The 57,671-nt window shown below is 65.8% G+C and carries 45 protein-coding genes and 1 tRNA gene (1 of these 46 running past the window's edge); 13 read left to right on the top strand and 33 right to left on the bottom strand.

The genetic code is table 11. The features are described from left to right. From AB9O74_RS04430 to AB9O74_RS04410, 5 genes are all read right to left on the bottom strand, one after another. A protein-coding gene (locus AB9O74_RS04430) for a glycosyltransferase (protein ID WP_369348584.1) crosses the window boundary here: on the bottom strand, positions 1-736 show its 5' portion. Its footprint begins 347 nt before the window's first position; the window shows 736 of its 1,083 coding nt (coding positions 1-736); the start codon lies at positions 734-736; the stop codon falls past the left edge of the window. Between the two features lie 161 nt (positions 737-897). Then, positions 898-2,073: a nucleotide sugar dehydrogenase gene (locus tag AB9O74_RS04425; protein WP_369348583.1), complete on the bottom strand. Its 1,176-nt coding sequence runs from the start codon at positions 2,071-2,073 to the stop codon at positions 898-900. A gap of 205 nt (positions 2,074-2,278) precedes the next feature. Next, a complete protein-coding gene (locus AB9O74_RS04420) occupies positions 2,279-4,495 on the bottom strand; it encodes a polysaccharide biosynthesis tyrosine autokinase (protein ID WP_369348582.1) in 2,217 nt (738 codons plus the stop codon). 52 nt (positions 4,496-4,547) lie between these two features. After that, positions 4,548-4,982 (bottom strand): low molecular weight protein-tyrosine-phosphatase, encoded by a 435-nt coding sequence (locus AB9O74_RS04415; RefSeq protein ID WP_369348739.1) that lies wholly within the window; start codon positions 4,980-4,982, stop codon positions 4,548-4,550. 191 nt (positions 4,983-5,173) lie between these two features. Then, positions 5,174-6,604 carry an undecaprenyl-phosphate glucose phosphotransferase gene (locus tag AB9O74_RS04410; RefSeq protein ID WP_369348581.1) on the bottom strand — a complete coding sequence of 477 codons (1,431 nt, stop codon included), beginning with the start codon at positions 6,602-6,604 and terminating at the stop codon, positions 5,174-5,176. Between the two features lie 248 nt (positions 6,605-6,852). On the opposite strand from AB9O74_RS04410, the gene AB9O74_RS04405 reads away from it, so the two are divergent. Beyond that, positions 6,853-8,340: an MATE family efflux transporter gene (locus tag AB9O74_RS04405; RefSeq protein WP_369348580.1), complete on the top strand. Its 1,488-nt coding sequence runs from the start codon at positions 6,853-6,855 to the stop codon at positions 8,338-8,340. On the opposite strand, the gene AB9O74_RS04400 is transcribed toward AB9O74_RS04405, so the two are convergent. From AB9O74_RS04400 to ffh, 9 genes are all read right to left on the bottom strand, one after another. Continuing rightward, positions 8,337-8,714 carry a DUF6404 family protein gene (locus AB9O74_RS04400; protein WP_369348579.1) on the bottom strand — a complete coding sequence of 126 codons (378 nt, stop codon included), beginning with the start codon at positions 8,712-8,714 and terminating at the stop codon, positions 8,337-8,339. The genes AB9O74_RS04405 and AB9O74_RS04400 overlap by 4 nt on opposite strands. Before the next feature lie 85 nt (positions 8,715-8,799). Then, on the bottom strand, positions 8,800-9,207 hold the full coding sequence (rplS, locus tag AB9O74_RS04395) for a 50S ribosomal protein L19 (RefSeq protein WP_019184486.1): 408 nt from the start codon (positions 9,205-9,207) through the stop codon (positions 8,800-8,802). 154 nt (positions 9,208-9,361) lie between these two features. Further along, a complete protein-coding gene (gene trmD / locus AB9O74_RS04390) occupies positions 9,362-10,120 on the bottom strand; it encodes a tRNA (guanosine(37)-N1)-methyltransferase TrmD (RefSeq protein WP_369348578.1) in 759 nt (252 codons plus the stop codon). Positions 10,121-10,125: 5 nt separating this feature from the next. Next, positions 10,126-10,638, bottom strand: a complete 513-nt coding sequence (rimM, locus tag AB9O74_RS04385; protein WP_369348577.1) for a ribosome maturation factor RimM — start codon at positions 10,636-10,638, stop codon at positions 10,126-10,128. Positions 10,639-10,681: 43 nt separating this feature from the next. Continuing rightward, entirely contained in the window at positions 10,682-10,942 is a 261-nt protein-coding gene (rpsP, locus tag AB9O74_RS04380; RefSeq protein WP_017356068.1) for a 30S ribosomal protein S16, read from the bottom strand. A 127-nt stretch (positions 10,943-11,069) separates the two neighbouring features. Next, positions 11,070-11,858 carry an aminotransferase class IV family protein gene (locus AB9O74_RS04375; RefSeq protein ID WP_369348576.1) on the bottom strand — a complete coding sequence of 263 codons (789 nt, stop codon included), beginning with the start codon at positions 11,856-11,858 and terminating at the stop codon, positions 11,070-11,072. Next, entirely contained in the window at positions 11,855-12,931 is a 1,077-nt protein-coding gene (locus AB9O74_RS04370; RefSeq protein ID WP_369348575.1) for an NAD(P)H-dependent flavin oxidoreductase, read from the bottom strand. Before AB9O74_RS04370 ends, AB9O74_RS04375 begins: the two co-directional genes overlap by 4 nt. A gap of 76 nt (positions 12,932-13,007) precedes the next feature. Then, positions 13,008-13,442 carry a hypothetical protein gene (locus AB9O74_RS04365; RefSeq protein WP_369348574.1) on the bottom strand — a complete coding sequence of 145 codons (435 nt, stop codon included), beginning with the start codon at positions 13,440-13,442 and terminating at the stop codon, positions 13,008-13,010. 105 nt (positions 13,443-13,547) lie between these two features. Then, positions 13,548-14,927 carry a signal recognition particle protein gene (ffh, locus tag AB9O74_RS04360; RefSeq protein ID WP_019184491.1) on the bottom strand — a complete coding sequence of 460 codons (1,380 nt, stop codon included), beginning with the start codon at positions 14,925-14,927 and terminating at the stop codon, positions 13,548-13,550. Positions 14,928-15,057: 130 nt separating this feature from the next. On the opposite strand from ffh, the gene AB9O74_RS04355 reads away from it, so the two are divergent. Continuing rightward, entirely contained in the window at positions 15,058-15,852 is a 795-nt protein-coding gene (locus AB9O74_RS04355) for a cytochrome c biogenesis protein CcsA (RefSeq protein WP_346479572.1), read from the top strand. Between the two features lie 77 nt (positions 15,853-15,929). Here the strand turns inward: AB9O74_RS04355 and AB9O74_RS04350 are convergent, their stop codons facing one another. From AB9O74_RS04350 to radA, 3 genes are all read right to left on the bottom strand, one after another. Beyond that, positions 15,930-18,236 carry a hypothetical protein gene (locus tag AB9O74_RS04350; protein ID WP_369348573.1) on the bottom strand — a complete coding sequence of 769 codons (2,307 nt, stop codon included), beginning with the start codon at positions 18,234-18,236 and terminating at the stop codon, positions 15,930-15,932. A 35-nt stretch (positions 18,237-18,271) separates the two neighbouring features. Then, a complete protein-coding gene (locus tag AB9O74_RS04345; RefSeq protein WP_369348572.1) occupies positions 18,272-20,131 on the bottom strand; it encodes an ATP-binding protein in 1,860 nt (619 codons plus the stop codon). 221 nt (positions 20,132-20,352) lie between these two features. Then, positions 20,353-21,732, bottom strand: coding sequence for a DNA repair protein RadA (gene radA, locus AB9O74_RS04340; protein ID WP_346490173.1), 1,380 nt, complete (start codon positions 21,730-21,732; stop codon positions 20,353-20,355). A gap of 148 nt (positions 21,733-21,880) precedes the next feature. Here radA and AB9O74_RS04335 point away from each other — a divergent pair, with 148 nt between their 5' ends. Further along, complete coding sequence (locus tag AB9O74_RS04335; protein ID WP_369348571.1) at positions 21,881-23,944, top strand: putative bifunctional diguanylate cyclase/phosphodiesterase; 2,064 nt, start codon at positions 21,881-21,883, stop codon at positions 23,942-23,944. 84 nt (positions 23,945-24,028) lie between these two features. On the opposite strand, the gene cyoD is transcribed toward AB9O74_RS04335, so the two are convergent. The 5 genes from cyoD to AB9O74_RS04310 form a co-directional block, all read right to left on the bottom strand. Further along, on the bottom strand, positions 24,029-24,379 hold the full coding sequence (cyoD, locus tag AB9O74_RS04330) for a cytochrome o ubiquinol oxidase subunit IV (protein WP_121043457.1): 351 nt from the start codon (positions 24,377-24,379) through the stop codon (positions 24,029-24,031). Continuing rightward, positions 24,379-25,020, bottom strand: a complete 642-nt coding sequence (cyoC, locus tag AB9O74_RS04325; protein WP_046272182.1) for a cytochrome o ubiquinol oxidase subunit III — start codon at positions 25,018-25,020, stop codon at positions 24,379-24,381. Before cyoC ends, cyoD begins: the two co-directional genes overlap by 1 nt. Next, positions 25,017-27,014, bottom strand: coding sequence for a cytochrome o ubiquinol oxidase subunit I (cyoB, locus tag AB9O74_RS04320; RefSeq protein WP_176990137.1), 1,998 nt, complete (start codon positions 27,012-27,014; stop codon positions 25,017-25,019). The genes cyoC and cyoB overlap by 4 nt, the downstream gene beginning before the upstream one ends. An 8-nt stretch (positions 27,015-27,022) precedes the next feature. Beyond that, entirely contained in the window at positions 27,023-28,099 is a 1,077-nt protein-coding gene (cyoA, locus tag AB9O74_RS04315) for a ubiquinol oxidase subunit II (protein ID WP_369348570.1), read from the bottom strand. Between the two features lie 324 nt (positions 28,100-28,423). Continuing rightward, positions 28,424-29,428, bottom strand: coding sequence for a 2-hydroxyacid dehydrogenase (locus AB9O74_RS04310; protein ID WP_369348569.1), 1,005 nt, complete (start codon positions 29,426-29,428; stop codon positions 28,424-28,426). Between the two features lie 70 nt (positions 29,429-29,498). On the opposite strand from AB9O74_RS04310, the gene AB9O74_RS04305 reads away from it, so the two are divergent. From AB9O74_RS04305 to AB9O74_RS04280, 6 genes are all read left to right on the top strand, one after another. Continuing rightward, a complete protein-coding gene (locus tag AB9O74_RS04305) occupies positions 29,499-29,831 on the top strand; it encodes a hypothetical protein (protein ID WP_369348738.1) in 333 nt (110 codons plus the stop codon). Between the two features lie 35 nt (positions 29,832-29,866). Further along, positions 29,867-30,673, top strand: a complete 807-nt coding sequence (locus AB9O74_RS04300; protein WP_369348568.1) for an alpha/beta fold hydrolase — start codon at positions 29,867-29,869, stop codon at positions 30,671-30,673. Beyond that, positions 30,670-32,004: a diguanylate cyclase gene (locus tag AB9O74_RS04295; RefSeq protein WP_369348567.1), complete on the top strand. Its 1,335-nt coding sequence runs from the start codon at positions 30,670-30,672 to the stop codon at positions 32,002-32,004. Before AB9O74_RS04300 ends, AB9O74_RS04295 begins: the two co-directional genes overlap by 4 nt. Before the next feature lie 77 nt (positions 32,005-32,081). Next, positions 32,082-32,714, top strand: a complete 633-nt coding sequence (locus tag AB9O74_RS04290) for a TetR/AcrR family transcriptional regulator C-terminal domain-containing protein (protein WP_369348566.1) — start codon at positions 32,082-32,084, stop codon at positions 32,712-32,714. A 47-nt stretch (positions 32,715-32,761) separates the two neighbouring features. Then, positions 32,762-33,862: an efflux RND transporter periplasmic adaptor subunit gene (locus AB9O74_RS04285; RefSeq protein ID WP_176990048.1), complete on the top strand. Its 1,101-nt coding sequence runs from the start codon at positions 32,762-32,764 to the stop codon at positions 33,860-33,862. Next, on the top strand, positions 33,859-36,936 hold the full coding sequence (locus AB9O74_RS04280; RefSeq protein WP_369348565.1) for an efflux RND transporter permease subunit: 3,078 nt from the start codon (positions 33,859-33,861) through the stop codon (positions 36,934-36,936). The genes AB9O74_RS04285 and AB9O74_RS04280 overlap by 4 nt, the downstream gene beginning before the upstream one ends. A 63-nt stretch (positions 36,937-36,999) precedes the next feature. Here the strand turns inward: AB9O74_RS04280 and AB9O74_RS04275 are convergent. Continuing rightward, positions 37,000-37,075: transfer RNA gene (locus tag AB9O74_RS04275), tRNA-Thr, on the bottom strand. Between the two features lie 162 nt (positions 37,076-37,237). Here AB9O74_RS04275 and treA point away from each other — a divergent pair. Beyond that, positions 37,238-38,866, top strand: a complete 1,629-nt coding sequence (gene treA / locus AB9O74_RS04270) for an alpha,alpha-trehalase TreA (protein WP_369348564.1) — start codon at positions 37,238-37,240, stop codon at positions 38,864-38,866. A 56-nt stretch (positions 38,867-38,922) separates the two neighbouring features. On the opposite strand, the gene AB9O74_RS04265 is transcribed toward treA, so the two are convergent. The 7 genes from AB9O74_RS04265 to murJ all read right to left on the bottom strand — a co-directional run bounded on the left by AB9O74_RS04265 (position 38,923) and on the right by murJ (position 51,532). Then, the gene (locus tag AB9O74_RS04265) at positions 38,923-42,039 is read right to left on the bottom strand and encodes a TonB-dependent receptor (protein ID WP_369348563.1); all 3,117 of its coding nucleotides are present in this window, start codon (positions 42,037-42,039) and stop codon (positions 38,923-38,925) included. Positions 42,040-42,466: 427 nt separating this feature from the next. Then, positions 42,467-44,347 (bottom strand): M61 family metallopeptidase, encoded by a 1,881-nt coding sequence (locus AB9O74_RS04260; protein ID WP_369348562.1) that lies wholly within the window; start codon positions 44,345-44,347, stop codon positions 42,467-42,469. A 219-nt stretch (positions 44,348-44,566) separates the two neighbouring features. Then, positions 44,567-45,517: a 4-hydroxy-3-methylbut-2-enyl diphosphate reductase gene (ispH, locus tag AB9O74_RS04255; RefSeq protein WP_176990053.1), complete on the bottom strand. Its 951-nt coding sequence runs from the start codon at positions 45,515-45,517 to the stop codon at positions 44,567-44,569. A 53-nt stretch (positions 45,518-45,570) separates the two neighbouring features. Beyond that, the gene (lspA, locus tag AB9O74_RS04250) at positions 45,571-46,077 is read right to left on the bottom strand and encodes a signal peptidase II (protein WP_346492035.1); all 507 of its coding nucleotides are present in this window, start codon (positions 46,075-46,077) and stop codon (positions 45,571-45,573) included. Continuing rightward, on the bottom strand, positions 46,077-48,908 hold the full coding sequence (gene ileS / locus AB9O74_RS04245) for an isoleucine--tRNA ligase (protein ID WP_369348561.1): 2,832 nt from the start codon (positions 48,906-48,908) through the stop codon (positions 46,077-46,079). The genes lspA and ileS overlap by 1 nt, the downstream gene beginning before the upstream one ends. Next, a complete protein-coding gene (locus AB9O74_RS04240; RefSeq protein ID WP_176990056.1) occupies positions 48,905-49,852 on the bottom strand; it encodes a bifunctional riboflavin kinase/FAD synthetase in 948 nt (315 codons plus the stop codon). Before AB9O74_RS04240 ends, ileS begins: the two co-directional genes overlap by 4 nt. Before the next feature lie 75 nt (positions 49,853-49,927). Then, on the bottom strand, positions 49,928-51,532 hold the full coding sequence (gene murJ / locus AB9O74_RS04235; RefSeq protein ID WP_369348560.1) for a murein biosynthesis integral membrane protein MurJ: 1,605 nt from the start codon (positions 51,530-51,532) through the stop codon (positions 49,928-49,930). Positions 51,533-51,648: 116 nt separating this feature from the next. Here murJ and rpsT point away from each other — a divergent pair, with 116 nt between their 5' ends. Next, positions 51,649-51,918, top strand: a complete 270-nt coding sequence (gene rpsT / locus AB9O74_RS04230; protein ID WP_019184515.1) for a 30S ribosomal protein S20 — start codon at positions 51,649-51,651, stop codon at positions 51,916-51,918. A gap of 184 nt (positions 51,919-52,102) precedes the next feature. On the opposite strand, the gene obgE is transcribed toward rpsT, so the two are convergent. The 3 genes from obgE to rplU form a co-directional block, all read right to left on the bottom strand. Further along, positions 52,103-53,155, bottom strand: coding sequence for a GTPase ObgE (gene obgE, locus AB9O74_RS04225; protein ID WP_369348559.1), 1,053 nt, complete (start codon positions 53,153-53,155; stop codon positions 52,103-52,105). A 196-nt stretch (positions 53,156-53,351) separates the two neighbouring features. Continuing rightward, positions 53,352-53,612: a 50S ribosomal protein L27 gene (gene rpmA / locus AB9O74_RS04220; protein ID WP_019184517.1), complete on the bottom strand. Its 261-nt coding sequence runs from the start codon at positions 53,610-53,612 to the stop codon at positions 53,352-53,354. A 15-nt stretch (positions 53,613-53,627) separates the two neighbouring features. Next, positions 53,628-53,945 (bottom strand): 50S ribosomal protein L21, encoded by a 318-nt coding sequence (gene rplU, locus AB9O74_RS04215; protein ID WP_019184518.1) that lies wholly within the window; start codon positions 53,943-53,945, stop codon positions 53,628-53,630. A 295-nt stretch (positions 53,946-54,240) separates the two neighbouring features. Between rplU and uvrA the strand changes: the two genes are divergently transcribed. Further along, the gene (uvrA, locus tag AB9O74_RS04210; RefSeq protein ID WP_346479588.1) at positions 54,241-57,246 is read left to right on the top strand and encodes an excinuclease ABC subunit UvrA; all 3,006 of its coding nucleotides are present in this window, start codon (positions 54,241-54,243) and stop codon (positions 57,244-57,246) included. After that, positions 57,246-57,653 carry a thioesterase family protein gene (locus tag AB9O74_RS04205; RefSeq protein ID WP_176990059.1) on the top strand — a complete coding sequence of 136 codons (408 nt, stop codon included), beginning with the start codon at positions 57,246-57,248 and terminating at the stop codon, positions 57,651-57,653. Before uvrA ends, AB9O74_RS04205 begins: the two co-directional genes overlap by 1 nt. Positions 57,654-57,671 lie beyond the last annotated feature (18 nt).

Here is a 57,671-nt window from a genome sequence, read left to right as displayed (position 1 = left end):
GGGCATTGATGCCCAACTCCACGGCGTAGCTCTGCAAAGGGGCGAGCAGAGGCCCATTACCCAGTATCACCAGATGGACGTCCTGATCGGCCTCGGCGACGACGGCAAATGCCGCCAGCAGATCATCGTAGCCCTTCTGCTCAACCAGTCTTCCGATTGCGAGGATGAAACGCTGCGCACCGAAGGGAACCGGCGTCAGTCCGTCCTCCGGTTCCTGCGCCATGTACGCAGGGTTGTGGATGACACTGATCTTCTCGATCGGAAATCTACAAGCCCGGGACATATCCTCCGCGATGCCGTGGGAGACTGCAATTACACCATCCGCAAGGGGGAGCAACCGCCGGTAGAGCAGCGGTACAACCCTCTGGGCGAGCGACTCACTGCTTGATTGTCTGGTAAGCGCATTGTGCTGGGTGACGAACACCTTCGTCTTCGACCGCGCGAGACGCGCGGCCAGGATTGCGACGATATTCTGAGGCCCGAGGCTTGATACCAACCACTCCGGCCGCACCGTCCGAAGGTAGCGGACAAGGGGAAAAATCGACGTCAGCGTCCTGCCTGCCTTCAGATCAACTATCCGCACTCCCGGCGGCACCTGGTCAAGATACTCACCTTGGGCCTGACAGAGTACGAAGTCCACCTCGAAGCCTCTTGAAAGAAGCTCCGTGGCGAGCACGATCCGCATTTTTTCGACCCCGCCACTGGCCAGGCGCGGAAAATGAAAAGCAATCCTCACAGCATTCCCTTCCTTGATGAATAGTGAAGACTCCGCTCGACCTTCGGAATCACACCCTGAATCGAGAAGCCATCAATTTTCATCTTGTCGACCATAAGCAAATGAGGTAGGACAGTGGGGCCGAAGCGGCCACCCTCGCGAGCAGCGGAGCATTCGATAACTCAGTCAACCCCAAAGAGATCCCTGGTATAAACCTTGTCGCCAACGTCGACGATTTCGGCGGTCAACCTGTTCGCAATGATCACATCGCATCGCGCCTTGAAAGCATCAAGATCATTGACCACAGGCGAATTGTAGAAATCTTCAACCTCAAGAACGGGCTCATGGACGATCACCTCCACGCCCTTGGCCTTGATCCTCTTCATGATGCCCTGCACGCTGGACGCTCTGAAGTTGTCTGATGCGGACTTCATGATCAGCCGGTACACGCCAACGACCTTGGGACGGCGGCGAAGAATATCGTCAGCAATGAAGTCCTTGCGTGTGGAGTTGGAGGAGACAATGGCCTGGATCAGATTCTGTGGAACCTGGTTGTAGTTGGCCAGCAACTGCTTCGTATCCTTGGGAAGACAATAGCCCCCGTATCCAAACGATGGATTGTTGTAGTCGGCGCCGATCCGCGGATCGAGGCAGACACCTTCAATGATCTGCCGGGTATCCAGGCCGTGACTTGCGGCGTAGGTATCCAACTCATTGAAGTACGCCACGCGCATCGCGAGATACGTGTTGGCAAACAGCTTTATGGCCTCGGCCTCCGTCGACTCGGTGAAGAGCAGTGGCACGTTCTGCTTTACCGCACCCTGCCTCATCAGTTCAGCGAACTGTTCCGCGCGCGGGGAACGCTCACCGACAACAATTCGGCTCGGATGGAGGTTGTCGTATAGCGCACGCCCTTCCCGAAGAAACTCAGGGGAGAAGATGATTCCATCGACCCCGAACTTCTGCCTCATGCTTGCGGTGAACCCGACCGGCACAGTGGATTTGATGATCATTACCGCAGCGGGGTTGACGGAGATGACGTCCGCTATGACAGACTCAACCGACGAAGTATTGAAGTAGTTCGTACTCACGTCATAGTCGGTAGGGGTCGCGATTATGACGAAATCAGCGCCTTCGTATGCATGGACCTTGTCCAGTGTTGCCGTAAGATCAAGGGCGGCAGTGTCGAGGAACTGCTGGATTTCCGCATCGACGATCGGAGACCTGCGCTGGTTGATCAGATCAACCTTGCGGCCATCCAGATCCAGGGCGACTACATGATGATGCTGGGCGAGCAGAACGGCATTGGACAGGCCGACGTAGCCCGTTCCCGCTATTGCAATCTTCTTCTTATCCATAAGTACGCACCAAATTTGAAATACACAGTTCATCCGACGCCTGACTTGGCGGCGCGTAGCGACTGGATCGCGCTGCCCCGGGAGCGCACACCGGGGTGGATGGCAAATTCGCGGATGGCGAGCCTGAGCCCGCATACCGGCTTCGTTGAAGGCTTGGCACTCGCTGCTGAAGAGGATTCATCCCTGCCCCAGCAGAATCCGAGTATCAGTCCTCGGTGGACTGATACTGGTAATAGCCATAGCTGTAGTAGCCGGTCGTCCGACGTTCGACGGCGTTGAAGATTGCTCCCTTCAACTTGACATTGTTCTGCTCGAAACGCTTTTTGGCGAGCTCCACTTCACGCGGCTGGTTCAAGCCGAATCGCGTAACGAGCAGACTGGTGCCGGCATGGTGCGCGATGACCGCAGCGTCAGTGACCGCCAGGATCGGGGGCGTATCGATGATCACCAGGTCGTAGTTCCGGGATACCTGCTCGAGCAAGGAAGTGAAGTTCTCGTGCATCAAGAGCTCGGACGGATTGGGCGGCACCTCGCCGCGGGAGATGAAGCTGAGTGCCTCCAACCCCGGCATTGCGCGGATGCCCTGCTCGAACGATGCCTTCCCTACCAGAATGTCGGACAGTCCAGGCGTCTGCTTCATGCCGAACGCTTTATGCAACGTACCCTTTCGCATGTCGGCGTCGATGATCAGGACCTTCTGCCCTGCCTGGGCCATGACAACGGCCAGATTTGCAGACACGAAGGTTTTACCCGCATGCGGGCTGCAGCCCGAGATCAGCACGACGTTGTTCTTGGCTTCCAGACGAGCGAAATGAAGGCTCGTGCGAAGGCTTCGGATCGCCTCGACAGCCAGGTCAGCCGGATCCTTGATTGCCAGGACGTGCACCTTGCCGTCGCCCGGCCCACGTCCACGGACCGAGTCAGACTCTTGGCTGGTACTGGTGGGGATGGACGCGTACACAGGGAGCCCCAGCTCCTCGATCTGTGCGGGGTCCTCGATACCGCGATTGAGCAACTGGCGGAGGAGGACGACGGCTACCGCAATGAAGCCACCGAGCAGCGTGCCGATCAGAACGACCAGCGACTTGCGGGGCTTGATGGGACTTGTCGCATCTACGGCCGCTGCGTCGACGATGCGCACATTGCCCACAGTGCCTGCTCGCGCAACGTCGAGTTGCTGAGCTTGATTGAGCAGGGCCGTATACATTTCATTGCTGACCTGGAGATCACGGGTCAAGCGCAGAATCTCCTGCTGAGCATCCGGCAGTTTTTTAACCTGATTCTGGAAGCTGGCCTTGCGGCCTTCCAGCTGACTGATCTGACGAACGAGCGCCTGGTATGCGGGGTGATCCCGGGTGAACTTGCGGTCCATCTCCGCCTGCTGCAACCGAAGCTGCTGGATGCCACCCTCAACCGTCACTTCCTGATCCAGAAGTCCCTTCGTCTGAAGCGTCAGGTCAACGGAATTGACTCGTGTCTGGTATGCACTCATCGATGCCTGCGCAGCATCGACCTGCCTGCGGACGTTCGGCAGCTGCTCCTTGACGAATGTCAGCTGCGCCGACGCCTCCGCCGAGTTGCGTTCCACGTTCTGACGAACGTAGGCCTGCGCCACATGCTGCAGGAACTCCTGTGCGGCGAGAGGGTTCGGATGCTCGTATCCGAGCGACAGGATGCCGGAGTCCTTTCCGGACTCGATCACCTGCACCTGGTCCTGCAGGTCGCTGATCACGTTCAGCGTCCGGAGTTTGGTTACTTTGAAACGCGTACCCGGGTTCGCATCGAGCTTGCTTACCTGGATCTTCACTTCATTTCGCTCGGCAGGCTCGCCAACGTGACCTTCCAGGAGCACGCCGCCATCACTGTTCTCCAGCGTGAAAGCGCCCTTCTTTTCTCCGGCCAGAAGCGTCATCTGCTGATTCAGAAGCCGATCAGGAACCTGCAGCTGAAAAACTTCCAGCGACTCTCCGCCCCATCCATAGCTGTTCATCCCCAACCAGGGCGGAGCAAGGGTACCAGGCGACTTTGCTTCAGCCCGGCGGACCAGGAACGACCCCAACACGGGAAAGCGAACCGCCTGGACGTCGATGTCCAGGTTGAGTTCGTCAACTGCGCTGCCAACAACGGAACGCGACGTAATAAGCGCGATCTCGGTCGTGGCCGCGGCCTTGCCACTGCCAATGCCAAGCGATTGGCCAATATCTGCCAAGCCGGGAACCGAGGGGACCTTCGATTCGACCTGAACCAAGGCATTGGCGCGATAAATTGGAGTCGCAAGAAGCGCGTAGCCAACGCTCGCCGCGAAGAATATCCCGGTAATACCTATAATCAACCATCTCTGGTCAACCAGGGCGCCTAGCAGATGGCGCAGATCGATTTCATCCGCAGCGGCCGTGGCGGCTCGGGAATCTTGACTCGTCATAGGTGAAGAACTTTGCTCGAAGTATTGAAGTGATTCGATGTCGGCGACTGCGTTACAAGTAACGCGTCCAGCTCTCCACGCCTTCAGCCATCAGCTTGTAGACGTGTTCGAAGGCCGGTCGCTGCTGGCGGTAGGGATCGGGGATATCGCGGTCGTTCTGCCACTTGCCCAGCAGGAAGGTCTTTCCAGAAGCTTCCGGCGCCTGCTCGGTGATGCGCTTGACGTGCTTGCGCTCCATGGTCAGCACCAGGTCGGCGGCGGACAGGATGGCAGGGCTGATCTGTCGCGCACGATGGGCCGTCCCGTCCAGGCCATGCTCGACGAGCAGCGCCTGGGCAGTGGCATCGATGCCATGATTCACCAGCGCTCCCAGTCCGGCCGAGGAAACCTGGATGCCCCGGTCGCCAAGGGCGTTCCGCAGCATGACTTCGGCAGAAGGACTACGGCAGATGTTGCCGACACACACAAAGAGAATATGCTTGAACACAACTTCCAATCCTGATGCATTCCCGTAACAGGAATGTCGTGCACGGCCGGAATTTCGCCCGCGCGCCCAAACCAACAGGATACCCCAAGGCCCGGACCCGAGGGTCGAGGATCGCCCGCAAGGGCAGGATTTCCCAAGAATTTTTGGATCGCAGCGCGTCTTGAGCGCCCACGATCGCGGGGAAACGTGACCTAGTAGGCGCTTTTCTGCCCCAGCACTTTGGCGACCGTCATGACGATGATGGCCATGTCCAGGCCCGGGCTCCAGCGCCGGATGTAATCGATGTCGTACTGCACGCGCTTCTTCATCGACCGCAGTTCCGGAGTCTCGCCCCGCAGCCCATGCACCTGGGCCCAGCCGGTGATGCCAGGCTTGACGTAATGGCGGTGCATGTAACGCTCGATCAGGCGCTCATAGTGGTTGTTGTGCTGCACCGCATGGGGACGCGGCCCCACGACGGACATGCTGCCTCCCAGGACATTGAAGAACTGGGGCAGCTCGTCCAGGCTGGTGCGCCGCAGGAAGGCGCCGAAGCGGGTGACGCGCGGATCGCCACGGGTCGCCTGGACGATCGTGCCCACGGACTCCTGGTGCATCTTCATGGAGCGGAACTTGAGCATCCAGAATTCCTTGCCGCCCTGCCCGTGCCGGCGCTGGCGGAACAGCACGGGGCCCGGGGAGCTGAGCTTCACGCCGATGGCCAGCACCAGGAACAGCGGCATCAGTGCCAGCACGGCGATACTGGCCACCATGAGGTCTTCCACGCGCTTGGCCACCATGTAGTTGCCCTTGGCCAAGCCCTGCCGGAGATTGATGACCGGAACCGGGCCGATCTGCTCGACGGTGGGGTTGAGCATGCTGAAGCCATGGATGTCGGGCACCAGCTTGACCGGCACCGGGTAGCGCTCCAGCAGCTTGAGCAGCTTCTTGACTTCACCGGTATCGGACAGCGGCAGCGACACCCACACCTGCTCGATGTTGTGGTGATTCGCGCTCAGGTAGGTGTCCAGCGCGTCCAAGGCCCCCAGCTTGCGCGGCTTGTCGCTATGCCGGGGCGTGGGAATATCTTCGTGCGAAGCGAAGTAGCCGATGATCTCGATGCCGCTGCCGTTGCGGGCCTTGAGATGCCGGTGCAACTTCAGCACGGGGGCTCGAAGGCCGACCACCACGACCCGCTGCCGGTCGATGCCCTTGGCCCGCAGCACGTGCATGCGCGCGCGCACCACGATCCGCCACCCGGCCAGGCCGGCGTAGCCGAGAATGAACCAGGTCAGCAGCCAAGGGACCGGGACGCTGTCGCTCGAGCCGACCACCAGCGCATGGGTGGCGAACAGGCAGAAGACGCCCGTCCAAACCAGAAGGAGCATTCCCACGCAGCGCAGGAATGGCCGACTGCGCCATTGGCGATACAGAGGCGAGAGCGAGAAGCACAGCAGGCCGTAGAGCATCACCAGCCCGATGATCGAGCGCTCATGCGGACTGATCGCCACCATGCCGAAATGGATGACATAGGCCACCGCGGCTGCCAGCATCGCGATGACCAGATCACCTACCTTGAAGAGCGCATCCAGCGCAGCCTTCGCTTCCAGCGTACGGTGCAGGAACGTCTTTCCGTCCTGCACGCCGCCCAACGATCCATGTAACAAAAGCACTCTCCTGAGACGGTATTACGGCGCGAGGCGGGTGGAGACCCTAGATAGGTGGATGAATGTGCGTCAATTTTATACCACACCGCTGTCGCAATCGGAATCTTTAACGCACGCAACCCTATGAATACGCAGGAAGTCCTGCGAATTCACCCGGATAACATCGACTGAGCTACCGTGCGTGGCACATCCATTGCATCCGCTCCCTGCTCCCGGACATCCACATGGCCAAAGCGCCGCTTGACCTGACCACCGGCCCCATCGGGCGCAATCTGTTCCTGTTCGCCCTGCCGATCCTGGCCGGCAACATCGCCCAGTCGATGAACGGCTCAGTGAATGCGATCTGGGTCGGCCGCTTCCTTGGCGAGGCAGCGCTGACCGCCACGGCGAACGCCAACAACATCATGTTCTTCCTGATCGGCTCGGTGTTCGGGATCGGCATGGCCGCCTCGATCCTGATCGGCCAGTCGATGGGCGCGCGCGATCTGCCCCAGGCCCGGCGCGTGATGGGCACCAGTGCGACCTTCTTCATCGGCCTGTCCGTCGTGATCGCGATCGCCGGCTGGTGGCTGTCGCACCCGCTGCTGGCGGCGATGGGCACGCCCGCCGAATCCCTGCCGCTGGCCGAGGCCTACCTGCGCATCATCTTCCTGGCGATGCCGACGCTGTACGCCTTCGCCTTCCTGAGTTCGGCGCTGCGCGGCGTGGGCGATTCACGCACGCCGTTCCGCTTCCTGCTGCTCTCGGTGGTGCTGGATATCGGCTTCAACCCGCTGCTGATCTTCGGCATCGGCCCCTTCCCGCAGCTCGGCATCGCCGGCGCGGCCTGGGCCACGCTGATCGCGCAGACCCTCTCGCTGCTCGGCCTGCTCTGGTACATGCGCAACAAGCGCCACGCGCTGTGGCTGGGGCGCAAGGACATGGCGCTGTTCAAGATCGACGGCGAAATCCTGCGCGCCCTGGTGGTCAAGGGCGTGCCGATGGGCCTGCAGATGGTGCTGATCTCGCTGTCCATGATCCTGATGATGACCATGGTCAACAGCTACGGCACCGACACCGCCGCCGCATATGGCGCCTCGCTGCAGCTGTGGACGTACGTACAGATGCCGGCAATGGCGATCGGCGCAGCGTGCTCGACCATGGCCGCGCAGAATGTCGGCGCGCAGCGCTGGGACCGCGTGCGCGGCACTGCGCGCAGCGGCGTGCTCTACAACTTCCTGCTGACCGGCGTGCTGATCCTGCCGCTGATCCTGCTCGACCGCTACACGCTGGCCCTGTTCCTGCCCGAGGGAAGCCAGGCGCTGGAAGTGGCGCGCCACCTCAACCACATCGCGGTGTGGTCGTTCCTGTTCTTCGGCGTGAACTTCGTGATCTCCGGCGTGGTGCGCTCGACCGGCGCGGTGATTCCGCCGCTGCTGATCCTGGCCGCCTCGCTGTGGGGCATCCGCGTGCCGTTCGCCGAACTGCTGCAGGACCGCTGGGGCGCCGATGCGGTGTGGTGGAGTTTCCCGGTCAGCTCGTTCTGCGCGATGCTGATGTCGCTGGCGTATTACCGCTGGGGCGGCTGGCGCAAGGCGCGCATGCTGCCCAGCCACCGCGAGGAACTGGCCGCACCGGCCGAGGTCCCCGCTTCGCCCCCCTCGCCGGTGGCGGACCCGAACCCGACCACGCCGCTCCAGCCGGCCCCGGCGGGCACCGCACGGCCGGATTAAGGGGCGCGCCCCTGCAGGAGCGTCTTCCAGGCGGGCAGTTTGTAGCGACGGCGCTGGTAGCGCATCAGCAGCGCCATCAGCACGCCGAACAACAGCCCGGCCATGACAGCACTGCCGATGGTGATACCCAGCGTAAGTGAGCCAAGGTCCAGTACCAGCCACATCAAGGCACGCCACAACACACCCCACAACACGCCGAACAGCCCGCCCATCACGAACAGGTTGGCACTGAAGCTGGCGAGCAGCGGTGGCGGCACGCGCAGTCCCATGCGCCACAACAGCCGATGCATCGGCGGTGCGCGCATGCCGACAGGCACATTGGCGTCGGCCATGGCCTGCAGCGCGTGACGAACATCGGCGGGATAACGGTTCATGCGCATCTCCATCACGCGGCCACAAATGCAAACGGCCACCCGAAGGTGGCCGTTTGAGGCGACAACCGGAGTTGTCGGCCGGGAATTACTGGGCAGCCTTGGCAGCCAGGCGCGCGGCCTTGGCCTGCGCAGCAGCAGCCAGATCTTCCTTGATGCGGGCAGCCTTGCCTTCCAGGCCACGCAGGTAGTACAGCTTGCCGGCGCGGACCTTACCACGACGCTTCACTTCGACCGAGTCGATGATGGCGCTGTGGGTCTGGAAAACGCGCTCGACGCCGTAGCCGTGCGAGATCTTGCGGACGGTGAACGCGGAGTTCAGGCCGGCGTTCTTGGTGCCGATGACGACGCCTTCGTAAGCCTGGACGCGCTCACGGTTGCCTTCCTTCACCTTCACGTTAACGACGACGGTGTCACCCTGGCTGAACTTCGGCAGCTCGCGGGTGATCTGGGCGGATTCGAAGTCCGAGAGGATGGATTTGTTCAGCTTGCTCATGGGTGCACCGATAGTGTTCGGGTGGTCGTGTCGTTCGACAACGTGGGCTCATGCAGTCACCGGACTGTGCTGCACGTTTTTTTGTAGGGATCCTACCAACGGGCCCAAAAGGCCGATGGCAATCCCGAATTGTAAACAAGATTCCGCCCCTGCGCTAGGGGGTCGGATCCTTGGCCACGGCCTGCCGCGCCTGCTCCAGCAGGAGGCGGTCGGCCTTGGACAACTGGCCTTCGTCGAGCAGGTCCGGCCGCCGCAGCGCCGTGCGCAGCAGCGACTGCTGCCGGCGCCAGCGGGCGATGGCGGCATGGTTGCCCGAGCGCAGCACATCGGGGACGGCGCCCCATTCATGCTGGGCCGGATGGCTGTAATGCGGGCAGTCCAGCAGACCCTGCGGGCCTTCGAAACTGTCCTGGGCGGCCGATTCAGCATCGCCGAGGGCCCCCTCCTGCAGCCGGGTCACTGCATCGACGATCACCGCCGCGCCCAGCTCACCGCCGGACAGGACGTAATCGCCGAGCGAGATTTCCTCGGTGACCTCGGCCTCGAGGAAGCGCTCATCGATGCCTTCATAACGGCCACAGAGCAGGATCATCCGCGGCAGCGCCGCCAGCTCGCGGACCTTGGCCTGGGTCAGCGGCTTACCCTGAGGACTGAGGTAGATCACCGGCGCGGGCGCCGGATCGGCCGCTTTCGCGGCCGCCAGGCAGGCCCGGAGCGGCTCGATCAGCATGACCATGCCCGGGCCACCCCCGAATGGACGGTCGTCCACCCGGCGGTAGTTGCCTTCGGCATAGTCACGCGGATTCCAGCCGTGCAGTTCAAGCAGGCCGCGCTCAGCGGCACGGCCGACCACGCCCAGCGCGGCCGACTGCGCCATGAACTCGGGGAACAACGTGACGACGTCGATACGCATCCGGCCTAGAACTCCGGATCCCAGTCGACCACGATCAGGTTGGCCTCGAAATCCACCGAGACGACGAACTCGGGCTGCACGAACGGAATCATCCGCTCACGATCACCCTGCACCACGAGCACGTCGTTGGAGCCGGTCGAGAACAGGTGCGAAGCCCGCCCCAGTTCAACGCCATCGACGGTGCGCACCTGCAGACCTTCCAGATCGACCCAGTAATACTCGTCGGACTTCGGGGGCGGCAGTGCACTGCGTGCGACATAGACTTCGGTCCCGTACATCGCCTCGACCACATCGCGGTCGGTGATGTCGGGAAACACGGCCACGAGATGCTTGCCGGACTGACGTCCGCGCGCACCGGTAAGCGTGCTCTCCTGGCCGGCGGGGGTCCGCAGGATCCAGGGCTGGTAGTGGAAAATGGCGGTACGCGGCTCGGTCCAGGACTCGAGCTTGATCTCGCCTCGCACACCAAAAGCGCCGACAATCCTGCCCAGCAGGATCCGGCGCTCGGTATCTTTCATCTGTATGGACCGAATGGGCCGCGGCAGGCGCGGCCCTTCAGGATCAGGCCGCGGAGGCCTGGGCCTTGGTCGCTTCCTTGTACAGGTTGCGAACCTTGTCGGTCATCTGGGCGCCGTTGGCGACCCACTTGTCGACCAGCGGCAGGTCCAGCACGATGCGGGACTCGGCACCCTGGGCAACCGGGTTGTAATAACCGACGCGCTCGATGTTGCGGCCATCACGGGCGCTGCGCGAGTCGGTCACGATGATGTGGTAGAACGGACGCTTCTTGGCGCCGCCGCGGGTCAGTCGAATCTTGACCATGGTGTTGTTTCCTCAATTGCCCAGTCGCCAGGATGGCGCGGTAAGCCGGCGATTATAGCGGCGGCCTCCGGTCATTCCAAGCCTGTGAAGACCGGGAAAGCTGAACAGGGCCTGCAGATCCGGCGGCTCAGGCCACCAGCGGCTGCCAGGCCACTGCCCCCAGCACCTGACGGGCCTTGGCGCACAGCGCTTCCGAGTTCGCCAGCACGACCCCATCGATCGCCGCGATCGGCCAGAGGCCGGCTGCGTTGCAGGCGATGGCGGCATCGAATCCGGGCAGGTCCGCCAGTGCGACAGGCCGCACCTGCTGATCACCGCCCCACCCCGCCTGCAGCAGACGCTCATGGGTGCCGCGCAGGGCGCGCGCCTCCGGCCAGACCAGCGTGCTGCCCGAGGCGAACGCGATGTTCCAGGTGGTGCCTTCGCTGACAAGGCCGTCGTCGCCGAAAAACAGCGCGTCATCCACCCCGGCCAGCAAGGCCTCCCGGCGATGCTGGAACAACCCGAACGTGCCGACATGCTTCACGTGCGGCAGCTCGCGCTGATAACGGACCGTCCGCAGTCGCCGCGCTATCGCCGGCAGATCGACCGGCGGCGCAACGGCCACCAGCACATCCACGGCGACGGGCTGCAGCGGCCGCCGGAAATCGAACTGGCGCGAAAACACGGTCACCCGCAGCGAGGCATCGACCGCACCTTCGGCCTGCAGCGCGTCGTGCATCCAGGCGCGCACCTGCAGCGGATCCAGTGCGGTGCCGAACAGCTCCACCGTGCCCTCCTGCAGACGCTGCAGATGCAGATCCAGCCCCTGCACCGCGCCTTTGCGCACCTGCAGCGAAGTGAAATGGCCGTAGTTGGTGAGTGCACCGGCAAGATCATCGGCGCTGGCGGCGCGGCCATTGCAGTAGAGCGTCATCCGAGCAGCGCCCTCGCATCGGACCACATCTGCTGCAGCACCTCGGCCGCCGGGCGTGCCGGGGCCATCCACGCGGACTGCCCGGCCCAGGCCTGCATTGCATCGACGTTGTTGTCGCGGCCCGCCTGCGCACGCATCGGCGCAGTCAGCCCACGCTGCACCGGATAGGGCCGCGGCTGTGGTGCGTCAGGAGAAGCAGCGGCGCGCACATACGCCGTCGCCAGGCCACGCCCGAGACGGCCACTGAAGGCGCGCGTCGGCCAGGTGTCTTCCGGCTCGGCCTCGGCCAGCGCCTGCGACCACGCCGGATCCAAGCGGCACTCCGGGGTACGCAGGAAGGCCGTGCCGACCTGCACCGCGCTCGCGCCCAGCGTCAGTGCCGCCGCGATGCCACGACCGTCGGCGATGCCACCGGCAGCGATGACCGGGATCTCCAGGTGGTCGGCCAGCCGCGGCAGCAGCGCGAACAGCCCGACCAGCTGGCGCTCGGCCGCCTCGGGATTGAACGCGCCACGGTGGCCGCCGGCTTCGAAGCCCTGTGCGACCACGGCATCGGCGCCGGCGGATTGCGCGGCCAGCGCTTCGGACAAGGTCGTGGCGCAGGCGATCCAGGCGATGCCCACGTCTTTCAGGCGCTGGACCTGTGCCGCCGTGAACACCCCCATGATGGTCGACGCCACCGCCGGGCGCGCCTGGATCAGGGCATCGAACTGCGCATCGAAATCGGCCGGCCCCGCATCGGCGGCACTGGCCGGCACCTCCGGGCCCCACTGCGCCAGGAAGCGGCGTGTCGCGGTTTCAGCATCGGCATCGCGCGACGGCAGCGGATCCGGAATCCACACATTGACCTGCGCCGGGCCGGTGGACTGCGCGCGGAAATCAGTCATCCACGCCACGATGTCCTGCGGCTGCGACAACACCGCGCCCATCGCGCCCATGCTGCCGGCGTTGGCCAGCGCGGCCGACAGCGGCACCGGGCAGGCGCCGGCCATCGGTGCCAGCAGGATCGGGGTCTGCAATGCAAAACGCCGACAGAAGCTGTCGGCGCGTTCGAGAAGCGGGGAACCATTCACGCGCGGCGCACCTGTGGAAGGAGACGGTGCCAGCATACGCCGCACCGTCCCTGCCCGGAATGCACGCCCGCAGGACTCAGCGCGCCGACAGTGCGTAGGTGCGCACCAGCTGGCTGTCCATTTCCTCGTTGAAGGTGAAGCTCACATAGCGTGCGTCATCGGCGGCGAACTCCTCCTCGACCACCGACCGGCCGATCTCGGTGCCCTCTCCATCCAGCGCGCGCGCCACCAGCTTGCCCTTGAACGGCTTGTCGGCAACCACATAGACAGCGGCATTCTTGGAGCCCATGCCACGGCTCTTGCCCTGGGTCACCGTCAAGCCACGCGTGGCCAGCGCCGGGTCAGCCTGCAGGATCACGGTCATCCGCTTGTCCACACCTTCGCCCAGCCCGGCGACGAAATCGGCGGCGGTCCCGCTGATCGCACTGCCGGCCTTCTGCGATACAGAAGCATCGTCTTTGCAGGCGGCCAGGGACAGGACGAGCGCCATCACCACGATCAACTTTTTCACGAACATTCCCTTGATAGTTCAAGCGAACCAGTGAATCAGCCGGCCGGACCCGCTACAAGAGGCAAATCCAGCACCCGATGACGCTTGCAACCTGTATTGCCCTTCTCAGCGGAACGGCATGCCGCCGCGGCCGCCCATGGCGCCCATCATCCCCTTCATGCTGCGCATCATGCCCTTCATGCCGCCGCCGGCCATCTTGCTCATCATCTTTTCCATCTGCTGGAACTGCTTCATGAGCTTGTTGACGTCGGCCGGGGTCAGGCCGGAACCACGGGCGATGCGGGCGCGGCGCGAGCCGTTGAGCAGGCCCGGGTTGCGGCGCTCTTTCTTGGTCATCGAGTTGATGATCGCGATCATGCGCGGCACTTCCTTGCCCTGGCTGACCTGCTGCTTGAGGTGCTCGGGGATCTGGCCCAGGCCCGGCAGCTTGTCCATCAGGCCGCCGATGCCGCCCATGTTCTGCATCTGCTCGAGCTGGTCGCGCATGTCGTTCAGATCGAACTTCTTGCCCTTGGCGACCTTCTCGGCCAGCTTCTGCGCCTTGTCCTTGTCGACCTGCTGCTCGACCTGCTCCACCAGCGACAGCACGTCGCCCATGTCCAGGATGCGGCTGGCGATACGGTCCGGATGGAACACGTCCAGGCCGTCCGGCTTTTCGCTCACGCCGACGAACTTGATCGGCTTGCCGGTGATGTAGCGCACGCTCAGCGCGGCACCGCCGCGGGCGTCACCGTCGGTCTTGGTCAGCACCACGCCGGTCAGCGGCAGCGCGTCGCCGAAGGCCTTGGCGGTGTTGGCGGCATCCTGGCCGGTCATGGCGTCGACCACGAACAGCGTTTCGGCCGGGTTGACTGCGGCGTGCAGCGCCTTGATCTCGGCCATCATCGCTTCGTCGATGGCCAGGCGACCGGCGGTATCGACGATCAGCACGTCGACGAACGACTTGCGGGCGTCATCGATCGCGGCGCGGACGATGGCTTCCGGCTTCTGGTCGGCGGTGGACGGGAAGAACAGCACGCCGACCTGGTCGGCCAGGGTCTTGAGCTGCTCGATCGCGGCCGGTCGGTAGACGTCGGCCGAGACCACCATCACCTTCTTCTTGCGCTTTTCCTTGAGGTGCTTGGCCAGCTTGCCCACCGTGGTGGTCTTGCCCGCACCCTGCAGGCCGGCCATCAGGATGATCGCCGGCGCCGGCACGTTGAGGTTCAGGTCCGACGCGGCCGAGCCCATGACCGCGGTCAGCTCGTCGCGCACGACCTTGATCAGCGCTTGGCCCGGGGTCAGCGACTTGAGCACTTCCTGGCCGACCGCGCGCACCTTGATGCGTTCGACCAGCGCCTGCACCACGGGCAGCGCGACGTCGGCTTCGAGCAGCGCGATGCGGACCTCGCGGGTGGCCTCGCGGATGTTTTCCTCGGTCAGGCGACCGCGGCCGCGCAGCCGCTCGATGGTGCCGGAGAGGCGCTGGGTCAGGGACTCGAACATGGAAGCGACCTGTTCAGAACAAAAGACAATGAGACCGCCAGTATAACGGTTCCGCCCGGACTCCCGGACCGGCCCTGCCTGCGGCCCGCCGGGCATCGCCAGCACCCCGGGGGTATGCGAAACTGACACGATGACAATCGTTCTCATCGCGACCCTGCTGTACCTGACCGCCACCGGCCTGCTGGTGCGCGCGGTCGTCCGCGATGATGCGGTGACCTCACCGGCCTGGCTGTGGCCGGCGCTGCCGGCGATGCTGCTGCACGGCGGCTATCACGTGCTGGTGGCGATGCGCACCAGCGGCGGGCCGGACATGCACTTCTTCGCCGCCCTGTCGCTGGTCGGCCTGGGCATGGCGTGGCTGACCTCGCTGGTGGCCGCGCGCGGGCGCATGGCCGCGCTGGGGGTCCTGGTGTTCCCGATGGCCGCGGCCGTGCTGTGGATCTATCACGCCTACGGCCACGCACCGAGCCGGCCGCTGGGCTGGCAACTGGCCACGCATGCGTGGATGGCCCTGCTTGCGTACGCCACCCTGAGCGTGGCCGCCTTGCTGGCGATCATGCTGTGGCTGCAGGAGCGCGCCCTGCGCCGCCGCGATTTCCGCCCGTGGCTGCGCGCCCTGCCCCCGCTGGCCGACCTGGAAGCGCTGCTGTTCCGGGTGATCGCCGTCGGCTTCGCACTGTTGACGCTGACGCTGGTCACCGGCGTGCTGTTCGTCGATGACCTGCTGGCCCAGAAGCTGGTGCACAAGACGGTGCTGAGCATCCTGTCCTGGATCGTGTTCGGCACCCTGCTGATCGGCCGCCGCCGCTATGGCTGGCGCGGCGCGAAGGCCGTGCACTGGACCCTGACCGCGATGGCGCTGCTGCTGCTGGCGTTCTTCGGCAGCCAGTTCGTGATCGAGCTGGTGTTCGGGCGCACCCGATAGAGGCGTGCCGACCAACGGTCGGCACCTACCCGTGGACCGCATGCCGATCGTTGGTCGGCACGCGGCCCCGCCGGGGATTACAGACCGTAGCGTTCGATGGCCTCCAGGTGGCGCTGCGCGTCCTGGTTGCAGGCTTCTGCCAGGCGCAGCCAGCACATCGGGTGCGTCCACGCGGCGGTGGCCTCCACCAGGAAGCGGTGCAGTGCCAGCGGTGGCTGGTCCTGCGGCTGCGCAAGGGTGAACAGGACGCCGGGCAGATGGCCGCCCTCGGTGTCCGGATCGGTCAGCTGATAATCATCGCGACTGTGCTTCCACAGCTTCCAGCCACGCGCCTCGACCGCCTCGGTGAAAGCGTTCCACGCCGCCTCGCCCGGGTCCACGCCATCGATCAGCCAGCTTGCCGCGTAGCCACCACTTTCCAGCGTATGCACCTCGGCATAAGTAGGCATGAAGTGCTCGCGCTCGGCCTCGTCTTCCGGCGCCGCGTGTACCAGTTCGGCGTCGAAGACCACCCAGTCGTCCACCCGTTGGGTGCGGTTGGCCGGGGCATTCTCGATGATGCGCGCGGTCACCGGTCCGGTACGGCGGGCGTAGTACTCGATCGGCTCGCCGCCATCCATGCAGCGGATGATGACCCAGCCGAAATTCTCCTCCACCGGCCCGTCCGTGCTCTCCAGTTCCATGCCGATGGCAGCGGCCGAGTGGCGCACCGCCGGCCAGTCGCGCGCGGCGCTGGCGGCGGTCATGTGGTCCCAATGCGCGCTGCGCGGTTCCTCCAGTACCTCGGTGAGGTGGCGGTAGTGCTGCGCGGCCTCCTCGAAGCGCTTGGCAACCAGGTACGAGGACGCAAGCATGCCACGTGCGCCGTGCGACCCTGGCGACAGCGCCAGCAGCGCAGTGACCGCCTGTTCCAGTGCCGCCCAGTCGGACAGGCGCCGGGCCAGCTGCGCCTGGCACCAGAGGGCGAACACCGGCACCGTCACCTCGTAGTGGCGGGCCAGGCGTAGCAGCCCGGCTTCATCACCGCGCTGGGTCAACAGCCGCATCAGCGAATACGCGGGCTGGGCATCTTCTTCCGGATGCCGCTCCACGAATGCCCAGAGCAGCGCGATGGCATCGTCCTCAGCGCCACAGGCGCTCAGCGCCGAGGCGGCGGTGTCCACCAGCGCGGCGTCATCGGGCCGCTCTGCCACGCCCTGCAGCAGCCACTCCGCTTCGCGCTCGGGATCGCGCGACTGGCTTGCCTCGCCCTGCGCGGCCAGCCAGTCGAGCAGTTCCGCGGCGGGCACAGGGAGTGCGGCCGCGGCCGGCGCGGCATCGATGCGCGCGGCCATGTCCGCCACCTGCTGGGCCGCGCCGCGGTCCTGGCGCAACTGGCCGAGATGGCGGCGGGCAAGTGCCAGATGCCGGCGTGCTACCCACCCTGCCCCGCGCTGCAGCGCCATCTCCACGCACAGCCCGGCGATCTCGATCACGAAGCGGTGCGCGCCGACGTCGGAAAAGTGCGCCAGGGTGGCGTTGAGACGGCTGCCCAGGTCCCAGCTGTTGCGTTCCGGCGACGCCCGCACCAGCAGCGCGACCACGTGCGCCCACATGCGCCGGTAGTTCGGCGACAACTGGCCGAACGGCACGAGCGAGGCCAGCGCCTCTTCATCGCGGCCCAGCTGTGCCAGCGCCCAGGCTTTGGACAGCCTGCGCGGCACGGTGCAGTTGGCGGGTTCGTAATTCCCTTCGGCAGCGACCTCCCCTTCGCGCTGCTCGATCAGTGCCAACGCCTCGGCGGCGCGGCCGCTGGCGAGCAGGATCTTGATGCGCGTTTCCGGGAAGCTGTCGTACACCGTGCCACCGTGCGCCAGGACGGTGGCGGCCTGCACGTCCAGGTACGTCAGCGCCTCGTCGGCGCGGCCATCGTCGAGCAGCGCGTCGGCCTTCTCGCAGCTCAGGCACTGGAAGCATGCCCAGCTCGGATCCACTCGCGACAGCGTCTCTTCGCACACCTCCACACGCTCGGGCACCCAGCCCGGACCGTCGATGTTGCCGTAGCAGGCGGCCAGGTCCTGGGTAACGCAGATCGACTGCGGGCATTCGGCCGTATCGGCGCGATGCGCGCGTTCGAACAGCGCCACCGCATCGCCCAGTGCCGATTCGCCTTCAACCCGGTTGCCGACCCGGTTGCGCATTTCCCAGTGGCCGACAAACACGTCCAGCCAAGGATTGCCCAGGGTCTTGCCCAGCGCACGCGCCTCGGGCAACAGCGCATCGACACGGTCCATGCGCAGTTCGCAGACGTCGTCGGTGAGCCGCGTCAGCAGCTGCGCGCTCTGCGGCTGCCCGGCTTCGCCCAGGTCGTCCTGCAGCTTTTCCACCCAATTCCAGATATCCATGCGGTCCCAGCGTCCTAGTGTGTCGAAATGGAGAGTCAGCGCGGCGCCTGCAGCATCTGCTGCAGGGCCACGGCGATGTCGGCAAATGCGCGGTTGAGATCGCCGCTGCCGGTGCCGGCATCCTGCGCACGCCCCTGCGCACTGACGATGATCTTCAGCGAACGCAGCAGACGCGCAGCGGCCTCGGCCTGCGGGTTGCCGCTGCGCATCGCCGCCAGCAATGCCTGTACCGCGGGGTTGTCCAGGTTGATGTACAGGCGCGACACCTCGCGCGCGGCGATGCGCGCGGTGAACTGGCGCGCCAGCCGCAATGCCGCCATCGAGACGCGCTTGTCGTTGTCATCGTCTTCGAGGCGGCGCTTGAGTTCGGCTTCGCGGTCGGGCACTACCACCACCGGCAGCTCGATCGGGCTGAAATGCGCAGGCAGCAGCTGCTCGCCATCGCCCAGGTGCTGCTGAAGCCATGCGATGTCGGCCTCGGGCAGGCTCCCGGCCTTGAACAGCGCGCGGTTGCCCTGCTCGGTGCCCAGCTCGACCAGGCGCATGCCCTTGGCCTGCGCCCAGCGCCGCAGGAACGGCACCACGGCGTAGCGATGACCATGCGCGACAGGAACGCCCATCGCCCGGAACAGCATTTCCTCGAAGCCGCCGCCGCTGTCCAGGATCACATGCAGCGCGCCGCGTGAGGGCAGCTCGCTGGCTTTCATGTCGCCCTGCGAGGTCGGCAGGCGCACGTGCTCCATCAGAAGCTGGAACAGGCGCTCATCGCACAGTGCCGCGCCGAGCAGCGCTTCGTTGTGGCGGGCCAGGACCCGGCGCCATGCCTCCGGCTGCTGGCGCGCCACCTCGGCCAGGCCTTCGATCAGGGCTTCGCCCAGCGCATGCTGGACCGAGCGGTAGGCCTCGTCGCGCTGCAGGTCTTCGCGGCTGGCAGTGGGGGTGAGGCGGTTGGACTCGATCACCCCGCCGATGAACCCGGCCCACGGCGGCAGCAGGTCGCGCGCGTCGTCGTCAAGCAGCATGCCGCGCACGAACACGGACAGGTTGCGGTTGTCGCTGGTGCCATAGGTGGCACCGTCCTGCACCCACAGCAGGCCCACGCCATCGCTGCCGGGCGCGGCGCGCACGGGCACGGCGCAGATGGGTTCGAAGTTGCGCTCGAAGCGCGCGGCGAATTCCACCGCGCGGCGCTGCGCCTGCAGCGGGTGCAGCACCACGCCATCGCGGGGGCGCCACGGCGGCGGCTCGGGGTTGATCGGCTGCGCATCGTGGCCGATGTAGATCGGTTCGCGCAGCAGCGCACAGTAGCGGCCGAGGATGTCGCGCAGATGCGCTTCCTGGGCCAGGTGCTGGAAGTCCGCGTGCAGCTCCAGCAGCACTTCGGTGCCGATCGCACGCGCCGGCATCGGCGACACGGTGTACTGCTCGGCGTTGCTGGACACATAGCAATGCCCCAGCGTCGGGGTCTGGTAGGACGTGGTGCGCAGCGTCACCCGTCGTGCCAGCACGAAGGCGGACAGGAAGCCCAGGCCGAACATCCCGATCAGGCCTTCATCGTCCTCACCGGCCTGGCGCAGGCCGCGGGTATAGCCCACACCCACGGTAGCCAGGTAGTCGTGGATCTCGCGCTGGGTGAGGCCCGCGCCGGTATCGATGATGCGCACGATGCCGTTGCCCGCATCGCCATGCACTTCGATACGCCCCGGCTCGACCCAGTCGGGTTGCTCAAGGCGGCGGCGGACCAGGGAATCGTGCGCGTTCTGGACCAGTTCGCGCAGGGCGACCACCGGGGTGGAATACAGATGCTTGCCCAGAACCGTCATCAACCCATTGAGATCGACACCGGCACGACGGATTTCAGTGGCGCCGGCGGCTTCGAGGGTCGTCTCTTCCATGTAATCGTTTTCTCCGGGGTGCGTGCCCCGGCGTCGAAATGAGCCGGGGCGAGGAAGCGCCGGGAAAACTAGCACAGCCCTGTGTGATTGCGGCTGCGTCCTGGCGCCGTCATCGAGGCCCTCACCTGCGCGCCGGGAAGGCCCACAGCCTTGGCAGTAAAAGCCCCGAGTGCCCTTGCTTCACTGGGTGGCGGATGAACTGCAGCTGTGCGGCCTGCCATTCACAGCGCGTCGATCGCCTCCGACAGCCGCTCCACCGCGATCACCTCCATGCCCTTCACGCTGCCGGTCTTCGGCGCATTCGCCTTGGGCACGATCGCGCGCTTGAAGCCATGCGTGGCCGCTTCGCGCAGGCGGTCCTCACCGTTGGGCACCGGGCGGATCTCGCCGGACAGGCCGACCTCGCCGAACGCGATCGTCTTCTCGGCCAGCGGCCGGTCCTGCAGCGAAGACAACACCGCCAGCAGTACCGGCAGATCGGCCGCGGTCTCCTGCACACGGATGCCACCCACCACGTTGACGAACACGTCCTGGTCGCCGACCAGCACCCCGCCGTGGCGGTGCAGCACCGCCAGCAGCATCGCCAGCCGGTTCTGTTCCAGGCCCACCGCGACCCGGCGCGGGTTGGACAGCGGCGAGGCATCCACCAGCGCCTGCACTTCCACCAGCAGCGGACGGGTGCCCTCGCGGGTGACCATCACGCAGCTGCCGGGCTGCTGGGTGCTGCCACCGGACAGGAAGATCGCGGAGGGATTGGAGACTTCCTTCAGCCCCTTCTCGCCCATCGCGAACACACCGAGCTCGTTGACCGCGCCGAAGCGGTTCTTGAAGGCGCGCAGCAGGCGGAAGCGGCTGCCGCTCTCACCTTCGAAATAGAGCACCGCATCGACCATGTGCTCGAGCACGCGCGGGCCGGCGATGCCGCCCTCCTTGGTCACGTGGCCGACCAGGAACACGGCCGTGCCGGTCTCCTTGGCGAAGCGCACCAGCCGTGCCGCGCTCTCGCGCACCTGGCTGACCGAACCGGGGGCCGCGGTCAGCGATTCGGTCCACAGGGTCTGCACCGAATCGGCCACGATCAGCCGCGGCTTGGCCACGCTGGCATGCTGCAGGATCGCCTCGACCTGGGTTTCGGCCAGCGCATTGACGTTGTCCAGCGGAAGATCCAGCCGCACCGCGCGGCCGGCGACCTGCGAGAGCGACTCCTCGCCGGTGATGTACAGCACCGGCAGCGTCGCGGCCATCTTCGCCACCGCCTGCAGCAGCAGGGTGGACTTGCCGATGCCCGGATCACCACCGACCAGCACCACCGCGCCTTCGACCAGGCCGCCACCCAGCACGCGATCGAACTCGCCGATGCCGGTGCTCACCCGCAGGTGCTCGGTCTGCTGCACGTCCTTGAGCGCCATGATCTTGGGCGCGTCGACCTTGCCGGCCCAGCCGGAACGGCGCGACGCCGGCGAGGACTTGGCGGGCGTGGCGCTTTCCAGCGTGATCTCGCTGAGCGTGTTCCATACCCCGCACTCGGTGCACTGGCCCTGCCACTTGCTGTATTCGGCGCCGCATTCACTGCAGACGTAAGCGGTGAGTCGCTTGGCCATGTCCACTTCCGCTTCAGAATCGATGGGGCAGGATAGCCGAGCCGCGTCGCAGCAACCGAGACGCCGGACGTACGCGCTCAAGATTCCGGCCCCGATGCCGATACTGCGGCGGGCCACTGCCCCTCCTTCAATCTCTCCAGGTTTCTCCATGACCGGCACCTACAGCCAGAGTCTTGTCGTCTTCTCGCTGCTGGTCGCCATCCTGGCCTCGTATACGGCCCTGGACATGGCCGGTCGCCTGGCCAGCACCCGTGGCCGGGTCGCCCGCTGGTGGCTGGCCGGTGGCGCGGGCGCGATGGGCCTGGGCATCTGGTCGATGCACTTCATCGGCATGCTCGCCTTCGATCTGCCGATCCCGGTCGGCTACGACCTGGCGATCACCCTCTACTCGCTGGCGGTGTCGGTCGGCGCCTCGGCCTATGCCCTGTGGCTGGTCTCGCGCGCGGAGCTACCCTGGTCGCGGCTGTGTGCCGGCGCGGTGCTGCTGGGGCTGGGGATCGCGGCGATGCATTACCTGGGCATGGCCGCGCTGGAGATGCAGCCGGGCATCGACTACGACCCGCTGTGGTTCACCGCCTCGATCCTGATCGCCATCGGCGCGGCCGGTGCGGCGCTGTGGATCGCGTTCCGGCTGCGCCTGGAACAGCGCCGTCCGTTCCTGCTGCGCGGCGTGGCCTCGCTGGTGATGGGCCTGGCGATCGTCGGCATGCACTACACCGGCATGGCGGCGGCCACCTTCCCCGAAGGCGCGCTGTGCGGCGCGGCCTACGGCCAGGGGATCGATACCAAGTGGCTGGCGGTGCTGGTGATCGTCACCACGCTGGCCACGCTGGGGATCGCATTGATCGCCTCGGTGTTCGATCGCCAGATGCGTACCCGCACCGGCCTGCTCGCCGATTCGCTGGCCCAGGCCAACGAAAAGCTGATGCAGGCCGCCCTGCATGACCCGCTGACCCAGCTGCCCAACCGCATGCTGCTGCAGGACCGGATCGAACAGGCCATCGAAAAGGCACAGCGTCGGCAATTCAGCTTCGCGGTGATGTTCTGCGATCTCGATGGATTCAAGGCGATCAACGATGCCTACGGCCATCAGCTCGGTGACCAATTGCTGATCCAGGTCAGTGAGCGGATCACCGCGCTGCTGCGCGCGCAGGACACCTTCGCACGCCTGGGCGGGGACGAGTTCGTCATCGTGTTCCAGGTGGAGGATCCCGAAGACGCGGCCGTGGTTGCCGAACGCATCATCGCCAGCGTGGCCGAGCCCTTCGAGATCGACGCACTGGAACTGCAGGTCAGCGCCAGCCTCGGCATCGCGCTGTACCCCGCCGATGCCAGCACCGAGCGGGACCTGATGGCGCACGCCGATGCGGCGATGTACCACACCAAGGACTCGGGCCGGAACGGCTATACCTTCTTCACCCAGTCGCTCAACGTGAGCGCCAACCGCCAGCTGAAACTGCTGCAGGAGCTGCGCAAGGCGGTCAGCCGCAGCGAGCTGGTGCTGCACTACCAGCCCAAGTTCCAGGCCAACGGGAAGTCGCTGATCGGCGCCGAAGCACTGGTGCGCTGGCAGCACCCCGAGCTGGGCCTGCTCTCGCCGGATGCGTTCATTCCGATCGCCGAGCGCAGCGGACTGATCCTCTCCATCGGCGACTGGGTGCTCGACCAGGCCTGTGGGCAGCTGCGTCACTGGCACGATGCCGGGCACCCGGACTGGACCATGGCGGTGAATCTGTCGCCGCTGCAGTTCGGCTCCAGCACGCTGCTCGAGACTGTGCAGCGCACGCTGGACAAGCATGGGCTGGACCCGAAGCGGCTGACCCTGGAGGTCACCGAGACCACCGCGATGCGCGACGTGGAAGCCAGCCTGCTGATCCTGCACGGACTGACCGCGATGGGCGTGAACATCTCCATCGATGATTTCGGCACCGGCTATTCCAGCCTGCTCTACCTCAAGCGCATGCCGGCCACCGAGCTGAAGATCGACCGCGCCTTCGTACACGACCTGGAAGACAACGCGGAAGACGCCGCGATCGTTTCCTCGATCATCGCCCTGGGCCGCTCGCTGCAGCTGCAGATCGTCGCCGAGGGCGTGGAGACCGCCGGTCAGCGCCAGTACCTGAGCGACATGGGCTGCGATCAGCTGCAGGGGTATCACCTCGGGCGGCCGGTGGATGCCGTGGAGTTCATGCGGCTGGCGAAGGCGGCGTAACGCGCGGCACCATCGCCATCACATCGCGCAACAAAAAGGCCGCCCGAGGGCGGCCTTTCTGCGTGTGGCAACGTCGGAGAGACGTCAGTGCATCATGTGCACGTTCATGTTGTGCATGACCCACAGCGAACCGGCGACGATGATGCCGATCACCACGACGGTGAAGGCCGCCGCGCTGACGTTCCAGCGCTGTTCCGAGGAGCGGTCCAGGTGCAGGAAGAACACCAGGTGCACCAGGATCTGCAGCACCGCGGCAACGACGATGATGACGCCGGTGGTGAAGCGCGGCAGGTCGCCATGCATGACCGCCCAGAACGGGATGATGGTCAGCACGGCGGCCAGGACGAAGCCGATCAGGTAGGACTTGACGCTGCCATGGCTTTCGCCGGCAGCGCTGTGGCCATGATCGTGTGCGTGATTGTCATGTGCGGCCATTACAGCGCTCCATTCAGATAGACGACGGAGAACACGCCGATCCAGATCAGATCCAGGAAGTGCCAGAACAGGCTCAGGCACGCCATGCGGGTCTTGTTGGTCTGGGTCAGGCCGTTCTGCTTGATCTGGATGAACATGATCAGCAGCCACAGCAGACCCGCGCTCACGTGCAGACCGTGGGTACCGACCAGCGCGAAGAACGCCGACAGGAACGCACTGTGGTCCGGACCGTAGCCCTGATGGATCAGGTGGTTGAACTCCCACACTTCCATGCACATGAAGCCGAAGCCCAGCAGCCAGGTCAGGGCGAGCCATGCGTACATCTGGCCCACCTTCTGCTTGTGCATGGCGATCATGCCCAGGCCGAAGGTCAGCGAGGAGACCAGCAGCAGCGTGGTTTCCCAGGCGACGAAGGACAGTTCGAACAGGTCCTTCGGGCCGGGGCCACCGTCGGTGCCGCCGGACAGCACGATGTAGGTCGCAAACAGCGTGGCGAAGATGAGGCAATCGCTCATCAGGTACACCCAGAAACCGAAGACGGTATTGCCGCCGGTGTCGTGGTGCTCGTGGTCGTCATGGCCGTGGGCCGCCGCGTGCGCGGCGTGCCCATGGTTCATGGTGTTGGGGATAGTGGTGCTCATGCCTTCAGCTCCGATTTCACCAGGCCCTGCGCCACCAGGTGGCGACGGTGCTCATTCTCGATCCGCTCCACTTCCGCGGCCGGCACGTAGTAATCCACGTCCTTGTCGAAGGTGCGCCAGATGAAGGTGCCGATCATGCCGACCAGGCCCACGATCGCCAGCCACCAGATGTGCCAGATCATCGCGAAGCCGAACACCAGGCTGAAGGCGCCGATCACCACACCGGTGCCGGTGTTGCGCGGCATGTGGATGTCGGTGTACTTGGCCGGGCGTTCCCACGCCTCACCACGCTGCTTGCGCTCCCAGAACTCGTCCAGTTCGTTGACGCGCGGCAGCGAGCCGAAGTTGTAGAACGACGGCGGCGAAGAGGTTTCCCACTCCAGCGTACGGGCATCCCACGGATCGCCGGTCAGGTCGGCGGTCTTCTTGCGGTCGCGGATCGACACGGCGATCTGGATGATCTGGCACAGGATGCCGGCGCCGATGATGAAGGCACCGCACATGGCGATGATCAGCAGCGGCTGGTATTCCAGGTTCGGGTAGCTCTGCATGCGGCGGGTCATGCCCATGAAGCCCAGGATGTAGAGCGGCATGAACGCGACATAGAAGCCGATGAACCAGCACCAGAACGCACGCTTGCCCCAGGTTTCGTTGAGGCGGAAACCGAACATCTTCGGCCACCAGTAGGTGATGCCGGCGAACATGCCGAACACCACGCCGCCGATGATGACGTTGTGGAAGTGGGCGATCAGGAACAGGCTGTTGTGCAGCACGAAATCGATGGCCGGGATCGCCAGCATCACGCCGGTCATGCCGCCGATGGTGAAGGTGACCATGAAGCCGATCGTCCACAGCACCGGGGTCGTGAACTGCACGCGACCGCGGAACATGGTGAACAGCCAGTTGAAGATCTTCACGCCGGTCGGGATCGAGATGATCATCGTCGTGATGCCGAAGAAGGCATTGACGTTGGCACCCGAGCCCATGGTGAAGAAGTGGTGCAGCCAGACCAGGAACGACAGCACGCCGATGCAGGCCGTCGCGTAGACCATGCCCTTGTAACCGAACAGCGCCTTGCGCGAGAACGTGGCGATGACCTCGGAGAACACGCCGAAGGCCGGCAGGACCAGGATATAGACTTCCGGGTGACCCCAGATCCAGATCAGGTTGATGTACAGCATGGCGTTGCCGCCACCGTCATTGGTGAAGAAGTGCGTGCCGAGGTAACGGTCCAGGGTCAGCAGCACCAGGGTGATCGTCAGCACCGGGAAGGCGGCGATGATCAGCACGTTGGTGACCAGCGCGGTCCAGGTGAAGATCGGCATCTGCATCAGCTTCATGCCGGGCGTGCGCATCTTCAGAATGGTGATGAAGAAGTTGATGCCGCTCAGCGTGGTACCCAGGCCTGCTACCTGCAGGCCCCAGATGTAGTAATCGACACCTACACCTGGACTGTATTCCTTGCCTGACAACGGCGGGAAGGCCAGCCAGCCGGTCTGCGCGAACTCACCGACACCCAGCGAGATCATCACCAGGCCCGCGCCCGCCACGAACAGCCAGAAGCTGAGCGAGTTGACGAACGGGAAGGCGACGTCGCGTGCGCCGATCTGCAGCGGCACGACGACGTTCATCAGGCCGGTGATCAGCGGCATCGCCACGAAGAAGATCATGATCACGCCGTGGGCGGTGAAGATCTGGTCGTAGTGATGCGGGGGCAGCACGCCCTCGTTGCCGCCGGCAGCCATCGCCTGCTGGATGCGCATCATGATCGCGTCGGCGAAGCCGCGCAGCAGCATGACGAAGGCGACGATGAGGTACATCACGCCGATCTTCTTGTGATCCACCGAGGTGAACCACTCTTTCCAGAGATAGCCCCACAGCTTGAACTTGGTGATCAGGGCCAGCACGAGCAGGCCACCGATCCCCGCGCCGATCAGCGTGGTGATGATGATCGGATCGTGCGGGATGTCGGCAAAGGTCAGTTTACCCAACAGATTCATGGTCATTCTCCCGAGCCGTCGTGACCGGCGTGGCCGGCTGCGGCGTGCTCGTCTGCAGTGTGTGCGGCGTCCGCGGCAGCGGGCTGGTCGGCATGGACCGGCAGCTTCGCAGCGTCGTCGTGGGCTCCGCTCATGGCCTGCATGTCGTGGCCTTCATGGCTTTCGCCTTCGACGCCGTCATGCTTCATGGCCTTGTGGTCGTGCTTCATGCCGTAGTGCTGGTTGTCGCCCATGTGCTTGGCGATGACCCAGTCGAACAGGCCGGCCTCGGTGGTGCCGTAATAGGTCACCGGGTGCCAGTCGTGGTTCTTCTCGGCGACCAGCGCAGCGAAGGCGGCCTTGTCCAGGTTCGCGCTTTCGGCACGCACCTTGGTCAGCCACTGCTGGTACTCCGCCTCGGTCACCGAGTGCGCGGAGAAATGCATCTTGCTGAAGCCCGCGCCGCTGTAGTGCGAGGACATGCCCGGGAACTCACCGGTCTCGTTGGCGATCAGGTGGAGTTTGGTCTCCATGGCCGTCATCGAGTAGATCATGCTGCCCAGATGCGGGATGAAGAATGCATTCATCACCGAATCGGACGTGATCTTGAAGTTCAGCGGGGTATCGACCGGGAAGGTGATCTCGTTGACGGTGGCGATGTTCTCTTCCGGGTAGATGAAGAGCCACTTCCAGTCCAGCGAGATGGCTTCGATCACCACCGGCTTCTTGTCCGAGTCCAGCGGACGGTACGGATCCAGCGCGTGCGAGGAACGCCAGGTCAGCACGGCCAGCACCAGCACGATCATGCACGGGATCGACCAGACCACCACTTCGATGGCCGTGGAGTGCGACCACTTCGGCTCGTAACGGGCCTTGGTGTTGGTCGCACGGTACTTCCACGCGAAGGTGAGGGTCATGATGATGACCGGCACGACAACCAGCAGCATGAGCACGGTGGCCGTGATCAGCAGGGTCTTCTCGTCGTGGCCGATCTGGCCCTTGGGGTTGAGGATGGCCGAGTTGCAGCCCGTCAGGAACACGGACAACGCAAACAGCAGGCCCGGACGCAGGAAGCGTCCAAGGGGTTTCAACGGAATCATCGGTCGATCCAATTGCGTAGGGAATGCCAGTTCAAGCCCGCCTCCGTCCCAGCCAAAGCCGGTGGTGCCGGTCCAAGGGGACAGGCACGAAGGACGATCATGTCAGCCTTCTAATTTTAGGCCGTCACGCATCATTTAAGAAAGGCATTGACAATGATCCAGCGCAGGAAAGGCCTGTTTTAGGCTGCGACACGTTGTCGCAGTACCGGGCAATGACCCGATTCGGCAACATTCCGGCCCTTGTATAGACATGAACGGGTCAGGTCCGGGGCTCGGGGTGGCCACCGTACACGCACCGGCGGTCGGCGTCATCGGCGGCGGCGCTCAGGGGGCCAGCACCCGGTTCGCGCAGTCCGCCCCCCTGACGAAGTCGGCCAGGTTGCCCAGCGTGATCTCCGAGATCTCCTGCAGCGCCTCCACCGTGAAGAAGCCCTGGTGCCCGGTCACCAGCACATTGGGGAAGGTCATCAGGCGCTGGAACGCGTCATCGTCGATGATCTCGCCGGACCAGTCCTGGAAGAACAGCCCGCTCTCCTGCTCGTAGACGTCGATGGCCAGGTGCCCCAGGCGGCGGGACTTCAGCGCGCGGATCACCGCATGGGTATCCACCAGCCCACCCCGCGAGGTATTGACCAGCATCGCCCCGGGTTTCATCCGGGCAAGTGACGCGTCGTCGATCAGATGATGGGTGTCCGGCGTCAGCGGACAGTGCAGCGAGACGACATCCGATCGCTCGAGCAACTCGTCCAGCGCGACCGACGCGCCGATGGCGGCGAACGCGGGCGACGGATACGGATCGTGGCCCAGTACGGTGCAGCCCATGCCCTTGAAGATGCGGGCGGTCGCCAGCCCGATCTTGCCGGTCCCCACGATGCCCACGGTCTTGCCGTGCAGGGTGCGGCCCAGCAGGCCATCGAGCATGAAGTTGCCCTCGCGCACCCGGTTGTAGGCGCGGTGGGTGTGCCGGTTGAGCGTCATCACCAGCGCCAGCGCATGTTCGGCCACGGCCTCGGGCGAATAGGCGGGCACGCGCGCTACGAACAGGTCCAGCTGGCCGGCGGCGGCCAGGTCGACATTATTGAAGCCTGCACAACGCAGCAGCACCGCGCGCACGCCCAGTGCATGCAGCGCCTGCAGCACCGGCGCATCCAGCCGATCATTCACGAATACGCAGACCGCTTCGCAGTCCTGCGCCAGTGCCGCGGTATGTACCTCCAGCGCGGCGTCGAAATACAGAAACTCGAAGGACTGCCCTGCCCCGCGGCGTTGATTGGCTTCCTCGAGAAAGCGCTGGTCATACGGGCGGGCGCTGAATACTGCGATCTTCATGAGGCGGATTCCCGGGAGTTCGAGCATGACGATACCGCAGTACACTCCGGCCAACTGCCTGGAGACCGCCGTGTCCCTGACTGCCCGCCTGCTCCGCTGGACCGCCACGCCGATGGGCCGGCGCGCCCTGTTCGCGCTTACTGCCGCGATCGTGACCCTGATGGCCTGCAACCCACTGCTGGTGCCACTGCTGCCCGTGGTGGATGCGCTGGGGCTGGATGTACTGATCCTGCTGATCGGTGCGCAGGTAATGACACTATTGCCGTGGGTGCGGCTGCATGCCAGCCGTATCGCCCGCCTCGCCGCCCGTTTACTGCTTGGTGCGCTCGCAGGTTTCATCGGCGGCTATCTGCGGCAACTGGTATTCGGCAGTGGCCCGCGTTGGACCCGCACGCGCGCGTGACCTAGTATTCGGCACTTGCCGGACGCCATGGGTGGATGTGCGTGGAGAGTTTTGAGCGGTTCAACGGGCGCCGTAGCGGTGCGGGCAAGGACGTCGCGATCCTGTCACACGGTTTTGGTACCGATCAGACCGCATGGAACGCACTGCGTCCCTGGTTTGAAGCGCGCTTTGATGTGATTTCCTTCGATCTTGCCGGCTGCGGCCCGCACGGTGCACAGACATACGATTTCGAACGACACGGCTCGCTGTTCGGGTATGCCGACGATCTGATCGACATCCTCGACGCGCTCGACGTGCGTGACTGCACCTACATTGGCCACTCGATGAGCGGCATGATCGGCGCGGCGGCTGCCGTCGCGCGGCCGGAGCTGTTCGAGCGCCTGGTCATCATCGGCGCATCGCCGCGCTACCTCGACGATGACGGGTACACCGGCGGCTTCAAGCCGCAGGACCTGGACCAGTTGTTCGACAGCATGCGCGCCAACTACCAGGCCTGGATCGCCGGCTTCGCCCCGATGGTCGTCGGCGTGGAGGACAGCGCGGTCGTCGCCGATTTCTCCAATACCCTGTTCCAGATGCGCCCGGATATCGCACTCAATACCTCGCGCACGATTTTCACCTCCGATCTGCGCAGCCTGGCCGCGCGGGTTTCAAGGCCGGTCCACCTCATCCAGACCGCACACGACGTGGCGGTACCGGTCGCGGTCGGCCACTGGCTGGCCAACGCGATTGAGGGCGCCACCCTGGATCTGATCGATGCCTCGGGTCATCTTCCGCACATGACCGCGCCCGATGACGTCATGCGCATCCTCGAACAGCGACTGGCAGGCACCGCGTTGTGACGACGTCCGACAGTGACGCGCTTGCCGCGCTGTGCCAGTTCGCCCGCCTCGCCTCCCACGCCGACCTGGTGATGGCAGTGGAAGTGGACGCCGGCGGCAGGGCGACATGGGCGGTCGCGGCCCCGGCGCTGCCCTCGTCGAGCTTCAACCTGTCGCGCAGCGGTCTCCTCGAACACACCTGGAGCGGTGAAGCCGTCGAAGCAACGGGGTTCCGGCTGCCGACGGCGATCATCCATGCACTGGAAGGCCTCCCCACCCACCTGCTCTACGTGCCGGCCCCGTCGCACGGGGCGCCGCTGAGTGGCCTGCTGCTGCTGTGGCGAAGCGCCCCTGCCCCTGCAGCGATGACGGCGCAGGTGCCGCTGCTGGCGACGAGCGTGGCCCGCCTGCTGTCCGCACGGCGGGAGGCCGCACGCGGTGCGATCGTCCGCAATCAATTCCTCGATCTGTTTGAAAGCGTGCCGGCGGGCATCGTCCTGATCGATGGCGATGGCGTGGGCGCCGCCGTCAACGAGCATGCTGCCGAGCTGCTGGGGTGTCCGGCGGGCAATCACCGCGCGGCGGACCTCGCCGGCCCGATGCGCGCCCTGCGCCAACGCTGCGACAACCATGCCGAGCTGGAGCTGGCCTACAGCGCCCAGATGAACAACGATCAGTTCGCCGCGAAGCAGAACTGGACGCTGGGCGAACGGACCTTCGAGGTGGATACCCATCCGGTACGCGGCAACGGCGCCCACGGGCGCATCTGGCTGTTCACCGACGTCACCGCCGATCTGCTGATGGCCGCCGAACTGCGCCGCCTCGCCTCCTCCGATCCCTTGACCGGCGTGCCCAATCGCCGTCACTTCGAGGAATGCTCCGCGCAGATCATCGCCGCCCGTGAAGCGAACGGCCGTGCGGTCGCGGTGCTGATGGTGGACGTGGATCACTTCAAGAAGATCAACGATACCTACGGCCATCCGGTCGGCGATGAAGTACTCAAAGTGGTCGCCAGGCGTTGCCGGGATGCCCTGCGGGAGCGCGATCTGTTCGCCCGTTTCGGTGGCGAGGAATTCATCGCGCTGCTGGCCGCCTCCGCCGTGGATGAGATTCCCGCAGCCGCCGAGCGACTGCGCAGCGCGGTCGCCGCCGAACCCATCCTGGTGGGCGGCGAACGTATCTCCGTCTCCGTCAGCGTCGGCGGCGCGATCGGCGAGGCGTTGCCGGGCGGCGACCAGAGACTGCTGGAGGCGCTGATCGCCCGCGCGGACGAGGCGCTGTATGACGCCAAGACCAGCGGGCGGAACCGGGTCCGGATGGCGGCCCTGCAGCCCGACCTGATCGCCCCCTGAGGCGAGCGGGCGGCACTTGTCCGGGCCAGCCTAACACTGTTAGATTCGCCGCCTAACATCGTTAGGCAGGGCCAGCAGTGCGTCAACCCATCGCGCGGGAAAACATCGTCGAGGCGGCCTTCCGGATCCTCGACGAGGCCGGCCTGGAGGGCATCACGCTGCGCAAAGTAGCCTGCTCGCTGGGCATCCGCGCGCCGTCGCTGTACTGGCACTTCAAGAGCAAGCAGGCGCTGATCGATGCCATGGCCGACGCCATGATCTGCAACGTCGCCCGTGACATGCCCGTCGGCCAGCCATGGCGGCAGACCCTGCTGCAGATCGGGCGCGAGTTCCGCCTGGCGTTCAAGGCACGCCGCGATGGCGCGCGGGTCTATGCCGGCACCTTCCTGGCCACCGAGAACATGCTGCGGGTGGGTGAGGCGAGCATCGCCGCGCTGATCGGCGCGGGCGCCTCGGCACGCTTCGCCGCGACCACCTCGATGGACCTGGTGTATTACACGATGGGCTTCGTCATCGAGGAGCAGTCCTGGCCCGGCGACGGCAGCATGGAGGCGCTGGGCGAGGCGTTCATGGCCTTGGCCGAAGCGCGCTTCCCCCATTGCTGGCAGGCCCGTGATGTGTGGAGCGAGGTCGATTTCGACGCCCGCTTCGAGCAGGGGCTCGGCCTGATGCTGGATGGCATCGCACTGCGCCTGTCCCGCGAATCCTGATCCCCCACTCCTTTTTCTCCCGCTGTTCCGACCCGGAAAGCCCCTCAATGCGTGCACCCTCCTTCCGCAGTATTTCCCTGATCCTGGTCGCCGCGCTGCTGTCCGCGTGTGGCGGCAAGGACGACAAGGCTTCGGCCGACGCCACGGCCGCCAGTTCGGCGCTGCCGGTCTCGCTGGCGCCCGCACAGCAGCAGACCATGGCGCGCACGGTGCTGGTCTCCGGGCCGGTGACCGCCTACGAGGAAATGCAGCTGGGCGTGGAGATCAGCGGCCAGCGGGTGACCGCGCTACTGGTGGACGTGGGCCAATGGGTCAAGCAGGGCCAGGTGCTGCTGCAGGTGGACCATCGCACCCTGGACAGCGAGCTGGCGCAGGCCGACGCCTCGCTGCGGCAGGCGCAGGCCTCGCAGGAACTGGCGCGGATGAACTACGAGCGCAGCGCCAAGCTGGCCGCCCAGCAGCTGATCAGCGAAAGCAGCCTGGATGAACTGCGCGCCTCGCGCATCAATGCCGAGGCGCAGACCTCCACCGCACGCGCCGCACGCGACGCGGCCAAGCTGCGCCGCGACTTCGCCGACCTGCGCGCACCGGCCGACGGCCTGATCTCCAAGCGCCTGGTGCAGCCGGGCCAGGTGGTCTCCGCCGGAACCGAGCTGCTGCGCCTGATCCGCGATGGTCGCCTGGAGTGGCGCGCGGAGCTGCCGGAAAACCAGCTGGCCGATGTGGCGGTAGGCAACACCGTGGAGCTGCCGTATGCCGGCCAGGTGGTCAGCGGCCGCATCCGCGCGGTCACCCCGGGTGTCGATGGGCAGACCCGCACCGGCACGATCTACGCCGATCTGCCCACGCCCGGCCCGCTCAAGCAGGGCATCTACGTGGATGGCCGCATCGTCACCGGCGACGGCCCGGTGCTGACCATCCCGACCGCGGCGATCGTGCAGCGCGATGGCCACAACTACGTGTTCACCGTGAACGACAAGCAGCAGGCCACCCGCCACCGGGTCAGCACCGGCCAGGCCGTGCAGGGCCGCACCGCGATCCTTGAAGGTCTGAAGGCCGGTGACCAGGTCGTGGTGGATGGTTCCGGCTTCCTCGGTGAGGGCGACCGCGTGCGCGTAGTGGCCGCGACCAAGGCCGCCGCACGATGAACATTTCTGCCTGGGCGATCAAACGCCCGTTGCCTGCGCTGCTGATCTTCTTCGTGCTGTGCGTGGCCGGCCTGTGGGGGTTCCATCAGCTGCCGGTGGCGCGCTTCCCGGACATCGCCTTCCCGATGACCACGGTCACCGTCACCCAGCCCGGCGCCTCGCCGAGCCAGCTGGAAGCCGAAGTGACCCGCAAGGTCGAGGACTCGGTGGCGACGGTCAACAACGTCAAGCGCGTGATGTCCTCGGTCAGCGAAGGCGTCAGCACCACCACCATCGAGTTCCAGCTGGAGGCCGACCTGGCCACCGCGCTGGACGACACCCGCGATGCCGTTACGCGCATCCGCACCGACCTGCCGCAGGACATCCAGGAGCCGGTGATCTCCAAGGTCGATATCGGCGGCTCGCTGATGACCTATGCGCTGGTCGCACCGCACATGACCACCGATGAGGCCAGCTGGTTCGTCGACCGCGACATCTCGCGTGCGATGTACGGCGTGCCCGGTGTCGCGCGCGTCACCCGCGTGGGCGGCGTGCAGCGCCAGGTGCGGGTGGATCTGGATCCCAACGCGCTGATCGCGATGGGCATCACCGCCGGCGATGTATCGCAGCAGCTGGCCCGCATCCAGGTGGAGCGCGCCGGCGGCAAGACCGAAGTCGAGGGCGCGCAGCAGACCATCCGCACGCTGGGCACCGTCGGTGACGCACAGGCGCTGCGCGACTACTCGATCGCGCTGCCGGACGGGCGCGCGGTGCGGCTGTCCACGCTGGCCACGGTGACCGACGGCGCCGCCGACCCGACCGAAGCGGCCCTGCTGGACGGCAAGGGCGTGGTGGCCTTCTCGATGTCGCGCACCCGCGGCTCCAGCGAGGTCAAGGTCGAAGCCGGCGTGCATGACGCACTGGACAAGATCAAGGCAGAGCATCCGGGCATCGACTTCCGCCTGGTCACCACGGCGATCGATGAGACGCACCGCTCCTACGATTCCTCGATGACCATGCTCTGGGAAGGCGCGCTGCTGGCCCTGCTGGTGGTGTGGCTGTTCCTGCGCGACTGGCGGGCGACGTGGGTGTCGGCGCTGGCGCTGCCGCTGTCGATCATCCCGACCTTCGCGGTGATGTACTTCTTCGGCTTCACCCTCAACATCATCACGCTGCTGGCGCTGTCCGTGGTGGTGGGCATCCTGGTGGACGATGCGATCGTGGAGATCGAGAACATCGTGCGCCACCTGCGCATGGGCAAGCCACCGCTGGAAGCCGCGCGCGAGGCGGCCGGCGAGATCGGCAACGCGGTGATCGCCACCTCGCTCACCCTGGCCGCCGTGTTCGTGCCGGTGGCCTTCATGCCCGGCATCGCCGGCAAGTTCTTCCGCGAGTTCGGCTGGACCGCCGCCACCGCCGTGCTGTTCTCGCTGCTGGTGGCGCGCCTGCTCACGCCGATGATGGCCGCCTACCTGCTCAAGCCGCATGGCGAGGAGAAGCCGGAATCGAAGCTGATGACCTGGTACCTGGGCTGGGTCGACGCCGCGCTGCGCCATCGCGGCCGCACGCTGTGGCTGGCCACCGGGTTGTTCGTCGCGTCGCTGGCGCTGGTGCCGTTCATCCCGGCCACCTTCATCCCGCAGTCCGATCTGGGCCGCAGCAACCTCAACCTCGAACTGCCGCCGGGCACGCGCCTGCAGGAAACCGTGGCCGTCGCCGAGCACGCCCGTGCGCTGCTCAAGGACATGCCCGAACTCAAGCAGGTCTACACCGCGGTCGGCGCCGTGCTCGACCTGGGCGACCCCAGCGCAACCGGCGTCGGTGAGCCGCGCAAGGCCACCCTCGTGCTCGACTGGGGCACCACCGACACACGTGAGCGCGACCAGCGCGTGCTGGAGCGCGAGGCCCGCCAGCGCCTGGCCGACCTGCCCGGCGTGCGCGTCAGCTACGTCAGCTCCGAGCCGGGCAACCTGCTGCAACTGGTGCTCTCCGGTGACGACCCGCAGCGCCTGCAGGATGCCTCCACCGCGCTGGAGCGCGACCTGCGCGGCATCCAGGGCCTGGGCAGCGTGACCTCCACCGCCTCGCTGCTGCGCCCGGAACTGCAGATCGTGCCGAACCCCGCCCGCGCCGCGGACCTGGGCGTGGCCACCGCCGATATCGCCGAGGCCGCCCGCATCGCCACGGCGGGCGATTACGAGCAGCGCCTGGCCAAACTCAACCTGCCCGACCGGCAGGTGCCGATCCGGGTCGGCTTTGCAGAAGCCACGCTCGCCAACCCCGGTTTGATCAGCCAGCTGCGCGTGCCCGGCCGCAATGGCCCGGTACCGTTGGCGGCCGTCGCCGACATCCAGCAGGGCAGCGGGCCGTCGCAGATTTCGCGCTACCAGCGCCAGCGCAACGTGACCCTCACCGCCGAACTCAACGGCCGCCCGCTGGGCGATGTGATGACCGAGGTGCAGGCCCTGCCGAGCGTCAAGCAGCTGCCGCCGGGCGTGACCTTCCTCAACACCGGCGATGCGGAAGTGTTCGTCGAACTGTTCATCGGCTTCATGCTGGCGATGGCGGCGGGGTTGATCTGCATCTACATGGTGCTGTTGCTGCTGTTCAACCACGCCCTGATGCCGATCACCATCCTTGCCGCGGTGCCGCTGTGCGCCGGCGGTGCGTTCGGCGCGTTGCTGATCACCCAGAACATGCTCTCGCTGCCGGCGCTGATCGGCCTGCTGATGCTGATCGGCATTGCCACCAAGAACTCCATCCTGCTGGTGGATTACGCGGTGATGGCCGAAGACGAACACGGCATGAGCCAGCACGATGCGCTGATCGATGCCTGCCACAAGCGTGCACAGCCGATCATCATGACCACCCTGGCGATGGGCGCGGGCATGATGCCGATCGCGCTGGGCTTTGCGGGTGACTCCAGCTTCCGTGCACCGATGGCGATCGCCGTGATCGGTGGCCTGATCACCTCGACGCTGCTCAGCCTGATCGTGATTCCGGCCGCTTTCACGGTGGTGGATGACGCGGGGGATTGGCTGTCGCGGAAGTTCCGGCGGCGGTCTTCGCATCCGGCTGTCGGCGGTGCGGAGTGAGCTGACCCGCCACGCCGCCCCAAACAAAAAGCCCCGGCCAAGGCCGGGGCTTTCTGCTGTATCTGGTGCCGGAAATAGGAATCGAACCTACGACCTACGCATTACGAATGCGCCGCTCTACCAACTGAGCTATTCCGGCGAGGTCGTGAATTCTAGGGGGTGCGGGCCACTTTGGTCAATCAGGGCAGCGCCTCACCGTGGAACGGCCCGCCGCCCAATGGCCCGGCAAGACGTGCTCCTGCCGCACCGCGCCTTGACGCGCCAGCCTCTACAGTGAATCCCCCACCTCCGGAGGCATCCCATGCGCCCCTGTCCCCGCCTGGCCGGCCTGCTGCTGTCGTCCCTGCTGCTGAGTGCCACTGCGCTGGCACGCGACACGACACCGACGCCGCAGACACCGGACCAGCAGTGGCAGCCCCTGTTCCAGCAGGTCCAGGGTGCGCACCTGTTCAAGGATCAGAAGACCTTCGCGGATGCAGTGCCCCGCCAGGCGCCGGCGACGATCCTGACCGAGTGGCAGCGCGCCAGGACGCAGCCCGGGTTCGACCTCGCCGGTTTCGTCTCCGAGCACTTCACCGTGCCGGGCGACGCCCCGCCGTATGTGCCACCTGCCGGGGAAACGCTGCGTGCGCATATCGAGGGTCTGTGGCCGGTGTTGACCCGCACCACCGGTACCGTGGATCCGAACGGCTCGCTGCTGCCGCTGCCCAAGCCCTACGTGGTGCCCGGCGGACGCTTCCGCGAGGTGTACTACTGGGACAGCTACTTCACCCTGCTCGGGCTGGCCTCCAGTGGCCGCTGGCAGCAGGTGCGCGACATGATCGACAACTTCGCGTTCCAGCTCGACAGCTACGGCCACATTCCCAACGGCAACCGCAGCTACTACCTGAGCCGCTCGCAGCCGCCCTTCTTCAGTCTGATGGTGGATCTGCTCGCCACGCATGAGGGCGATGCGGCCTACCGCCGCTATCTCCCACAGCTGCGCATCGAGCATGCGTTCTGGATGCGCGGTGCGGAAACGCTGGCACCGGGCGAGGCGCGCGAGCGGGTGGTCCGGCTGGCGGATGGCCAACTGCTCAACCGGCACTGGGACGACCGCGTCGTGCCGCGCACCGAGTCCTGGATGGACGATCTGGCCACCGCCGCGCAGGCGCCACAGCGCGCGCCCTCGCAGGTGTATCGCGACCTGCGCGCCGGCGCGGAGTCGGGCTGGGATTTCAGCTCGCGCTGGCTGGCCGAGCCGTCCGCGTTGGCGAGCATCCGCACCACCGCGATCGTACCGGTCGATCTGAACAGCCTGCTGTTCCATCTGGAAACCACGCTGGCCCGCGCCAGCAAGGCGGCCGGTGACCGCACGGCCGCACGCGCCTTCACCCATCAGGCGAAGGCACGCCGGCACGCCATCAATGCGCTTCTCTGGGATGACGGCCAGGGCTGGTACGTCGACCGCGATCTGGAGCGAGGGCAGACCCGCCCTGCCCTGACCGCGGCCGCCCTGTTCCCCTTGTGGCTGGACGTGGCTGATCGCGCGCAGGCGCGCCGTACCGCGCAGGCGGTGGAGACACAGTTGCTGCGCGACGGCGGTTTGCTGACCACCACCGTGGCAACCGGCCAGCAATGGGATGCCCCCAACGGCTGGGCACCGCTGCAGTGGGTCGCGGTGGACGGGCTGCAGCGCCATGGGCAGGACACCCTCGCCCGCCGGATCGGCGTGCGCTTCCTGCGCACCGTGCAGACGGTGTATGACCGCGAGGGCAAGCTGGTGGAGAAGTATGTGGTCGACGGCTCGGCCACGGGCGGCGGGGGCGGCGAATACCCGCTGCAGGATGGGTTCGGCTGGAGCAACGGCGTCACGTTGGCGCTGCTGGATCGGCTGTGTGCGCCAGAACGCGCATGCGACAGCGCGCAGGATGTGGAAGCAGCGGACTGACGCCCCAAAAGAAGAGAGCCCGGCAAGCCGGGCTCTCTCTTCATGCAGGTGACCGATTACTGGAACTTGTAGCGCAGCGAGGCCATGTAGCGGCGGCCCAGCGCATCCAGCACGTACGGGAACGGACCGATGTCGTCGGTGAGGTTGATCACCGACAGGTTCAGGCGGGCGTTGTCGGTCAGGCGGTAGCTGACGTTGGCGTCCCAGGTGGTCCAGCTGTCACGCACGAAGTACTGACGGCTTTCCGGCGTGGCGACCAGGCTGAACTGCGCGCTGCTGGTGTAGTTGGACGAGAAGCCGGCGCTCCACTTGCCGACATTGTGCTGGGCGGTCCAGCGGAACACACGCTTGGGTTCGTTGAACGTACCCACCTGCTCGACGAACGGGACATCCGCGTTGGCGGCCTGGCCACGGTTCTTCGGCATGTAGCCGTAGAAGCCCAGGTCCAGCGAGCCGAAGCGGCCCATGTTCCAGCGGTAGTCGACTTCAGCCGTCCAGCCGCGGAACATCAGCACCGGGCCATTGCCGTACTGGGTCTTGATGTCGGTGGCGACACCGGTGCCCGGAGTACGGGTGACCAGGCTGCAGAAGCGGTTGGCGTTGGGCACATCGGCGGCGTTGAATTCCGGATTGTCGAAGCAGCCGGTGATGATGTCGTTCGCGGTCAGTGCGGTGATCACATCGGTGATCTCGATGTCATACCAGTCCGCCGCCACGCGCAGGCCACCGGCCCACTCCGGTGCGAACACCATGCCCGCGGTCCACGACTTGGCCTTCTCGTTCTTCAGGCCGGTGTAACCGTTGGTCGAGCCCAGCGTGTTGGTCGGTGCCGCCTGGAAGGTGGCCGGATCCGCGCCCGGGTACGCCGCGAAGAACGCGTTGCAGTTGGTCTTGCGCACGGCCGGGTTGCTGCCGCCGTTGATGTTGGCCACCGAGCACACTTCCGGGATGTTGTAGAACGCCGGCTGCAGCGTGGTGTAGAGCTCTGCGATGGACGGTGCACGCAGCGACTGGGTCTTGTTGCCGCGCAGCTGGATGCCCGCGAACGGCTCGTACTGCAGGCCGTAGGTGAAGGCATTGAAGCCACCGGCCACCGAGTTGTCCACGCGGCGGAACTTGGCGGTCACGTCCAGGCGGTGCAGGCCCGGCAGGCCCCAGTCCGGGTTGAACAATGGTGCCAGGAACTCGGCGAACACTTCGTTGGTGTGGTAATCGCCCTTGGCGGCCTGGATCGGCACCGAACGGCCCTGGCCCAGGCGCTGGTACTCGCTGGGGGTGAACGAACCTTCCTCGCGGCGGTGTTCGAAGCCGGCTGCCACACCGAACTCGCCACCCGGCAGATCGAACAGGCCACCGGACACGGAGGCGTTGAACACGGTCTGGCGGGTTTCGGCCTTGGCCACGGTGGGCGTGGAGACGTAAGCGAGCGCTTCAGGCGATGCCTGGTTCTCGCCGAACAGGTTCAGCGGACGGCAGTTCGGATCGGCAATGGTGCCGGGCGCCGCCGAATTACAGACGATGTTGCCGTTGGCGTCGGTGGTGACGTTCAGCGCGTTGATGAAGTTCTGCTGGATCAGACCGGTACCGAGGTAGTCGAAGTCACCGCGACCGTGCGTGATGCTCGTTTCCCAGTTGAAGGCGCGGCTGCCGATGTCGAAGAAGCCATCCAGGCCGGCGACCACGCGGGTGAGGCGGGTTTCCGTGCTGGCGTTGTTCATGCTCAGGTCGCGCGAGGAGCGTGACAGCTGGAAGGACGTGATGCCGTTCGCGGCGAGGATCCGGCGCGATTCAGCGCTCAGGAACGGATTGCTGGCACTGAACAGCAGGGTGCCGCTCTGTGCGCCCGTACCGTCCGGATTGGCGACGCCGAAGGAGGCCGCGTTGTAGACGTTCTGGTCGAGCGTTTCGCGTGCGGTCGCCTCGTAACGGGACAGCTCGAAGAAGCCGCGCACGTTGTCGGTGAAATCGAAGCTGCCCGTCGAGTACACGGAGCGACGCTCGAGGTCGGCGATCAGCGGGAACGTCTCGTTGAGGTCCAGGCCGTCGCCACCGGAGGCATTGCCACTGGGATAGGAGATGCCCTGGTCGAACTCCACGAGGTTACCCGCGCTGTTGAAGTGCCACAGCTTGTTGTCCGCGCCGAAACCGGTCAGCTCACCCGCCGCATTGCGCTGGTACGAGCGCCGGACACCCACGTCGGACGGCAGGATCAGGCCACCGAACGTCATGTTCGAAATGCGGCGATTACGGATGAACACCTGATCCGGGATGCCATCGGCCGGACCCGTATTGAACGGGATGCTGCCATCGATGCGGCCATCGGATCCCGGGGTACGACCCGGCTGGAAGCGCGCGATGTTCGCAGCGGTCGGGTTGGTCTGCAGGCTGTAGCCATTGCGATAGAAATCGCGCGACAGCGAATCCACGCCATCACTGTTGTCCAGCTCCGCGGCGATGGTGAAGTGGCCGCGGCCATCGGCAAAGCTGCTGCCGAAGATCGCCGACCACGAGTAGCGGTCATTGTCGCTCTTGGTCGTGCTGCCGTAGCCGATCTCGACTTCGGCGCCCTCGAAGCGATCACGCAGGATGATGTTGTTCACGCCGGAGATGGCGTCCGAGCCGTAGGTCGGTGCACCGCCCACGCTCAGGCTTTCCACGCGCTCGACCATCACGGTCGGAATGGAGTTCATGTCGACCTGGATACCCGAGCCACCGCCCGCGCCGAACACGGTCGGGGGAGCCGAGGTCACGAAGCGGCGACCATTGACCAGGGTCAACAGGCGGTTGCTGCCCAGACCGAACTTGCTGGCGAAGTTGACGCCGGCGCCGAAGCCGGCCTGGTCGCCACGCGAGCTGACACCGGCGGTGACGCCGGGCACCTTGGTCAGGGCGTCGATCAGGTTGGTGTAGCCATAGGCTTCAATGCTCTGCCGGGACACCACGGCCGCCGGTTCCAGCGTGTCGAACCCGGCGCGGTAGATGCGCGAGCCGGTCACGGTGATCCGATCCAGCTGGGTGAGCGCCTTTTCCGGATCCGCCTGCGCGGGATCAGGAGTGGAGGCATCCGACGATCCGGCGTCCTGCGCCATGGCCGGTGCGGCGGTCGCCAGGAACAGTGCCGAGGTCAGGGCAATGCTCAACGGGGTACGACTGAGAAACGTAGTGTTCGCCATGGTTACCTTCCGTGATTCGTCCACAGAGCCCTGGGTCGGCTTCACAAGGCTTTGTCTGAATGGTTCTTTAACGCGCCGATAACGAATCAATACACAATTCAGTAACAAATGACAACACGATGAACAAACGTGTCTCACTCAGGGCCTGCTAGGCCCGGAAGGTCGCTGGGACGCCCGGCCTTTGGCGCACAGCGAACAAACGGGGGCCATTCCACGGCGTTAGCCACGGGTTGTCAGCATGTTCCCGACAACGAAAACCCCGGCCGGGCCGGGGTTTCGTTTTTTACTTGTGCTGAAAACGTCATCCGCGGCGTTGAAAATCCGTGCCCCGCAGGAAAGAACTACGCCTGGATCTTCCGCCATGAGCACCTTACGCACGGGCATGAAGCGGAAAATGCTGCGGGTGCACGCAGCCTGAGGCCGGTGATCAGCGCCCCTTCCACAGCTCCGCCAAGCGGTCCGGCTTGCCGGCGATGCGCTCCAGCGCCGGGTACTTCAGCCCGTCGTGGTAATCCAGCGTCACCGTGTCGATGCGATCGACGTTTTTCACCAGCAGCGTCAGCGGTGCCTTGTCGGTCCTGGCCGTGGTGATCGCCTCCTTCAACTGCTCCGCCTTGAACACGCGGCCATTGAGTGCGACCACGCTCATGCCGGGGATCAGCCCGGCATTGAACGCCGGGCTGTCCCACAGCACGTCGCCGATGTAGCCGGACTCGCTGACGGACAGGCCGATGGAGTACAGCAGATTGCTGTTCTTGGCCCGGGCCTCCTGCGCCTTGAACGCCTCGTTCGGCGTATCGGCGTAGACCAGCTTCCAGCCGGCCGCTTCCAGGCCGCCGGTCAGCGGGCCGTGCCCATCCAGGCGTTCGCGCAGGAAGCTGGCCCAGTCGAACGGCGCCACGCCGTTGAGGGTGCCGACCACGTCCTCGAAGGTATACGGATGGACGTTCCAGTCGCCGTCGTTCATGCCGAAGAACGCCTTGGCGAAGTCGTCCAGGCCGCGCTTGTTGCCGGTCAGCGCGCGCAGCTTGCCGTCCACCTCCAGCCATACCATCTGGCCGCCGGAGTAGTAGTCCTCGCTCATCTGGTAGTTGCGGAACGCCAGCGCGCGGCGCTGGGCGATGGTCGGGTCGTTGGTGGTGTCCTGCAGGTTGCGCCAGGCCAGGCCGGGGCGGCCGCGGTCGTAGGTACCGGCGACATTGGCCAGTACATCGCGGGTCTGCTGCGGGCTCCACAGTCCGGAGCGGGCGGCCAGCACCTGGCCCCAGAACTGGGTCTGCCCTTCATACAGCCACAGCAGGCTGTCGCCCATCGGCACGTTGAAGTTGGCGGTGGCCAGATCCGCGCCACGCCGGTACTTGCCGTTCCAGGAGTGGTTGAACTCGTGCGGCAGCAGGTCGCGGCCGAGCCAGGTCTTGTCCCACTCGGTGAAGTAGCCGGTGTCGCCGCTGTTCTCGCTGGAGCGCTGGTGCTCCAGGCCGATACCGCCGAGCCTGTCGGTCAGCGCGAGCAGGAACTCGTAGCGGTCGAAGTGGCGCGCGCCGTAGAGCTTGTACATCTGCTGCACCAGCGCGCGATGCGCCTGGATCTGCTCGGGCTTGGCCGCCAGCGACGTGGCTTCATCAGCGAAGACATTCAGGTGCACCGGCACCTTCGCACCGGGGTCCAGATCGAAGCGCTGGAAGTGGCGGCCGGCGAACAGCGGCGAGTCGACCAGATGGTCGTAGCTGATCGGCTTGAACACCACGGTGTCGCCGTCGCGGCGCTCCGTGTCCAGCGCGGTGGCATACGACCAGCCCGGCGGCAGGGTGACGGTGGCCTGCGCCTGGATGTTGCGGGTGATGACCCCGGCCGGGTACAGCGAGTTGGCGTTCCACTGCAGGTTGAGCATGTCCGGCGTCATCACCACGCGGCCCTGCGCGCCCTGGGAGGACAGGAACTTGAACTCGGCCACGACTTCACTGGCGCCCTGCGGCACCTCCACGGTGAAGGCGTAGACGTCGTACGGATTCCGCTTCCACTGCAGCGGCGTGCCGTTGGCGGTGACGACCAGGCCGGCGAGCTTGTCGATCGGCCCGCTCGGCGAGTGACTGCCCGGCAACCACTGCGGGTACAGCAGGGTCAGCGGGCCGGGCTTGGCCGGCACCGTGGCCTTGACCTTGAAGATGCGTCGCCCGATATCGCGCGCGTCCACGTCGATGCGCAGCAGGCCGGGGAAGGCCACGTCCTGCGGCGGCGGTGTCTGCGCCTGCACGCCGGCGGCGGACACGGCCAGCAACACGGACAGGGCAACGGCACGCATCTTCATCAGGCAGGCTCCAGCGGGGGAAGCCTCGATCCTAGCCCTGCGTTACCGCCCTGCCCCATGGCCAAAGGTCATGCGTCGCGTTGCGGCCATGATTGGCACAGCGGAGTGCGGTGACGTTCTGTCTGCCGGACGCGATCAGGACCCACCGAGGTGAGCTGTCGGGCAGCGGCCGGCACTACCGGGGCAGCGCCACGGCATGCGTGGCGTCACGATGCCGGGTCAGTCGACCAGGCGCAGCCGCAGTTCCTTCGGCAGCGCGAACACCATCGATTCCGGCTCGCCGTCCAGCTCGCCGACGCCGGTGGCGCCCAGTTCTTTCAGGCGCGCGATCACCCCGTCCACCAGCACCTGCGGCGCGGAGGCGCCGGCGGTCAGGCCGATGTGCTTCTTGCCGGCCACCCATGCCGGGTCGATCTCGTCGGCACCGTCGATCAGGTAGGACTCCACGCCATCACGGCGTGCCAGTTCACTCAGGCGGTTGGAGTTGGAGCTGTTCGGCGAGCCGACCACCAGCACCAGGTCGCAGCGCTTGGCCAGGTCGCGCACGGCATCCTGGCGGTTCTGCGTGGCGTAGCAGATGTCATCGTTCTTCGGGCCCTGCATCGCCGGGAAGCGGGTACGCAGCGCTTCGATGATGCCGCGGGTGTCATCCACCGAAAGCGTGGTCTGGGTGGTGTAGGCGAAGTTCTCCGGCTGGTCGATGACCAGCGTGGCGACGTCGTCCACATCTTCGACCAGGTAGATCTGGCCGGTGCCGCGCTCGCGGCTCCACTGGCCCATCGTGCCTTCCACTTCCGGGTGGCCGGCGTGGCCGATCAGCACCACGTCGCGGCCGGCGCGGCAGTGGCGGGCCACTTCCAGGTGCACTTTGGTGACCAGCGGGCAGGTGGCGTCGAACACCTTCAAGCCACGGCGGTCGGCTTCCTGGCGCACGGCCTGGGAAACGCCGTGGGCGCTGAAGATCACCGTGTTGTCGTCCGGCACTTCGTCCAGCTCTTCGACGAAGATCGCGCCGCGGGCCTTGAGGTCATCGACCACGAACCGGTTGTGCACGACCTCGTGGCGCACATAGATCGGCGCACCCAGGGTCTCGATCGCGCGCTTGACGATCTCGATCGCACGATCGACACCGGCACAGAAACCACGCGGATTGGCGAGCAACACATCCATCGGTCAGATACTCCGGCCGGCGTGAGCCGGGTCGTTACGGATACAGGAGGGAATTATCCCGCTTTTTTGGCAGGCTTGCCGTCGAACAGGCCGAACAGGGCGATACCCACCGCGCCGACCACGATCGCCGAATCGGCGATGTTGAACGACGGCCAGGCATGGTCACCGATATACCACTGGATGAAGTCGACCACATGGCCGTGCATCAGCCGGTCGATCACGTTGCCGATCGCCCCGCCGATCACCAGAGCGTACGGCACGGCGCTGCGCCAGGCACCGCGCGCGGTGCCCCACATCCAGTAGGCCATCAGGCCGCTGATGCCCACCGCCAGCGCGGTGAAGAACCACAGCTGCCAGCCACCGGCATCGCTCAGGAAACTGAACGCGGCGCCGGTGTTGTAGGTGCGGTACCAGTTCCAGAAGCCGTCGATGACCACCACCGGCTCGTACTCGGGCAGGCTGGACAGCACCCAGGCCTTGCTCCACTGGTCGGCGATGATGACCGCCGCCGACAGCAGCAGCCAGATCAGCGCGTTCGGACGCGGACGGGCGGCGGCCATCAGAACCACCGCCGGTCTTCGCCGGCACCGTCGATGTTGGTCACGCAGCGGCCGCACAGCTCCGGATGCGCGGCGACCGAGCCCACATCGGCGCGGTAATGCCAGCAGCGCACGCACTTCTGCTTCGTGGTCGGCTGGGCGCTGACGAACACCTCATCGGTGGTCGCCGGGCGCACCTGCACGTCACCGCTGATCAGCAGGAAGCGCAGCTCCTCGGCCAGCGGCTGCCAGCGCGCGGCGGTCTCGGCATCGGCGGCGACGGTGATCTCCGCTTCCAGCGCCGCACCGATCGCACCATTGGCGCGCATCGGCTCGAGCACCTTGGCAACCTGCTCGCGCAGGGCCAGCAGCTGGTCGAAATCAGCTGCGTTGAGCGGTGCATCGGCCGGCAACGGCGCCAGGCCGTCGTACCAGGTGGCGAACAGCACATTCTCCTTGCGCTCGCCCGGCAGGTAGCCCCACAGCTCATCGGCGGTGAAGCTCAGGATCGGCGCGATCCAGCGCGTGAACGCTTCGGCGATGTGATACATCGCGGTCTGCGCCGAGCGGCGGCCGCGCGAGTCCACCGGCATGGTGTACAGGCGGTCCTTGGTGACGTCCAGGTACACCGAGCCCAGGTCGACGCTGCAGAAGTTCAGCAGCAGCTGCACGATCTCGGCCATGTTGTAGCCGGTGTACGCGGCCTTGATCTTCTCCTGCACCTCGAACGCGCGATGCACGATCCAGCGGTCCAGCGCGACCATGTCGGCCGGGGCCACCAGGTGCTGGGCCGGGTCGAAGCCGTCCAGGTTGCCGAGCAGGAAGCGCGCGGTGTTGCGCAGGCGCCGGTAGGCATCCGCGTTGCGCTTGAGGATTTCCTGCGACAGCGACATTTCATTGCTGTAATCGGCCGAGGCGATCCACAGGCGCAGGATGTCCGCGCCCAGGGTCTTCATGATGTCCTGCGGCTCGATGCCGTTGCCCAGCGACTTGGACATCTTGCGGCCCTTCTCATCCACGGTGAAACCGTGGGTGAGGCATTGCTTGTACGGCGCCCGCTTGTCGATCGCCACGCCGGTCAGCAGCGAGGACTGGAACCAGCCGCGGTGCTGGTCCGAGCCTTCCAGGTACAGATCGGCCGGCTTGCCGAAGCCACGCGCCAGCAGCACGCCTTCGTGGGTCACGCCCGAGTCGAACCAGACATCGAGGATGTCGGTGACCTTCTCGTACTGCGACGCTTCTTCGCCCAGCAGCTCGGCGCTGTCCAGCGAATACCAGACGTCGATGCCTTCGGCCTGCACGCGGTCGGCGACCTGCTGCATCAGCTCGACGGTGCGCGGGTGCGGCTCACCGGTTTCGCGGTGGGTGAACAGCGCGATCGGCACGCCCCAGGTGCGCTGGCGGCTGATGCACCAGTCCGGGCGGCCATCGACCATCGAGCCGATGCGCGCCTTGCCCCAGCTCGGGAACCAGCCGACGGTGTCGATCGCGGCCATCGCATCGCTGCGCAGGTTGGCCTTGTCCATCGAGATGAACCACTGCGGGGTGGCACGGAACACGACCGGGGTCTTGTGGCGCCAGCAGTGCGGGTAGCTGTGCACGATCTCGACATGGGCCAGCAGCGCACCGGAGGCGCGCAGCACGTCGATGATCAGCGGCTGCGCCTTCCACAGGTGCACGCCTGCCAGCTCGACGTCGCCCGCCGGCGGGGTCGAAGACAGGTACACGCCACGGCCGTCGACCGGGTTGATCTGGCCGGCGTTGTACTTGTCCATCAGCCCGTACTGCTGGCTGACCACGAAGTCTTCCTGGCCGTGGCCCGGGGCGGTATGCACCGCACCGGTACCGTCTTCATCGGAGACGTGGTCGCCGTTGAGCAGCGGGATGTCGCGCTGCGGATAGAACGGATGGGCCAGCAGCAGGTTTTCCAGCGCGGCGCCGGTGGCACGGCCGTGCACGACCAGGCCCTCCACGCCGTAGCGCTGCAGCGAACGTTCGGCCAGCGCGGCAGCCAGCACCAGCCAACGGCGCTTGCCGTGGTGGGCCGGGCCTTCGGCCAGCACGTACTCGATCTCCGCACCGAGCGACACCGCCAGCGAGGCCGGCAGCGTCCACGGGGTGGTGGTCCAGATCGGCACCGCGACCTCGACATCGGCCGGCAGCGCCACGCCGAAGCGTTCGGCCAGCTGCTGCGCGTCGCGCGAGACGTAGGCCACGTCGATCGCCGGCGAGGTCTTGTCCTGGTATTCGATCTCGGCCTCGGCCAGTGCCGAGCCACAGTCGAAGCACCAGTGCACCGGCTTGGCGCCGCGCACGATGTGACCGTTGGCGAAGACCTTGGACAGCGCGCGGATCTCGTTGGCCTCGAAATCGAAGCTCAGCGTCTTGTACGGGTTGTCCCAATCGCCGATCACGCCCAGGCGCTTGAAGTCGCGGCGCTGCAGTTCGATCTGCTCTTCGGCGAACTCGCGGCACTTCTGGCGGAACGCGACCGCATCGAGCTTGACGCCGACCTTGCCCCACTTCTTCTCGACCGCGATCTCGATCGGCAGGCCATGGCAATCCCAGCCCGGCACGTAGGGCGCATCGAAGCCGGCCAGGTAGCGCGACTTGACGATGATGTCCTTGAGGATCTTGTTGACCGCGTGGCCCAGGTGGATCTGGCCATTGGCGTAGGGCGGGCCGTCGTGCAGCACGAACAGCGGGCGGCCCTGCGCGTTGTCGCGCAGGCGTGCGTAAAGGCCCTCGTCCTCCCAGCGCGACAGAATGCCCGGCTCGCGCTTGGGCAGGTCGCCGCGCATCGGGAATTCGGTTGCCGGCAGATGAAGGGTGGCTTTGTAGTCCTGGCTCACGCAGTGGCTCGCAATCTGTGTTCGGAAAGGATGTGACGGGCCTGTTCGGCGTCACGGTGCATCTGGTCGGTCAACGCAGCCAGATCTTGGAACTTTTCTTCGTCACGCAGCTTGGCGACGAACTCGACATCGATGTGGCGACCGTACAGGTCACCCTGGAAATCAAACAAATGCGCTTCCAGCAGCGGCTCCACGCCGTCCACGGTCGGGCGCGTGCCGAAGCTGGAGACCGAGGGCCACGGCTGGTCGAACACGCCATGGACCCAGGTCGCGTAGATCCCCGACAGCGCCGGCGTCTTCGGGAAGCGCAGGTTGGCGGTCGGGAACCCCAGCGTACGGCCCAACTGGCGGCCGCGCACTACCCTGCCCCCAATCGTATACGGCCTGCCCAGCAGATCCCCGGCATGGCTGAAATCACCGGCACGCAGCAGTTGGCGGATGCGGGTGCTGGAGATGCGCTCGCCGTGCAGGTCGACCGGCTCGATCTCCCCCGCACTGAAACCACGCTCGCGGCCCATCGCCTGCAGCAGGGCCAGATCGCCCTTGCGGCGGTTGCCGAAGCAGAACTCCGGCCCGATCCACACCTCGCGCGCGCTCAGCCGGTGCACCAGCAGCTGCTCGACGAACGCCTCCGCCTGCATCGCGGCCATGCGCGCATCGAAGCGCAGCAGGCCGATCGCATCCACGCCGAGTTCGCGCAGCATCGCGACCTTGTCGCGCGCCAGGGTCAATCGCGGCGGCGGTTCGCCCTGGGCGAAGTACTCGCGCGGCAGCGGCTCGAAGGCCACCGCCACGGCGGCCACGCCCAGCGCGCGCGCGCGCGAAACGGCGTGGCGCACCAACGCACGATGACCCAGGTGCAGGCCGTCGAATGCGCCGATGCAGACCACGCTTCCGTGCGGGAACAACTGCCCGCCTTCGACGTTTCTAAACAGCCTGCTCATCTACGTGGAATGCGGCCCACCAGGGCCGATGCTTTGCAAGAGATAGCCATGAAGTATAGCCGGGCTGCCCACCTATCAATGCTCCCGCAGGTGGCGCGGGCGGAAGCCCATGGCGACCAGCGCCACCAGATAGGTCAGACCACCGCCGCCGACCAGCAGCGCGAGGTTCCCGATCCGGTGCCATTTGTCCATGCCGGTGAACGCCGGCATCCCGTACAGCAGGCCCAGCAGCACCGCGACCATCGCCAGACAGGCCAGCCCCAGCTTGGTCACATAGCCGCCCCAGCCGGGCTTGGGCTGATAGACATCGGTCTTGCCCAACCAGTACCAGAGCAGGCCCAGGTTCAGGTAACTGGACAGTGCGCTGGCGATGCCCAGCGCCAGATGCAGGCCCGGCTGCTTGCCCAGCGCGACCCACACGCCCTGCGCCTTGAGCGCCTCCGGCACCATCACGTGGTACAGCACGGCCAGCAGGATGAAGTTGAACACCATGTTGGCCACCAGCGCGGCCACGCCGGCGCGGACCGGGGTGCGCGTGTCCTGGCGGGCGTAGAAGGCCGGCAGCACCACCTTGAGCAGCGCGAACGCCGGCAGGGCGAAGCTCAGCCCGTAGACCGACAGCGCGGTCATGCGGGTATCGAACGCGGTGAAGCGCCCGTACTGGAACACCGTGGCGATCAGCGGCTCGGCCAGCAGCAGCAGGCCCAGCATGGCCGGGATCGCGATCAGCAGCGTCGTGCGCAGGCCCCAGTCCAGCGCGCTGGAGAAGCCGGCCTTGTCGGTGCTCACGTGGTGGCGGGCCAACGCCGGCAGGATCACGGTACCCAGCGCCACCCCGAACACGCCCAGCGGGAGCTCCAGGAAGCGGTCGGCCAGCGACAGCCAGGACTGCGAGCCATCGGTCAGCTTGGCGGCGATCACCGTATCCAGCAGCAGGTTGATCTGCGCGATCGAGGAACCGAACAGGGTCGGCACCATCAGGGTCAGCACCTTGCGCACCCCGGGATGCCGCCAGCCCCAGCGCGGCAGGGTCAGCAGGTTGATGCCCTTCAGCGAGGGCAGCTGGAACAGCAACTGCAGCAGCCCGGCCGCCAGCACCGCCCAGCCCAGGGCCAGGATCTGCTTCTCCGGGGTGCCGCCCAGCCGCGGGGCCAGCCACAGCGCGCCGGCGATCATGCACAGGTTGAGGATCACCGGGGTCAGCGCCGGCATCGCGAACTTCTGGAAACTGTTGAGCGCCCCGCCGGCCAGCGCGGTCAGCGAGACGAACAGCAGGAACGGGAAGGTCAACCGGAACAGGTCCACCAGCAGGCCATGCTTGGCCGGGTCGGTATCCACCCCGCTGGAGAACAGGGTCGCCAACTGCGGCGCGAAGATCAGCGCCAGCGCCGTGACCAGCAGCAGCACCCCGCCCAGCGTGCCGGCCACCCGCGACATCAGCTCGCGCAGTTCGGCATGCGAGCGGGTTTCCTTCACTTCCGTGAACACCGGGACGAACGCCGTGGCGAACGAGCCTTCGGCGAACAGCCGGCGCAGGAAATTGGGCACCCGGAAGGCGACCCAGAAGGCGTCGGTCACCGCATTGGTGCCGAACGTGGTGGTGATGACCAGGTCGCGAACCAGCCCCAACACCCGCGAAATCATGGTCATGCTGCTGAAAGACAGCAGGCCCCGCAACATCCTTGGTGAACTCACCCGTGTTCCCTCTTGACAATTGACTTGACGTACATTTTTCGAGCCATCATACTTTCCAGCTTGCTGTTCCCATTACACCGATTTTTCAGGAAACCACCACTGTGGCCAATATCAAGTCCGCCAAGAAGCGCGCCAAGCAGACCGTCGTGCGCAACGCGCGCAATACGGCTCAGCGTTCGATGCTGCGCACCGCTGTCAAGAAGGTGATCAAGGCTCTGGATGCCAATGACGCCGCCGGCGCCGAGGCAGCCTTCGCTGTTGCCCAGCCGATCCTCGACCGTTTCAGCTCGCGTGGTCTGATCCACAAGAACAAGGCTGCTCGCCATAAGAGCCGCCTGACCGCGCGCATCAAGGCCATCAAGGCCGCCTGATACGGCGCTGCGGGTGTCGTAGAGCCACGCCACGCGTGGCTTCGATCCAGCCGCAGAGAAGAACCCGGCCCTGGCCGGGTTTTTTGTTGCCTGCGATCCGCAGCGACCCGCTCGGTCGGCGGTTACGGCGACACCACAGAAAAACCCGGCCGGAGCCGGGTTTCTCAGGGGCGCGTGGCTGCGCTCAGTACGCATCGCGCGCTTGCGCCTCGTCTTCCTTCTGGCGATCGAAGAAGGCCATGATGTTGTTCATGATCGGCCAGGTGCCTTCACGACCGAGGGCCGAGACCAGGTACCACGGCTCGGTCCAGCCCAGCTCGGCGACGATCTTCTCGGCGGCGGCCTTGGCCTCGTCTTCGAACATCAGGTCGGCCTTGTTCAGCACCAGCCAGCGCGGCTTGTTCAGCAGCTCCGGGTCGTGCTTTTCCAGCTCGCGCTCGATCGCCCGGACCTGCTCGATCGGCGACACGCCTTCCACGCCACCTTCCATCGGGGAGATATCCACGAGGTGCAGCAGCAGGCGGGTGCGCTGCAGGTGGCGCAGGAACTGCGCGCCCAGCCCGGCGCCGTCGGCCGCACCCTCGATCAGGCCGGGAATGTCGGCGATCACGAAGCTGCGGTAGTTCTCCACGCGCACGACGCCCAGATTGGGGTACAGCGTGGTGAACGGGTAATCGGCCACCTTCGGGGTCGCCGCGGACACAGCGCGGATCAGGGTGCTCTTGCCGGCATTCGGGAAGCCCAGCAGGCCCACGTCGGCCAGCAGCTTCAGCTCGAGCTTGATCAGGCGCTCTTCACCCTCTTCGCCCGGCAGCGCCTGGCGCGGCGAGCGGTTGGTGGAACTCTTGAAATGCATGTTGCCCAGGCCGCCGCGGCCGCCCTTGGCCACCAGCAGGCGGTCGCCATGCGCGGTCAGATCGCCGATCACCTCGTCGGTGCTGACGTTCATGATCACGGTGCCGATCGGCACGGTGATGACCAGGTCTTCGCCGCCCTTGCCATAGGCCTGGCGGCCCATGCCGTTCTCGCCGCGCTGCGCCTTGAAGATACGGTCATGGCGGAAATCGACCAGGGTGTTGAGGTTCTCGTCGGCGCGGATCCACACGCTGCCGCCATTACCGCCGTCGCCACCGTCCGGCCCGCCCAGCGGAATGAACTTCTCGCGACGGAAACCGATGCAGCCGTTGCCGCCGTTGCCGGCGATCACCTGGATTTCTGCTTCGTCTACAAGTTTCATGATTCTGGATGCCAATCTGGAGGCGGCGGGCGCGAGGTGCACCCCACCGCAGAGTCTAACGGCCCCGGTACGATCCAGGGCCGGCGGCGGGAAATGTCCCGCCCGATGTAGTGGATACCAACGAAAAACCCCGCCGAAGCGGGGCTTTCGTCAGCGACCCCACGCCATGGCGTGGGCGCCTGCGTACCGCTGAAGATCAGGCTTCGGCGACGACGCTGACGGTACGACGCTTCTTCGGGCCCTTGACCGAGAACTCCACCTTGCCGTCGACGAGCGCGAACAGGGTGTGGTCACGGCCGAGGCCAACGCCGGTACCCGGATGGAACTGGGTGCCGCGCTGACGCACGATGATGTTGCCGGCGTCGATGGCCTGGCCACCGAAGATCTTGACGCCGAGGTATTTCGGGTTGGAGTCGCGACCGTTGCGCGATGAGCCTACGCCCTTCTTATGTGCCATGACTGCTTCTCCTTATTACTTGCTGCCACCGGCAATGCCGGTGATCTCGATTTCGGTGTAGTACTGACGGTGACCCTGGCGCTTCATGTGGTGCTTACGGCGACGGAACTTGATGATCCGGACCTTGTCGGCACGACCCTGGGACACGACCTTGGCAGTGACCGAAGCGCCGCTCAGCGCGTCGCCCAGCTTGATGCCATCGCTGTCGCCCAGCATCAGGATGTTGTCGAACTTGATCTCGTTGCCGACTTCGACTTCGAGCTTTTCAACGCGGAGCGTTTCGCCCTGCGCCACGCGGTATTGCTTACCGCCGGTTACCAGTACTGCGTACATGACCAGACTTCCTCTGTAGTTATTGTGGTCTATGGACTGCCGCCATCGAGGGCGGACAGAAGCGGAATTTTAATGACTTCAACCACTTCGGGTCAACCCACCCCCTGCTCGGACCCTGATTTGGCTGAATACGGTTCAGGAAACCCGCTGGCGGGGTCTCAGGGAATGAGACATGGGGGTGGCAAAGTCCGCGATTGCCCCCAAATCCCAAGCTCGGTAGGCTGACCGATTGCCGTTTCCGATTGCCCCACCCGCTTGCCGGCTCCCTGAGCCGAAGCCCCACAACGGATCCCCCATGGCGATGGATTTCATCCGCATCCGCGGCGCGCGGACGCACAATCTCAAGAACATCGATCTCGACCTGCCCCGCGACAAGCTGATTGTCATCACCGGCCTGTCCGGCTCGGGCAAGTCCTCGTTGGCGTTCGACACCATCTACGCGGAAGGCCAGCGTCGTTACGTGGAGTCGCTGTCGGCCTATGCCCGCCAGTTCCTCAGCGTGATGGAAAAGCCGGACCTGGACCACATCGAAGGCCTGTCCCCGGCGATCTCGATCGAGCAGAAGTCGACCTCGCACAACCCGCGCTCGACCGTCGGCACGATCACCGAGATCTACGACTACCTGCGCCTGCTGTACGCCCGCGTCGGCAGCCCGCGCTGCCCGGACCACGGCTACCCGCTGGAAGCACAGACGGTCAGCCAGATGGTCGACCACGTGCTGACCCTGGATGCTGAACAGCGCTACATGCTGCTGGCCCCGGTGATCCGCGAGCGCAAGGGCGAACACGCCCAGGTCTTCGACCAGCTGCGCGCGCAGGGCTATGTGCGCGTGCGCGTGGACGGCCAGCTGCATGAAATCGATGCGGTGCCGCCGCTGGCACTGCGCCAGAAGCACACCATCGAGGCGGTGATCGACCGCTTCCGCCCGCGCGAGGACATCAAGCAGCGCCTGGCCGAGAGCTTTGAAACCGCGCTGAAGCTGGGCGACGGCATGGTCTCGGTGCAGTCGCTGGATGTGGAGGATGCGCCTGCGCACCTGTTCTCGTCCAAGTACAGCTGCCCGGTCTGCGATTACTCGCTGCCGGAGCTGGAACCGCGTCTGTTCTCGTTCAACTCGCCGGTCGGCGCCTGCCCGGGCTGCGATGGCCTGGGCATGGCCGAGTTCTTCGATCCCTCGCGCGTCGTGGTGCACCCGGAGCTGTCGCTCTCGGCCGGTGCCGTACGCGGCTGGGACCGCCGCAACGCCTATTACTTCCAGCTGATCGCCTCGCTGGCCAAGCACTACAAGTTCGACACCGACGCCCCGTGGCAGAGCCTGCCCGAGGACGTGCGCCAGGCCGTGCTGTACGGCAGTGGCGACGAGACGATCACCTTCACCTACTTCACCGAAGCCGGTGGCCGCACCCAGCGCAAGCATCGCTTCGAGGGCATCATTCCCAACCTCGAGCGCCGCTACAAGGAGACCGAGTCCTCGGCGGTGCGCGAAGAGCTGGCCAAGTACATCAGCGAGCGCAACTGCCCCGAGTGCAACGGCCAGCGCCTGAACAAGGCCGCGCGCAACGTGTTCGTGGCCGACCGTGCGCTGCCGGAACTGGTGGTGATGCCGATCGACGATGCGCTGAAGTTCTTCAGCAGCATGACGCTGCCCGGCTGGCGCGGCGAAATCGCCGGCAAGATCGTCAAGGAGATCGGCGAACGGCTGGGCTTCCTGGTCGATGTCGGCCTGGATTACCTGACCCTGGAACGCAAGGCCGACACCCTGTCCGGTGGCGAAGCCCAGCGCATCCGGCTGGCCTCGCAGATCGGTGCCGGCCTGGTCGGCGTGATGTACGTGCTGGACGAGCCGTCGATCGGCCTGCACCAGCGCGACAACGAGCGCCTGCTCGGCACCCTGACCCGCTTGCGCGACCTCGGCAACACGGTGATCGTGGTCGAGCATGACGAAGACGCGATCCGCCTGGCCGACTACGTGCTGGACATCGGCCCGGGCGCGGGCGTGCACGGCGGCGAGATCGTCGGCCAGGGCACGCTGCAGGACATCCTGGATGCGCCGCGTTCGCTGACCGGCCAGTACCTGTCGGGCAAGCGCGCCATCGAGATCCCGGCGCGCCGGCACAAGCCCAATCCGAAGATGACGCTGCACCTGCGCGGTGCCAGTGGCAACAACCTCAAGGGCGTGGACCTGGACATTCCGTCGGGCCTGCTGACCTGCATCACCGGCGTGTCCGGCTCGGGCAAGTCGACCCTGATCAACGACACCCTGTTCTCGCTGGCTGCCAACGAGATCAACGGCTCCTCGCACCCGATTGCCCCGTACAAGGAAGTGGACGGCCTGGATCTGTTCGACAAGGTGGTGGACATCGACCAGTCGCCGATCGGCCGCACCCCGCGCTCGAACCCGGCCACTTACACCGGTCTGTTCACGCCGCTGCGCGAGCTGTACGCGCAGGTGCCCGAAGCGCGTGCACGCGGCTATTCGCCGGGGCGTTTCAGCTTCAACGTACGCGGTGGCCGCTGCGAGGCCTGCCAGGGCGATGGCCTGATCAAGGTCGAGATGCACTTCCTGCCGGACGTGTACGTGCCCTGCGATGTCTGCCACGGCAAGCGCTACAACCGCGAAACGCTGGAGATCCTGTACAAGGGCTACAACATCAACGACGTGCTGCAGATGACCGTCGAAGATGCGCTGAAGCTGTTCGAACCGGTGCCGAGCATCGCGCGCAAGCTGGAAACGCTGGTCGACGTCGGCCTGAGCTACATCAAGCTGGGCCAGAGCGCGACCACGCTGTCCGGTGGTGAAGCGCAGCGCGTGAAACTGTCCAAGGAACTGTCGCGCCGCGATACCGGGCGCACGCTGTACATCCTGGATGAGCCGACCACCGGCCTGCATTTCCACGACATCGAAGCGCTGCTCGGCGTGCTGCACAAGCTGCGCGACGAAGGCAACACGGTGGTGGTGATCGAGCACAACCTGGACGTGATCAAGACCGCCGACTGGATCGTCGATCTGGGTCCGGAAGGCGGCCACCGCGGTGGCACCATCCTGGTCACCGGCACGCCGGAAGACGTGGCGGCCTGCCCGACCTCGTACACCGGCCAGTTCCTGGCCAAGATGCTGCCCTCCACCAGCGCGCGCCCGGAACAGCCGGCGGCCGTGGCCAACAAGCCCGACGCCCGCCCGCCGCGCAAAGCCAAGCCGGAAAAGCCGGCCAAGGTGGCCAAGAAGGCGGTGGCCGCCACGCGTGCGGCAACCCCCAGCAAAACCAGCCCTGCCAAGACCACGAAGGCGAAGAAGAAGTAATGAGCAGCGAACACAAGATCCTCGCCCGCGTACCGATCAGCGTCCGCTGGCGCGACATGGACAGCATGGGCCACGTCAACAACGCCAAGTACATCTCCTACCTGGAAGAAGCGCGCGTGCGCTGGATGCTGGGGGTGGAGGGCGTTTCGATGACCGACCGCATCGCACCGGTGGTGGCGGCGACAAACGTCAACTATCGCCTGCCGATCGTATGGCCCAACGACATCGTGGTGGAGCTGTTCGTCGAGCGTCTCGGCAACAGCAGCGTGACCATCGGCCACCGCATCGTGGACGAGAAGAACGACAGCACGCTGTATTCGGACGGCAACGTGGTGGTGGTGTGGATGGACACCCAGACCGGCAAGAGCGCACCGTTGCCCGAGGCGATCCGCACCGCGTCCACCTGAGCAGGTAGTGCCGGGCCC

The sequence above is a fragment of the Stenotrophomonas sp. JAG2 genome (assembly GCF_041080745.1).
GTDB classification, from domain to species: Bacteria; Pseudomonadota; Gammaproteobacteria; order Xanthomonadales; family Xanthomonadaceae; genus Stenotrophomonas; species Stenotrophomonas maltophilia_AA.
The sequence above is the reverse complement of the archived record's forward strand: the minus strand, read 5'-3'. Positions and strand labels throughout refer to the sequence as shown.

Bases quoted from the DNA above. Each gene is read 5' to 3' on its own strand.
- AB9O74_RS04425 (WP_369348583.1), bottom strand. From the start codon at position 2,073: ATGGATAAGAAGAAGATTGCAATAGCGGGAACGGGCTACGTCGGCCTG.
- radA (WP_346490173.1), bottom strand. From the start codon at position 21,732: ATGGCCAAGCGACTCACCGCTTACGTCTGCAGTGAATGCGGCGCCGAA.
- cyoD (WP_121043457.1), bottom strand. From the start codon at position 24,379: ATGGCCGCACATGACAATCACGCACACGATCATGGCCACAGCGCTGCC.
- cyoA (WP_369348570.1), bottom strand. From the start codon at position 28,099: ATGATTCCGTTGAAACCCCTTGGACGCTTCCTGCGTCCGGGCCTGCTG.
- AB9O74_RS04240 (WP_176990056.1), bottom strand. From the start codon at position 49,852: ATGAGCAGGCTGTTTAGAAACGTCGAAGGCGGGCAGTTGTTCCCGCAC.
- AB9O74_RS04285 (WP_176990048.1), top strand. From the start codon at position 32,762: ATGCGTGCACCCTCCTTCCGCAGTATTTCCCTGATCCTGGTCGCCGCG.
- AB9O74_RS04420 (WP_369348582.1), bottom strand. From the start codon at position 4,495: ATGACGAGTCAAGATTCCCGAGCCGCCACGGCCGCTGCGGATGAAATC.
- AB9O74_RS04205 (WP_176990059.1), top strand. From the start codon at position 57,246: ATGAGCAGCGAACACAAGATCCTCGCCCGCGTACCGATCAGCGTCCGC.
- AB9O74_RS04310 (WP_369348569.1), bottom strand. From the start codon at position 29,428: ATGAAGATCGCAGTATTCAGCGCCCGCCCGTATGACCAGCGCTTTCTC.
- AB9O74_RS04300 (WP_369348568.1), top strand. From the start codon at position 29,867: ATGTGCGTGGAGAGTTTTGAGCGGTTCAACGGGCGCCGTAGCGGTGCG.
- cyoC (WP_046272182.1), bottom strand. From the start codon at position 25,020: ATGAGCACCACTATCCCCAACACCATGAACCATGGGCACGCCGCGCAC.
- AB9O74_RS04335 (WP_369348571.1), top strand. From the start codon at position 21,881: ATGACCGGCACCTACAGCCAGAGTCTTGTCGTCTTCTCGCTGCTGGTC.
- AB9O74_RS04280 (WP_369348565.1), top strand. From the start codon at position 33,859: ATGAACATTTCTGCCTGGGCGATCAAACGCCCGTTGCCTGCGCTGCTG.
- ispH (WP_176990053.1), bottom strand. From the start codon at position 45,517: ATGGATGTGTTGCTCGCCAATCCGCGTGGTTTCTGTGCCGGTGTCGAT.
- AB9O74_RS04260 (WP_369348562.1), bottom strand. From the start codon at position 44,347: ATGAAGATGCGTGCCGTTGCCCTGTCCGTGTTGCTGGCCGTGTCCGCC.
- rimM (WP_369348577.1), bottom strand. From the start codon at position 10,638: ATGAAAGATACCGAGCGCCGGATCCTGCTGGGCAGGATTGTCGGCGCT.
- rpmA (WP_019184517.1), bottom strand. From the start codon at position 53,612: ATGGCACATAAGAAGGGCGTAGGCTCATCGCGCAACGGTCGCGACTCC.
- AB9O74_RS04265 (WP_369348563.1), bottom strand. From the start codon at position 42,039: ATGGCGAACACTACGTTTCTCAGTCGTACCCCGTTGAGCATTGCCCTG.
- rplS (WP_019184486.1), bottom strand. From the start codon at position 9,207: ATGAGCAAGCTGAACAAATCCATCCTCTCGGACTTCGAATCCGCCCAG.
- murJ (WP_369348560.1), bottom strand. From the start codon at position 51,532: ATGTTGCGGGGCCTGCTGTCTTTCAGCAGCATGACCATGATTTCGCGG.
- trmD (WP_369348578.1), bottom strand. From the start codon at position 10,120: ATGCGTATCGACGTCGTCACGTTGTTCCCCGAGTTCATGGCGCAGTCG.
- AB9O74_RS04405 (WP_369348580.1), top strand. From the start codon at position 6,853: ATGGCCAAAGCGCCGCTTGACCTGACCACCGGCCCCATCGGGCGCAAT.
- AB9O74_RS04355 (WP_346479572.1), top strand. From the start codon at position 15,058: ATGACAATCGTTCTCATCGCGACCCTGCTGTACCTGACCGCCACCGGC.
- obgE (WP_369348559.1), bottom strand. From the start codon at position 53,155: ATGAAACTTGTAGACGAAGCAGAAATCCAGGTGATCGCCGGCAACGGC.
- uvrA (WP_346479588.1), top strand. From the start codon at position 54,241: ATGGCGATGGATTTCATCCGCATCCGCGGCGCGCGGACGCACAATCTC.
- rplU (WP_019184518.1), bottom strand. From the start codon at position 53,945: ATGTACGCAGTACTGGTAACCGGCGGTAAGCAATACCGCGTGGCGCAG.
- treA (WP_369348564.1), top strand. From the start codon at position 37,238: ATGCGCCCCTGTCCCCGCCTGGCCGGCCTGCTGCTGTCGTCCCTGCTG.
- AB9O74_RS04345 (WP_369348572.1), bottom strand. From the start codon at position 20,131: ATGGAAGAGACGACCCTCGAAGCCGCCGGCGCCACTGAAATCCGTCGT.
- AB9O74_RS04375 (WP_369348576.1), bottom strand. From the start codon at position 11,858: ATGACGCTCTACTGCAATGGCCGCGCCGCCAGCGCCGATGATCTTGCC.
- ffh (WP_019184491.1), bottom strand. From the start codon at position 14,927: ATGTTCGAGTCCCTGACCCAGCGCCTCTCCGGCACCATCGAGCGGCTG.
- AB9O74_RS04350 (WP_369348573.1), bottom strand. From the start codon at position 18,236: ATGGATATCTGGAATTGGGTGGAAAAGCTGCAGGACGACCTGGGCGAA.
- AB9O74_RS04400 (WP_369348579.1), bottom strand. From the start codon at position 8,714: ATGAACCGTTATCCCGCCGATGTTCGTCACGCGCTGCAGGCCATGGCC.
- rpsP (WP_017356068.1), bottom strand. From the start codon at position 10,942: ATGGTCAAGATTCGACTGACCCGCGGCGGCGCCAAGAAGCGTCCGTTC.
- lspA (WP_346492035.1), bottom strand. From the start codon at position 46,077: ATGGCCGCCGCCCGTCCGCGTCCGAACGCGCTGATCTGGCTGCTGCTG.